We start from the raw sequence: 57,671 nt of genomic DNA, 5'->3' as shown, positions 1-57,671 counted from the left end.
TTATTTACAAAGAAAGAGAATATGCAAGAAAAGATTGATTTTATATTAAATACCATGAAAAATATCGCTATTATAGGACTTAACCCGGATAGTTCTAAGGCTTCTTATATGGTGGGTAAATTCTTACAAGAAAAGGGTTTTAATATCTTTCCTATTTATCCAAAAGAAGATAAAATTTTAAATAAAAAAGTGTATAGAAATTTAAAAGAAATTAATAAAAAAATAGACACTTGCATAATGTTTAGAAAGGGTGAGTTTGCTAGTGAAATTTTCCCACTTATTAAAGAAAAAAATATTAAAAATTTCTGGCTACAACTTGGCATTGTAAATAACGAAGTAGCAAGACTTGCACAAGAATGTAATATAAATTTTATACAAGACAAATGTATAATGCTAGAATTTCAAAAAAGGATAAAAGATGATAGAACTTAACAAAATTTATAGGGCTAAACAACAAATTTCAAATTATATTTCTAAAACGCCCTTTACTTACTCGCCTTTTTTAAGTCAAATGCTAGATACAGAAATTTTTTTAAAAAGTGAGAATTTGCAAATTACAGGGGCTTATAAGATTAGAGGGGCTTATAATAAAATCTTAAATTTAAGCGAAGAAGAAAAACAAAAAGGAGTTATTGCTGCAAGTGCTGGAAATCACGCACAAGGAGTGGCAATCAGTGCTAGAAATTTTGGCATAAAGGCTGTTATTGTAATGCCTGAGTCAACCCCTCTTTTAAAGGTGAGTGCTACAAGGGCTTTGGGAGCTGAGATTATCTTAAAGGGAGATAATTTTGACGAGGCCTTTGCCTTTGCTGTTGATTATGCAAAGAAACATAAATTAAGCTTTGTTCACCCCTTTGAAGATGAAATGGTAATGGCTGGACAAGGTACTATAATGCTTGAAATGTTAAATGATGTGGCTGATTTGGATATGATTATAGTGCCAGTTGGAGGAGGAGGCTTGATAAGTGGCGTAGCAAGTGCTGCAAAGCAAATAAATCCAAATATAAAGGTAATTGCAGTTAGTGCAAAGGGTGCCCCTGCCATGTATGAAAGCTATCGACATAAAAAGGCAAAGAATTCAAAAAGCGTTAGGACCATTGCTGATGGTATAGCTGTTAGGGATGCTAATCCTAAGAATTTAAATATTATACTTGAGTGCGTTGATGAATTTGTGCAAGTTGATGATGAAGAGATTGCCGAGGCTGTTTTGTATTTGCTTGAAAAACACAAGATTATCGCAGAAGGGGCTGGGGCTGTTGGGGTTAGTGCACTTTTACATAAAAAAATAAAGCTTAATAATGCTAAAAAGGTTGGCGTTATAATAAGTGGTGGAAATATTGACGTACAAATGTTAAATATTATCATAGAAAAGGGACTTTTTAAGGCATATCGCAAGATGCAAATAAATGTTACACTAATCGATAAACCCGGCGCACTTTTAAGCTTAACTGATAGTCTTAAAAGTGCTAATGCAAATATAGTAAAAATTGATTATGACCGCTTTTCAACTAAGCTTGATTATGGGGATGCTATGATTTCTATAACGCTTGAAACAAAGGGCAAAGAACATCAAGAAAAGGTGCGTCAAATTCTAAGCCAAAAGGCGTTTAATTTCTATGAAGAGTGAAATTTTTTCATAGAAATTTGTTTGTGAATTTTTTGTAGTGTTATTGTTTTGTTATTTCTTATAAATTTATATTTTTAATTATGATTTTAAAATTTCTTTGATTACTATATATCTACTTCTTCTGGAAAGCTTGTTTCTATGCCAAGAGTTGAATAAAATTTATTTAGCCTCGGTTTTGTTTATAGGGTCATGGGTTAGTCCTTAAATTTTTAATTAATAAAAATTTTTTATTATTCTAACATTTTAAATGGGTATTTTTTCATACTTCTTTCATATAGTATAGATTAAAATAATCAATATTTAAAACTAAACTTTTAGAATCTACCCAAAATATTATATACTTTATAATAAGTACTATCATTTAATCTTAATTCATCATCATAATTTTTTCTTGTTGAACAAGTAAGATTGATATTTTTGTACCAAATTCATATTTTATAAAAGGAAAATAATCTTGCGTTGGCATTTTAGCTGATAAAATCAGTTCTTTTAAACATAATGATTAGTCAGTATCACCTTGTAAATTTTCTAAATCAAGTATATTATATACTTCTTTAATGGTTTTATTATAATAAATTATTTCTTCAAGTCCTGCTATATAAGTAAAATATCTAAATTTAAGCATATCATTAATAACTTCATTGTGATATCCTTTCTTTCTTAATTCATATTATCTAAAAATACGTTATCTATATCATAAAATCTTTGTATATAAGCAATTTTATATTTATATTCTTTTATTCTACTTATATCATTAATGCATATTTCTATTGCAGTAATAATTTTTTAAAACTATCTTTTATAGTTTTTCGTATAAGTTCTTTATTGTTAACAAATTCTTGTTTAAGGGTATGCTTATGTATTTTAAAATCATATAAAAAAGCCCCACACACTTCACTAATAAAACAAGTAAAAATAACAATAAAAAAGAATTTTTTTAAAAAAAATTTTAGAGATAAAGGGTCTAAAAATTTAGACCCTAATTTTGTTCTTTAAGCTTTAAATTATTTTCATCATAAAGCCCAGTACCAACAGGAATCATTCTGCCAAGAATAACATTTTCTTTCAAGTCTTCTAAATAGTCAAATTTCCCAGCTATACTGGCTTCTGTTAAAACCTTTGTAGTTTCTTGAAAAGACGCAGCAGAAATAACACTATCGCTTCCAATAGCAGCCCTTGTAACACCCAAAAGCACAGGTTCGGCAATAGCAGGTTCTCCGCCCATTTTTATAATTCTTTCATTTTCTTCCCTAAATTTTCTCCTAGAAACTAAGTCCCCTTCTATAAATTTAGTATTACCACTATCAATAACCTTTACCTGTCTTAGCATTTGAGAAACAATAACTTCTATATGCTTATCAGATATCACAACGCCTTGACTTCGATAAACTTGTTGAATTTCAGAAATCAAATAATAATGCAAGGCCTTTTCACCTAGAATTTTAAGCACGTCATGGCTTGAAATAAACCCATCAGTTAGCTTTTCACCAGCATGTATAAATTCGCCTTCTCTTACTTGAATATGCTTTGATTTGTCTATTAAATACTCAACACTTATCCCATCTTCTGTTTCAATGATAATCTTTTCCTTTGAACGCAAAGGCTTATCAAAATGGACAATCCCATCAACTTCTGCAATCATAGCTATATTTTTTGGTTTTCTTGCCTCAAAAAGCTCACTTACCCTAGGCAAACCACCCGTAATATCCTTTGATTTTGCAACTGCCTTTGGAGTTTTAGCTAAGATATCAGCCTGTTTTACACTATCTCCATCATTTACAAAGATAACTGTTTTTGGTTCAAGTTGATATTGTACGCTTTTACCATTTTTTCCTGTGATAATAATAGCCGGACGAACCCCACTTGGAATATATTCATTTATAACCAAAGAACGTTTTCCAGTGGCTTCATCGACTTGTTCATCAGCAATATAACCTATTTCAATGCCATCAAAACTAACAACACCATCAATTTCAGCAATTGTAGTATTATTATAAGCATCCCATTTTGCAATTACAATTTTTTCTTTTTTAGAAGCACTTGCTAAAATGGCATTAGGGTCATCTATCTCAACGCTATCGTTAAATTCTATCCTACTTTCTCTAGGTATATAATGCCTTTTTGCCTCTCTATCATTTTCATCAGCCAATACAACAAAAAAGCCTTTTTCTTTTACAATATCGCCTTTTTTGATATTTTTAACTCTATCAAGTCCATCGCCTTTAAGAACATAAAATTTTAAAATTCCTTTCTCCCCTGCCCTTATGTTTTGTACCACAGGGTCGCCATCTTTTACTAAAATTTCACTAGCAAAAGGAATTCTATTTGGTATATTCCAGCCTTCTTTAATCACTTCAACTATGCTTTCATTTTCTTCAATCTCGCTTCCATCAGTATAAGGCAAGTATAATTTTCCATCTATGTTACCACTTACACCAGCTAACTCATTTGGCTTAGCTAGATCATATTTTCTAAGTGTAAATTTAGTCTCATCTTTTTTATTTTTAAGAGTAATAGTGACATCATCATGTATATTTTCAATGCTAATTACACCCTTAAAAGGTGCCTTTATTTTCGGTTCTACAAGGAAAACTGCAGCATTTCTTCTATTGATTACTATATTCTTACCCTCTTTGTTTTTATAGGTTTTTAGATTATAAAATCTTATAAAACCTTCTTTTTTAGCACTTACTTGTCTATCTTGTAAATCAGTACTTGCAGTACCACCACTATGGAAAGTCCTAAGGGTTAATTGAGTACCTGGTTCGCCTATTGATTGGGCTGATATAATGCCTACAGCTTCGCCTGGTTTTACCATTTTACCATCCCCAAGATTGATACCATAGCATTTTGCACAAATTCCCTTTTTAGCCTTACAAGTAATAGGAGTTCTAATATTTACGCTTTTAATACCACTTTCAGTGATAATTCTAGCCTTTTCTTCATTAATCAAAGTACCTTCTGCAAATAAAACCGAATTTGTTATAGGGTCGATTACATCCTCTGCTAAAATCCTACCTAAAATTCTTTCTTCTAAGGTTTCAACTATAGAACTATCAGCTGTTATTTCATTTATCTCAATGCCCTCATGAGTACCACAATCTTCAATGGTTATCTTAACATTTTGTGCCACATCAATAAGCTTTCTAGTTAAATAACCAGCATTTGCAGTTTTAAGAGCAGTATCTGCAAGACCCTTTCTAGCCCCATGCGTTGAAATAAAATACTCAAGCACATTTAAGCCCTCTCTAAAATTTGAGATAATAGGAGTTTCTATAATAGAACCATCAGGCTTAGTCATCAAACCACGCATAGCAGCAAGTTGTGAAATTTGTGCTGCACTCCCCCTAGCACCAGAATCAGCCATCATATAAATAGAATTAAAGCCATCCTTATCTCTTTCAACTAAATCCATCATTTCTTTTGAAAGTTTGTTATTTGTACTCTTCCAAATCTCAATGATTTTATTGTATTTTTCGCTCGAGGTAATAAGACCAAGATTATAAGAATTTTGAATTTCGCTAACTTGCTTTTTAGCATTTTCTATTTCTTTTTGTTTGTCTTCTGGCACGATAATATCAGCAATTGATATAGAAATTCCAGCCTTAGTTGCATATTCAAAACCTAAATTTTTAAGCTTATCTAAGAAGCTTGCCATAATTTCTAAGCCACCATTTTTATAAATATAATCAACCAAATTTGCAATATCTTTTTTCTTTAAAACCTTATTCCACATATTTTCAGGGACAAAATCAGGTAAGATATTTTTAATAATCAAACGACCAGCAGTGGTAGTAATTTTACGTTCATCAACCATAGTTTGAATATTTGCGTGTATATCAAGGCATTTTAATTGTAAGGCAATCATTACCTCATGAATTCCAGTACAAATTTTATGGGCTCCTCTAGCCCCTGTTTTTTCAAGTGAAAGATAATAAATTCCTAAAATCATATCCTGACTTGGAACGGTTACTGACTTACCACTTGCAGGTAATAAAATATTAGTAGATGAAAGCATTAAAACCTTGCATTCTGCAATGGCTTCTTGAGAAAGTGGAACGTGAACTGCCATTTGGTCGCCATCAAAATCAGCATTAAAGGCAGCACAAACTAAAGGATGAAGTTGTATAGCCTTGCCCTCAACTAAGACAGGGTGAAAGGCTTGAATAGAAAGTTTATGCAAGGTAGGAGCACGGTTAAGCATAACAGGATGACCATTAACTACTTCTTCAAGACACTCCCAAACCTCGTTAGTTTTATTTTCTATCATTTTTTTAGCTTGTTTAACAGTGGTAGCATAACCCTTTTCTTCAAGTTTTGCTAAGAGATGTGGTTTAAAAAGTTCAAGTGCCATTTTCTTAGGCAAACCACATTGGTCCATTCTAAGCTTTGGACCAACAACGATTACGCTACGACCAGAAAAGTCAACCCTTTTTCCAAGTAAATTTTGTCTAAAACGACCTTGTTTTCCCTTTATAATCTCACTTAAAGATTTTAATGGACGTTTATTTGCACCCTTTACAGCATTTGAACGGCGACCATTATCAAAAAGAGCGTCAACTGCTTCTTGTAACATTCTTTTTTCATTTCTAATAATAATCTCAGGTGCATCAAGTTCCATTAATTTTTTAAGTCTAGTGTTTCTATTAATTACACGGCGATATAAATCATTTACATCAGAAACAGCAAATTTTCCTCCATCTAATGCAACCAAAGGCCTTAAATCAGGTGGTAAAACAGGTAAATTTGTAATCATCATCCATTCAGGGCGATTAGGAACAGTGTCCTCACTATCTCCATTTGAATTTGAATTTAAAAAATTCTCAACTACTTTTAACCTTTTAATAATAGTCTTTTTCTTAGCCTCTGAGTTAGTAGCTTGTAATTCTTCTTTTAATTGATTTAACAAAGATACTAGGTCTAAATTTGCTAATAAATCCCTAACAACTTCACCACCCATTCTAGCCTTAAAACCACTATTTTCATATCTTTGCATTAAATTTTGATATTGTTCTTCGTTTAATACATCACAATGTGCGACTTTTTTTGTATTGTCATTATCATAAAAAGCCTCGCCTGGTTCTTCAACTATATAGGCTTCATAATAAAGCACTCTTTCTAAGTCTTTCATTTTAACGCCTAAAAGCGTTCCTATACGACTTGGCAAGGAATTTACGTACCAAATGTGTGCTACTGGGGTTACTAATTCTATGTGTCCCATTCTTGAACGACGAACCTTTGAACTTGCTATTTCAACGCCACATTTTTCACATTTTGTGCCTTTAAAACGCATTTTTTTATATTTACCACAAAGGCATTCATAATCTCTAATAGGACCAAAAATTTTAGCACAAAAAAGCCCATCTCTTTCAGGCTTTAAGGTTCGATAATTAATAGTTTCTGGTTTTTTAACCTCTCCACATGTCCAAGATTTTATTTTTTCAGGGCTTGTAAGTCTTAATTGAAAGGCTTCAAAATCTCTTGGTCTTGTATCTTCTTCTATTTTTATAGTCTTAAATTTACTCATTATCATCGTCCTTTTCAAAAATTTCAACATCTAAGGCTAGTGATTTTAGCTCATTTGTTAAAACAAAAAATGTTTCTGGAATTCCAGTTGCAGGTACATTTTCACCCTTGGTTAAGGCTTTATAAGCATTGAAACGTCCTTCAACATCATCTGATTTTACGGTTAACATTTCTCTTAAAGTATGTGCTGCTCCATATGCCTCAAGTGCCCAAACTTCCATTTCACCAAATCTTTGACCACCAAATAAGGCCTTACCACCTACTGGTTGTTGTGTTACTAGGCTATAAGGTCCAGTACTTCTTGCGTGTATCTTTTCATCTACTAAATGGTGTAGTTTTAGCATATACATACAACCAACATGCACCCTTTCATCAATCTTTTCTCCTGTACGTCCATCATAAAGCTCAGTTTTTCCATCCACATCAATCTTTGCCATTTCAAAAAGCTTTCTAAATTCTTCTATATTTACGCCCTCAAAAACAGGGGTAGCAAATTTAACACCTCTAGCCCAATCTCTAGCATAATTTAAAAGCTCATCATCGCTTAATTTTTTAATGGCATCTTTTTCACTTGCAAGACGGGAAATAGAACATATTTCAAGCATTTTATTTCTTAATTGTTTAATATAATCTTTTTGTTTAGCATTAAAAATATCTTGAATTTGTTCTCCTAATTTAAGCCCTATAAATCCCAAATGACTTTCTAAAATTTGTCCTATATTCATACGACTTGGAACACCTAGTGGATTTAAGGCTATGTCTATGCTTCTTCCGTTGGCTAAATAAGGCATATCAATTTCAGGTACTATAGTAGAAACTATGCCCTTATTTCCGTGGCGACCTGCCATTTTATCACCAACTTTAAGCTTTCTCTTTGTGGCTATATAAATTTTTACAAGTTTTACAACACCACTTGGCAAAATATCATCTTTTTCTAAAATTTCAAGCTTTTCATCGTGTTCAGCCTTTAATTTTTTCTTTTCACCTTGAAAATAATTTTTAAGCTCTTCGTATTCTTTTTGAATATCCTTTGAATAAGCTTTTATCAAGGTAGTTAAGGTAAAGCGATTAAATTTTTCTAAGTCGCTAACTTCGACCTTTTGCCCTTTTTTATAGTTTTTATTATTAATTTTTTGACCACTAGCAAGATGGGCCTTTGATAAAAGAGAGATTACTCTTAGCATTTCTTCTCTATCCATCATTAAAAGCCTATCATGGTGTTCTTTTTCAAGTGCTACCTTTTCTTTATCATAAGACTTCATAGCCCTACTATCTTTTTCATAGCCCTTTTTAGTGAAAATTTTAACATCAACCACAACACCTTCCAAAGAAGCAGTAGCGTATAAAGATTTATTTACAACATGTCCGGCTTTTTCACCAAAAATAGCTCTCAATAGCCTTTCTTCAGGAGTTGGCTTAACCTCTCCTTTTGGAGAAACCTTACCTACTAAAATCATACCTGGCTTAATGTGAGTGCCTATCTTAGCAATACCACTTTCATCAAGGTGTGCCACATCTTCTTCTTTTATATTTGGAATATCCTTTGTAATCTCTTCAACCCCATCTTTTAATTCTCTTGCTTCGATTTCTTTTTCATAAATATGAACGCTAGTAAAAACATCATCTCTTATAATTTTTTCACTTACCACAATGGCATCTTCGTAATTATAACCATTCCAAGACATAAAGGCTACTAAAACATTCTTGCCAATAGCTAATTCTCCTTGGTCCATGCTAGGACCATCTGCTATAATTTGCCCTGCTTTAACAACTTCGCCTTTTTTTACTATAGGATGTTGAATATAGGTTGTATTTTGATTTGTTCTTAAATTTTTCTCCATTATATAATGGTCTATAAAAGGTCCCTTATCATCTTCACCTAGTATAAATATGCTTTTATTATCAACCTTTTCAATAACCCCGCCTCTTTTTGCCTTAATAGCCTCCCAAGCATCTCTTGCGATAATCCTTTCCATACCTGTTCCAACTATAGGTGCAGCTGTAGTTAAAAGTGGTACGGCTTGTCTTTGCATATTTGAACCCATTAAAGCACGGTTTGCATCATCGTGTTCTAAGAAAGGAATTAATGATGCTGCAACGCCAACTATCATACCAGAACAAAGGTCTATTAATTGTACGTCTTCTCGCCTTGCAAGCGTGGTTTCTCCATCTTGTCTAACCTCTATAAAATCTTCTAAAATATTACCCCTTGCATCAACCTTTGTAGAAGCAGGAGCTATAAAAAGTCCTTCTTCTTGAGTGGCTGTTAGATATACAATCTCATTTAAAACTTTACCATTTTGAACCTTTTTATAAGGAGCTTCAACAAAGCCAAGTTCATTAACCTTTGCATAAGTAGAAAGTGTATTAATAAGCCCTATGTTTTGACCTTCTGGCGTTTCAACAGGACAAATTCTACCATAATGAGTAGCATGTACGTCCCGTACCTCAAAACCTGCCCTTTCTTTTACTAAACCACCCTCGCCAAGTGCTGATAAACGGCGTTTATGAGTAACTTCGCTTAAAGGATTTGTTTGGTCCATAAATTGAGAAAGCTGACCACCTGTGAAAAATTCCAAAATAGTTGTAGTTATCATTTTTGGATTTATCAAATCATAAGGCATAACCTTATCAATATCTGCATTTAAGGCTGTAAATTTATCTCTAATAGCCTTTTGCATTTTAGCAAGTCCAAGGTGAAGTTCATTTGCTAATAACTCACCGATAGAACGAATTCTACGATTTCCTAAATGGTCTCTATCATCAATATGACCTTTTCCATTTTTAATCTTTATAAGATATTTTGCAGTTTTTATAATATCTTCATTTGTTAAAACGGTCATGTATTCAGGTACTTCAAGCCCTAATTTATGATTCATTTTCATTCTACCAACTTTGGTTAAATCATATCTTTCAGGATTAAAAAATAAATCGTTTACAAAAACCTTTGCTGCCTCTTTTACAACAGGTTCTCCAGGTCTCATAACCTTATAAATTCTAATAGCAGCTAAGTCGTTTTCATCATCTATATTTTCACTTTGTTTTAAAAGCTTTAAAGTTTCATTGTCTTGTACAAAGGAATTTAAAATAGCCGCATCAACACCATTTGCCATATCATTTGCTATATCAAAGCTTTTTTGTTCCTTAATCTTTGTTAATTTAGCCTCGTCAATTTGAGTTATAGAATCAAAAAGTACTTCTCCTGTATCACTATCTATTATAGGATTAGCTAAATAGCGATTTACCAAGGTATCAGCAGGATATTCTATCCATTTTAAACCATCTTTTATAAGTTGGTCGCTTTTTTTCTTAGTTAATTTTTTACCAGCTTGATGAACAATATTGCCTTTTTCATCTTTAATATCGTATTCTACTCTATCTATAAAATTATTCGGGTTAAATTCAGTTAAAAATTTATCTTTTTTAACAAAGATAGTTTGTATAGGGTAAAATAATCTTATAATATCTTGTTTTTTATATCCTAGGGCCCTAAATAAGATTGTTATAGGCACCTTTCTTCTTTTATTTATCCTTACATAAAGTACGTCTTTTGCATCATATTCAAAATATAGCCAAGAACCCCTATCTGGTATGATTTGGGCTGTATAGACTAATTTATTTGCGACCGTTGAACTTTCTTCTTCTTTAAAAATAACGCCCGGGCTTCTATGAAGTTGATTAACAACCACCCTTTCAACGCCATTAATTATAAAAGAAACCCTATCAGTCATCAAAGGAATATCGCGTATAAAAATATCTTGTTCTTTAATATCTTTTATGCCTACCTTTTCTCCACTTTTTTCATCTTTATCATAAAGTGTAAGGCGAATTTTCATTTTTAAATTCACAGAATAAGTAAGCCCTCTTTCCATACATTCTCGTATGGTATATCTTGGCTTTGTAATCTCACTACTAACATATTCTAAACTTAAACGATTTTGTGGGTCGTGTATAGGAAATATAGATTTAAAAACCTTTTCTATGCCACTTTCACTATTTGTATTACTAAGATTTAAAAAATAATCAAAACTTGCTTTTTGTAGTTGTAAAAGATTTGGAATTTCTATTTGTTTTGAAATATTTGAGAAATCTGCTCTTAAACGATTTCCTAGCTTATTGTCTAACATATTACTACCCCATGGTAAATTTGTCATAAAAAGAAGACCTAAAAAAATAGGTAAATTTAAAAAAGAAGACTAAAAACTAGTCTTCTTTAAACACTGAAAAAATTATTTAAGCTCTACTTTTGCACCAGCTTCTTCAAGTTGCTTTTTAGCTTCTTCTGCTTCTGCTTTTGCAATTCCTTCTTTTAATGTTGAAGGAGTTTGTTCAACTGCATCCTTTGCCTCTTTTAAACCAAGACCTGTTAAAGCACGAACAACCTTAATAACTTCTATTTTCTTAGCACCAGCTTCAACTAAAACAACATTAAATTCAGTTTTTTCTTCGCTAGCACCTCCAGCTGTACCGCCACCTGCACCACCAGCTACTACAACAGGTGCTGCACTAACGCCAAATTTTTCTTCGAATTCTTTAACTAATTCTGATAATTCAAGAACACTCAAATTTGAGATATATTCTAATACATCTTCTTTACTAATTGCCATTTTTTATCCTTTTTTATTCTGATTCTTTTTTATTTTTAAGCGCATTTAAACCAATTACAAAATTGGTAAGTGGCGCATTCCATACTTGCAAAAGCATAGCAAGCAACTCATTTCTTGAAGGCATTTTAGCCAATGCCTTAACTTTAGCTATATCAGCAACTTCGCCATCAATATAGGCTAATTTTATTTGAAAAAATTCATTATTATTTTCTTCAAATTTAGCTGCAATCTTTGAAACACTAAGTTGGTCTTCTCCCCAAAGATATATATTTGTATCTTTAAGTTCTAGACCTGTTTTACCGGAATTGTTAAGAGCAATGCTAGCTAAAGTATTTTTAATAATTTGTACTTTAACATTATTTTCTCTTGCATTGTTTCTTAATTCTTCAAGTTTTTTAGTACTAAGTCCTTTGTAATTACATACTACAATGGCTTCACTACTTTTAAAACCTTCTTCGAGCTTAGAAACAATTTCAATTTTTTCGCTTTTAGTCACATTTTCTCCTTTCCGATTGAGATTTCAAGCAGAGCGGTTTCCCATTTAAGCATAAGCCTCGACTATCTTCAATCTAAATTTAAATTTCAAAAAAAGAACTTTTTTTCAAATTTAAATTCATAAGAGTTGTAAAAAACAACTCTTATTTCATATCAAGCAATTCTTGAGTTTCAAGTTTTAAAGAAGGACTCATCGTTAAAGACAAAGCCGCACTTTTTATATATCTGCCCTTTGCAGCTGATGGCTTATGCTTATTTATAGCCTTGATAAAGGTTGAAAGATTATTAAATAATTGTTCTTTACTAAAACTAACCTTACCAAGTCCAGCATGGATATTTCCTTGTTTATCAACTCGGAAATTTACTTGACCACTTTTTGCATTTGTGATAGCTTGCGCAACATCCATCGTAACGGTTCCCGTTTTAGGATTTGGCATTAAGCCCTTAGGTCCTAAAATACGACCAACCTTTCCAACAAGACCCATTAAATTTGGTGTAGCAATTAAAACATCAAAATTCATATTGCCTTTTTGAATTTCTTCTATTAAATCATCACTACCAACTATATCAGCACCTGCATTTTTAGCCTCATCGGCCTTAGCATCCTTTGCTATAACACCAACGCGTACCTTTTTGCCAGTACCAGCAGGTAAAACAACAGAACCCCTAACCATTTGGTCTGCATGTCTTGGGTCAACATTTAATTTAAGTGCTAACTCAACAGTCTCATCAAATTTAGCAGAAGCTAAATTTTTAACAAGTTCAATCCCTTCTTGTAAAGAATAATCCTTATTTGCATCAATTTTTTGTGATAATTCTTTTAATCTTTTTGTTATCTTAGCCATTTTTCTCTCCGCATTTTTAAAGTGCTACCACCCTTGGTGGTTGTAAATTTTTAATCAACTATTTCAACGCCCATGGAACGAGCCGAACCAGCAATAATCTTAGCTGCTTGTTCTTTATCTTTTGTATTTAAATCCGCAAGCTTTTTATCAACAATTTCTAAAACTTGTTTTTTAGTAAGCTTTCCTACCTTATTTTTTAAAGGATTATCAGTACCCTTTGAAATTCCAGCTGCCTTTTTAATCAAATCAGTAGCCGGTGGTTGCTTGGTAATAAAAGTAAAACTTTTATCAGCATAAACAGTTATAACAACAGGAATATTAAAACCTACCATATCCTTTGTTCTTTCATTAAAAGCCTTGCAAAATTCCATAATATTAACACCTTGTTGACCTAATGCTGGACCAACTGGAGGTGAAGGATTTGCTTTTGTTGCAGCAATTTGCAATTTAATCTCACCTACGACTTTTTTAGCCATAACAAATCTCCTTTAGCTTGATATTAAATAATTTTCTCAACTTGAGAATAAGGTATATTATCCACTGGTGTTGAGCGACCAAAGATTGAAACATTTAATTTTAATAGACCTCTAACCATATCATATTCTTGAACAATAGCAGTACAATTTGCAAAAGCACCACCTATAATACGAACATTTTCACCTAACTCAAACGAAATTTTAGGCTTAGGTGCAGCTCGGTTATACGCCTTTTCTAAAATCAAATTTATATCTTTTTCATTTAGCGGGGTAGGACGTTTTGACTCGCCTATAAAACGACCAACCTTTGGAAGAGATTGAATTTTATGCCAAAGTTCAATATTTAAATCAAGCAATGCAAAAACATAACCAGAATACAAACTTCTTTCGCTAATCTTTTCTTTTCCGTTTTTAAACTCGATAACATCTTCTGTAGGAACTACTATCTCTTTAAGTTGTTCTTCAATTTTGTTATCCTTAACTAAATTTTCAATGGCCTTTTTTACAGCCATTTCACTTCCTGCATAAGTTTGAATCGCATACCATTTATGAGTACCCATTTTTAATCCTTCAAATAACTGCAGAAACGAATAAAGACATAATCCAATCCACTAATGCCAAAAATAAAGAAACCACACTAACCACTATAAACACGGTTATATATGCGTTTCTAACTTGTTCTTTTAAAGGAAAAATAACTTTCCTTAATTCTACTCTTGATAATTTAAAATAAGTTATTAATTTTTCCATATTAAAACCTTACACTATGGCAGGACAAGAGGGACTCGAACCCCCAACCATCGGATTTGGAATCCGGCGCTCTACCATTAGAGCTATTGTCCTTTTATCCAAATTTAACTTTTTAACTTAACTTCTTTGTGAATTGTATGTTTTTTAAGTCTTGGGCAATATTTTTTCAATTCTAACTTTTCAGTAGTGTTTTTACTATTTTTAAAGGTGCTATAATTGATATCACCACTTTCTTCACATTTTAAACCAACTTTAATTCTCATTGTTTTTCCTTAAAATTTAAAAAAGCCAAGTTTAAAAACTTGGCTTAAAATTTTTTATTTATTAATCTTAGAAACAACACCAGAACCAACAGTCTTACCACCTTCACGGATAGCAAATCTTGTTCCTTCTTCAAGTGCAACAGGTGCAATAAGTGTAACGCTAATTCTAACATTTTCACCAGGCATAACCATTTCAACACCTTCAGCTAACTTAATAGAACCTGTAACATCAGTAGTTCTTACATAAAATTGAGGTCTGTAGTTGTTAAAGAATGGAGTATGACGACCACCTTCATCTTTATTTAAGATATAAACTTCAGCTTCAAATTCAGTATGTGGAGTTATTGATTTAGGTTTTGCAAGAACCATACCACGAATTACATCTTCTTTTTTAGTACCACGAAGCAAAACGCCCACATTGTCACCAGCTTGACCTTGGTCCATTTCTTTTCTAAACATTTCAACACCAGTAACTGTAGTAGTTTGAGTATCTTTAATACCTACTATTTCAATAGTATCACCGATTTTAACTACACCCTTTTCAATTCTACCTGTTACAACAGTACCACGACCAGAGATAGAGAAAACATCTTCAATAGGCATTAAGAAATCTTTTTCAATATCACGGGTTGGAGTTGGAATATAGCTATCAACAGCAGCCATTAAATCTAAAATTTTAGCTGACCATTCTCCATCTTGTCCAGCCTTTGCTTCTTCAAGTGCTTTTAACGCAGAACCAGCAATAATAGGAGTATCATCACCAGGGAAATCATAAGAACTTAATAATTCTCTAATTTCCATTTCTACTAATTCTAAAAGCTCAGCATCATCAACCATATCAGCCTTATTCATAAATACAACTATGTAAGGTACACCAACTTGACGAGAAAGTAAGATATGTTCTCTAGTTTGTGGCATAGGACCATCAGCAGCAGAAACAACAAGAATAGCCCCGTCCATTTGTGCAGCACCTGTAATCATGTTTTTAACATAGTCAGCATGTCCTGGACAATCAACATGTGCATAGTGACGATTATCTGTTTCGTATTCTATATGTGAAGTAGCGATAGTAATACCACGTTCTTTTTCTTCAGGAGCGTTATCGATATTATCATAATCTTTAAGCTCTGCTAAACCCTTTCTTGATAAAACAGCAGAAATAGCAGCTGTTAGTGTAGTCTTGCCATGGTCAACGTGACCTATGGTTCCTATATTTACATGTGGCTTGTTGCGCGAAAATTTCTCTTTAGCCATCTTATTCCTCCGTATAAAATAAATTTAAAGCAAAATAAGTCTATATTTATATTTTTCACAAAATGGAGCTCATAGCGGGAATTGAACCCGCGACCTCTCCCTTACCAAGGGAGTGCTCTACCTCTGAGCCATACGAGCGCTCAGAAAAATCATAAACAAACACAGACAACTCTAAAAACCAAAACGGGATAATTCTGTAAACTTTAATAAAAATACAGCTCCCAGCTTTTACTTCTTTTGGAGCGGGAAACGGGACTCGAACCCGCGACCCTCAGCTTGGAAGGCTGATGCTCTAGCCAACTGAGCTACTCCCGCAAGTAACTAAAATGGTGGTGAGTCGTGGATTCGAACCACGGAAGGCGAAAGCCAGCAGATTTACAGTCTGCCCTCGTTGGCCACTTGAGTAACTCACCGAAAAACAAAAAATATCATTTATAAACTTTATAAAACAACGATATTCTGGTCAAACACTGTTAAAAAATATGCAATTATAATGGAGCTGGTTAAGGGACTTGAACCCCCGGCCTGCTGCTTACAAGGCAGCTGCTCTACCAACTGAGCTAAACCAGCACATAAAAAACACGGATTATAGCTTAAAATTTCTTATTTGTCAAGCATAAAGCCTTATTTTTATTAAAATTTTTCTATTTTTTCCTTAATATTTTAGCTTTGAAATTTAAGCACTTTGAAACTTAAATTTTTATAGTATTTTAAAACACTTAAAAGGAATTTAAAATGAAGGGTCAAAATTTACTTTTTATGATTGTTGTTTTTTCTATGTCTTATAGTGTGGATAAATTAGATGATAAAATTATTAAAAATGATGTTTATTATTTGCAACACAAAGCCGAACTTAAGGCTAAATTTAAATGGTGTTTGCAAAAAATTGAAAAAACTGGTTTTTATACAAGATATGATGCAAGAAATGATTTTTTAGATCTTTTAGGTCATAAATATCTTAAATTAGCAAGAAATTTATATAAGGTTACCTTTGATGAAAAGGATAAGGCAAATATATAAATTGCGACACATTCTCGCATATTATGTTGGATATGACTAGGGGTTGGAGATAAAAATTTATTTTTTAAATAATATAAATCAATGCTTCATTAGATTTTAACATTAGATTTTAAATTTTTAAATTTATAATTATTCAATTTGCAAAATCAAGCTAAGTTTTATAATTTAGATTTTAAAGAATAACTATCTTTAAATATAGATTTTTAATTTTTTACAAATTTTTATCTCTCCAAATTTTTTTATTTGATGATAAATACCATACTTAGCAAGTGCATAATTTTTATTTAAACAATAGTTTTAGTATAAATTTCAAAAAAGCTTAAAATTTAAAGTATAAAACTTTAAATTTTAACTTTAATCAAAGCATTTCTATAGTAATTTTGCCATTTTTTATTTCAGTGATTTTTACCCTAAGACTTTCATTTTCGTGCACTTTTCTTTTAAGTTTAGAACTATGTATTAAGCCATCAACACCATTTTTTAAACTAACAAAAACACCAAATGGAGCTACTTTTTGAACTATCCCTTCAAATTCATCTCCTATATTAAAATTTGATAAATCCCTAGCCTTGTCAAATTTCTTACCCTTTGAAGTACTTGTTATACTTATTATATAATCCTTTGCTGCCTTAACTTGATTACTTTCATTACCTGCGATTTTTATCTCGCCTTTTTCTCTGTCTAAATCAACGCTAACCCCAAATTTTTCAATAATTTCCTTTATAGTTTTTCCAGCTTGACCTATAATATCTACTATTTTTGAAGGGTCTACGCTAAAAAGTTCAAGCTTTGGTAAAATTTCTTCATTGACTACAATTTCTTTATTTGCTTCTTCCATTATGCCTAAAATGTGAAGTCTTGCCTCTTTTGCTTGATAAAGGGCTTCTTTAAGTATGTTTTTATCAATGCCTCCAAGCTTTATATCCATTTGCAAGGCAGTTACTCCGTCTTTACTTCCTGCTACTTTAAAATCCATATCCCCGTCATGATCTTCTAATCCCATTATATCAGTTAATATAGCATACTTATCATCTTCTATAACCAAGCCCATGGCAACTCCAGCTATTAATTTAATGCTAGGTACTCCAGCTGCCCTAAGTGCTAGAGAGCCCCCACAAACACTAGCCATAGAACTAGAACCATTACTTTCTAAAATTTCACTTACTAGCCTTATAACATAAGGATAATTTTCATCCACGCTTGGATAAAGTGCCCTTTTTGCTAAATTTCCATGACCTAATTCTCTCCTACCAGGTGCCTTTATAGCACTTGCCTCGCCTACACTAAAACCAGGGAAATTATAATTTACCATAAAACGTTCGCTAATTGGATTTTTTTCTGTTAACAAATCACTCATTTGTGCGTCACTATCACCACCTAAAGTAGCAATAACAAGTGCTTGAGTTTGACCTCTTGTAAAAAGACAAGAACCATGTGCGTTGGGCAATATATTAGTTTCAATACTAATAGGTCTTACTTCATTTAACTTTCTACCATCAGCCCTTTTTCTTTCATTTAAAATTTGTTCTCTTACAAGTTTTTTCTTAAAATTTGCTAAAATTTTATGAACTAATTCTTCGCTATATTCTTTTTCTTTAATCTCATCTAAATTTAAGATATTTTGTGCGATTTTATTTAACTCACTAGCTCTTTCACTCTTTGCCATTTGATTAATAGCCCTTTTAAACTCCTCTTTAAAATTATTTTCAACAAAATTTGCAAGCTCATTATTTTCAAGTTCTACTTTATATTCAAGACTAGCTTCTTTTTTGTGCTTTGCAAATGCTTCTTCATAAGCATTAGAACCATTTAAAATAGCCCTTTGTGCTAAATCAAGTGCTTGTAAAATTTCATCTTCGCTTAATTCATTAAGATTTTGTTCGTATAAGCTTGTAACACCTAGTGCATCAGCAAATGGTGTTTCAATAAGCATATCACTTTCCTTTTGACTAGGTAAGCTTCTCATTTCTATCATTAAAAGCTCGTCCTTAACCCCTGCCACATATAAATCTACACTACTTTCTTTTAATAAAGAATTGCTAGGATTTAGCACAAACTCATTATTAATTCTAGCAATTCTAACCCCACAAACTGGTGCTTTTATAGGAATATCGCTTAAAAATAAGGCAACACTTGCAGCATTTAAACTCATAACTTGCAAATCAATCTCGCTATCAGTAGAAAGTACCATTACTACAATCTGCGTAGGATAAGCATAGCCTTTTGGAAAAAGAGGTCTTAAACTTCTGTCAATAATCCTAGCTGTTAAGGTTTCATTATCTCCTGGCTTAGTTTCTCTTTTTATATAACCACCTGGAATTTTACCGGCTGAGTAAGCTTTTTCAATGTATTGAACGGTTAGGGGTAAAAAATCTTCATCAACTTGCTTTTCTTCCCTTGCTACAGCTGCTAAAACTACACTTTTACCCATTCTCATTAAGACCGAACCAGCTGCTTGTTTTGCAACCTTATCTACATCAAAAATTTCTAAATTTTGATTGATTTGAATGCTGTATTGTGTCATTTCATCTCCTTTTGAATACAAATTTTTTAAATTTTTAAACAAATTTAACATTTAACTTTCCTAAATATCATTTTCTTCCTCGCTAGTATTAAAATTATATTTTATACCACCAAGTGGGTAAAAATTAAATATAAAATACACCCCACTTTGATTTTTAGCACTAATTCCTGCACTGGTTAATTGTGGGTCTATTCTTTCTCTATAAACTAAGGAATAATTCCAACATTTTCTTTGATAAGTATAACCTGCCTCCCACATATTAGCCTTAGACCTTTGTACATCCATCCAAATTCCACCAAATAAAATATAATTTTTATTAAGTTCTATATTGGTATTTGTACCTATAAAACTATATTTGCCATACTCATCATTTTGATAAGCATGAGAAAAATTTAAGTTATACACAGGGTTAAATTCTAGTTGAAACTGCGTTACAACATAGTCAAAATGATTCGTTTCATAAGAATATGTTACCTCACTATTAAAACGAAAATTATCATTATAATAATAAGTTAATAAATTTGTCAAATCCTCAAATTTATTAATGGTAGTTAGGTAATTTACATGCAAACGATGCTTTATCTTTTTTTCTCCAAAATCATTGTAAAAATATTGATTTACATAGCCTTGTACATAGTCTCTTTCATCTTCATTTACTAAATAATCAGCTGTAATTAAGCCAGAAGTATTACCACGCCAACGATACTTTGTACCAAAATTTATAGTATGAAAAAAGCTAGGATAAGCACTTAATAAGTCAGTATAAAAATCTAGTTCGTGTGTATTTCTATAAAAATGTTCGTGTTTTTTATCGGGGTCATAAGTATAATTTACAAAAGAAGCATATAATTCTTCTGTAAAATTTATATGCAAATAATTATTAAATAAGGCTTGATGATAAGAAATAGGCAAAATAAAATTGGTTTGATTAGCATAACTTCCTTCTCTTCTATAATAATTATGAAAAAAGGCATCAAAAGAAAATAAAAATTTATTATTTATCCATTCATTATTAAATAAATCATCTATTAAGGTATTTGAAAAATGGTGATACTGCAAGGATGGATATTCTTGCATAGTGTATTTATTTGTCGTTGTTGAAGTATCTATATAATACCTCGCATAAAGGGCTAAAAAATCATTTTCATTTGCTAAAAAATAATTAAATTTTGAAGTTACCAAAGAGGTTAAATCCCTATAATCTCTATTTCCAAGCGTTAAATAATCAATATCGTTTAAATAAATTCCATCAAACCAAAGCCCTTCTTGAAAATTATCCCCCAAAAAATACTTAAAAACATTATCTCTTAGATATCTTAACTCTATACCAGAATGGGTTTGATATTTTAAATTTTCATCCTTAAAATAATCATTAAATTCCCTAAAAAGTCCTGCGTTAAACTCACCCATTCCATGCAAAGAATCAACAAAACGAAGGGTAGAATAAACCCCATACCCTCTATTTGTTCGAATTTGAGGGTCAAGTTCAAGGTCCCAGCTATCATACTCGGCTATATAAATAGGCTGTTCGTAATGAAAACCCTCATCAGTATTTAAAGAAAATTTTGGCACTAAAAGCCCACTTTGCCTATTAGTATCAGCACTAAATCCAAAATAAGGCAAATATAAAATAGGCACATCTTTAACATAAAGCCTAGCATTATATAAATGCACAAAATTACTTTCTCTATTTAAATATCCATCGCTAAATCTAAATTCCCAGTCAGGATTTTCTACATTACAGCTTGAAACAGAAGAAATTCTACTTTCAAATTTATCATTTGTTAAAGCACTTTCCTTGCTCTTAAACCATACTTCCATTTTATTATTTGCAAAGAAAAAATCCTCAAAATTTGCCTCATTTGTATCAAGCTTTAATTTAGCATATTTAGAATGAGAGCGTTCATTTTGTCCTCTTAAAATATTTACATCGCCAAATAATTCTACCTCGCTAGTTTTTTCATTATAAATTGCCTTTTTTGCAGTGATAAAATAAAAATCAGAAAAAATTACAACATCATCTTGTACTATTAAAAGCTCTCCTTCTTTAACAGCACTTAAGGCATAAATATCAACTTGTGCAGCTTCTAAAAAAACAAAGCTAGAGAAAAAAAAACAAATTTTACGCCACATCGATAACTATCGTTTTTGCTAAATAATCTTGCCAGGTTTTAAATAAATTGTTACTAAGTGCCCAGGCAAAACCTAACATAAAAAACATATCGCTAATTTGCCTAATGATTGCCCTTATTGCACTTTGAATTAAATTTGGTTTATCTAGTATTCTTTCATCAATAATCATAATCTTACAAACCATTTTTCCAAGGGTAGCCCCATATAAAAAGGTAAAAAAAGTTTGATAAAAAAAATTAAGCAAATAAACAGATAAGACAAATTGAGGGGTTACTGATAAAAATTGCACGGGGTCATCAGGAATTTGATAAAAATCACCCATAAAAACTAGTGCACATAAAATACCTACAATAAAACTATCTATAATATAAGCAATCACTCGTTTAGGAAAACTAGCAATTTTTAACTCTTCTCTTTCTAATTTATCATATAAATCTTCTCTCATTTAATAACCTGAAATCCTATATCTTTTCTAAATTGCTTACCCTTAAAATTCACATTATCGCATAATTTATAAGCTTTGTTGCGTGCATTTTTTATATTTTTACCCATACCCACACACACTAAAACCCTGCCACCATCAGCTACTAATTTATTATCTTCTAAACTAACACCAGCATAAGAGATATGAGTATTTGAAGGAATTTTTTTAATCTTTATCTTAGTCTTTGGCGAAGCCTTATAAGGATAATTTTTACTAGCACAAACAACACCAACAGCAAATTCCTTTTTAATCTTTGCTTGGGTATATTTTAATCTTTTATCAATACTAGCCATTATTAATTCTAATGGATTTTCAATCAAAGGCATTAAAACCTCGCATTCAGGGTCGCCAAAACGAACATTAAATTCCAGAACATAAGGCTTATTTTTAACAACCATAATCCCTACAAAAAGCACCCCACAAAACTCGCTACCTTCTTCTTTCATGCCGTGCAAGGTAGGAATAATAATATCTTTTTTAATCTTTCTAATCAAACTTTCATTTGCTAAAGAACTTGGGGCATAAGCACCCATTCCACCAGTATTTGGCCCCTTATCATTATCAAGTAATTTTTTATGGTCTTGTGCTACTGGTAAAAGCACAAAATCACTACCATCACAAATTGCAAAAACGCTTAATTCAAAGCCATCTAAGTATTCTTCAATAACTACAATTTTACCAGCATCGCCAAAGCTTTCACCACTTAGCATTTTTTCAGTAGTTTCAATGGCTTTTTTATGGCTTTTTTCGATAATCACGCCCTTACCTGCACAAAGTCCATTAGCCTTTATTACTATTGGAGGAGTTAAAGAATTTATAAATTGTTTCGCCTTTTCTAAATCATTTGTATTAAGAAATTTAGCCGTTTTAATATGATATTTTTTTAAAAAACTTTTCATAAAGCTTTTAGAACTTTCAAGCATGGCAGCGGCTTTTGAGGGACCAAAAATTTTAAGATTAAATTGTTCAAAAATATCAACTACGCCTCGTGCTAAAAAGTCCTCACTGCCTACTATACAAAGGTCATAGCCCTTTTCTTTTGCATAGGTGGCTAAAACAAAGGGGTCTTTTATGTTTAAATTTGTGCCAAGAACACTTGTAGCACCATTGCCAGGGGCAAAACAAAATTCTATATCTTCTTGAACGCGTTTTAATGCTAGGGCTATGGAATACTCTCTTGCACCACTGCCTAAAATCATAACTTTCATAATCTCTCCTCATAAAACCCAAACAGCCGCTGAAAAAAGATTGACCCCAAAAGTCAAAGGAAAACCGCTAGGCAATTTTTAAGGGCTGCAGCTTCTCGCCTTTTAAAGCTCAAGCGAAGTCACAGACACGGTAAACCGCACAATCGCAGTAAATAAAAATGTGTTGGATCACTTTATAGACGCGCACTGTTCAGGCAATGGAAATTATAACGATTTTTAGCTTAATTTAAACACTATCAAGGGCAAATTTTTAATAATTTTGCTCATTTTTTAAAAATTTTATACCCTTAATAATAATTTTAAATGTGAGAATTTTAAGTAAAAATAACTATAAAATTTTGTATCAAAGGATACAAAATTTTATCTTTGCTTATCTAAAAAACAAAGTAAGGATTGAACTACATAAAGTCGGTTAACAGCCTCGTCAAATATTTCTTTATTATGTTCTTCAAAAATCTCTTCACTTACCTCAAAACCCCTATAAGCTGGTAAGCAGTGCAAAAATAAGGCCTTATTATTTGCTAAATTCATAGCATCTTTATCTACGCAAAAACCTTCAAATTCTTTTAATTTTTGTTCTTTTTGTCCTTCTTCACCCATAGAAACCCAGGTATCAGTTATAATTACATCTTTTCCTTTTATAGCCTCATTTTTATCATTACTTATTTGAATTTTAGCCCCACTTTTTTTAGCCATATTTTTAGCAAATTCTAAAATTTCATCATTTATTTTATAATTAACAGGACTTGCAATGCTTATTTCAATGCCTAAGATTGATGCAGCTATTAGCCAAGAATTGCACATATTATTTGTATCACCTATAAAGGCTACTCGACCTGATTTTTTATATTCTTTCATGGTTAATAAATCACCTAGTACTTGAGTTGGATGATACAAATCGCTAAGTCCGTTAATCACAGGGGCTTTAGAAAAACTAGCAAATTCAAGTAAGGTAGAATGAGAATTTACTCTAAGCATTACAAAATCAGTCATAGAACCAATAACTCTAGCTGTATCTTTTATGGGTTCGCCCCTGCTTAATTGAATATCCTTTGAACTTAAAAACAAGGCCTTTCCACCAAGTTTACTAATGCCAAGTTCAAAGGCTATTCTAGTACGGGTTGAATTTTTTTCAAAAATCATAGCTAAATTTTTATTTTTTAAATGCTTTTTTGGGTGTTTTTTAAGCTTTGATGCCTTATTTACAAGGGCTATAATCTCATCTTGATTATAATCTCTTAAAGTTAGAAAATGTCTCATTTTTATCCTTATAAAGTGTTTTTAAGAAGTCTTGCTACTTCTTTTGCATGATAAGTAATTATTAATTTTGCACCAGCCCTTTTAAAGCTAAGTAAAATTTCAAACATGACCTTTTCATAATCAATAACTCCAAGCTTTTGCCCTGCTTTTAAAAGTGCGTATTCTCCACTTACATTATAAACACAAATTGGTAATTTTGAATGCTTAGCTAAATCTTTTACAATGTCTAAATAGGCAAGGGCTGGTTTTACCATTAAAATATCAGCCCCCTGCTTTTCATCTTCAAGGCTTTCAAGCAAAGCCTCTTTGCCATTTGCACTATCCATTTGATAGCTTTTTCTATCTTCATACGCAGGAGTTGAATCAGCCACATCTCTAAAAGGGCCATAAAAACTAGACGCAAATTTCGTAGAATACGCCATTAAAGGTAAATTTTCATAACCCTTTTTATCAAGCCCCTTTCTTAGATATTCAATTATCCCATCCATCATTCCACTAGGTGCTATCATATCAGCCCCTGCATTTGCGTGAACTAAGGCTTGTTTAAGTGAAATTTTTAAGGTAGCATCATTATCAACGCTTTTATTTTTTAAATCTATAATCCCACAATGCCCATGGTCTGTATATTCACAAAAACATAAATCAGTAATAACAAATAAGCTTGGAAAATTTTGCTTAATAGCAATTATACTTCTAGCAATTAGCGAATTTTCATCAAGGGCCTCGCTTCCACAACTATCTTTTAAACTGCTATCAATCACCCCAAATAACATAATAGCCTTAATATTTAAATCAACAAGTTCTTTACATTCTCTTAAAATTTCATCTATACTCATTTGAAAGACACCAGGCATTGAGCTAATCTCGCGTTTAATATTTGTCCCATCTACTACAAAAAGTGGATAAATCAAATCTTCAACCTGCAACGAATTTTCGCGTACCATAGCCCTTAAATTTTCATTTATTCTAAGTCTTCTGAATCGTTTAAACATTGTTAATCCTTTGTTTTAAAAAATAGGAAAAATTTTAGCATAAAAATTTATTAAAAAAACTTAACTCGTTTAAAATTGTGTACTTATTTTTGCTAAAATTGCAAGATTATTTTTAAAAACAAGGAAAAGTAGTATATGGATATAAAAATTTCAGAGGTAGCAAAATTGCCTACTAGTTTTGGAGAGTTTAAAATTCAAGCCTTTAAGGAAAAGGAAAAGGAACATTTATGTATTTTTAAAGGAGAAATTAAGGATATTTTAAATTTAAGAATTCACTCAGAATGCCTGACTGGCGATACTTTGAATAGTTTAAAATGCGATTGTGGAGAACAGCTTAAATTTGCATTAAAATATATTGAAGAATATGGAGGAATGGTTATTTATCTAAGGCAAGAAGGACGCAATATAGGACTTTTCAATAAGGTAAATGCTTATGCCCTACAAGATAAGGGTTGTAATACCATAGAGGCAAATTTAAAGCTAGGATTTAAGGCAGACGAAAGGACTTACGAGGCAGTTGAGTTTATTTTAAATCATTATCAAATTTCAAAGATAAATTTATTAACTAATAATCCTTTAAAAATTCAAAGTTTCAAAGGCATAGAAGTAGTACAAAGAGTGCCTGTTTTGACTAAACCTACGGAATTTAACGAGGATTATTTAAAGATAAAAAAAGAACAAATGGGACATTTGCTTGGAAAGTGAATTTAGCGAATTTAGCTTTTTAGACGATAATTTTTTTCAAAAAATTAAGCTTTACAAAGATTTACTTAATGAATTTAACGCTGTGCATAATCTAACAAATTTTAAGGATATTAATAAAGAAGTTAAAGATAGTATTAGAGTGCTTAAATTTAAGGATTTAAACTGGGCTAAAAATATCATAGATATAGGAAGTGGTGCGGGTTTTCCTGCTGTTTTTTTAGCCTTAATCTTAAAGGCTAATTTTTATCTTTTTGAACCAAATGCAAAAAAAGTGTCCTTTTTGTACAATATAAAAATAAAATGTGATATTAAAAATATACATATTATAAAAGAAAAAATTCAAGATTATAAAGCCCCATTTATAGCCGATATTATCACTTCTAGGGCCTTGATGAGTGTTGACAATTTAATTAAAATTTCTAAGAATTTTTTTAATGAAAAATCACTTTTTGTGCTATATAAGGGTAGCAATTTAGAAAAAGAATTAAGTAATTTTAAAGAATATGAAATCATTGAAAATGGTTTAAGAAAATATTGCTTTTTACAAATTTAAGCACCTTATAAATACCTAAATTTAGGCATTTAAACCAAAAAAGTAAATTTTTGATAATTTTTTTTTAAATATTATTAAAATTTTATGCAAATAAGGTTAAAATAGCAAAGTTAGTGATAAAGCAAAAGGTTTGAAGGACGCAAAATGCATGGTAAGATAGCCATTTATATGGATTCTACAGGACGTGGAACGGTTGTAAATTCAGCGAAGATGTTTTTTGAGTTTAACCGCCAAACTTGGAGCGATAAAAGAAGTATGCCAAGTGCTGGAATGTTTGTTGAATTTCGCCCTGATGGCAAGAATATCACAGGCATTCGCCCTTCTAAATTTCAAGACTTTAAAGAAGGTGAGTTTATAGTAGAAAATGATTTTTGGCGTACTGATAGTGATGATGAGCTTGAAGACTTGCAAAGTTCAAGAAGAAGTGCTTATATAACCGAACTTTACCGAAAAACTGACTTTGATACGGTGGAAAAAATCCCCCTTTCTTTTACCATTCCTCAAGCCATTCAAAAGTATTTTGCAAATGAAATTTTATCCGTTGAAGCCCTTAAAGTAAATGTCCAAGATGAAAAAGAAATTCCTTGTATTTTGGATTATTTAATCTTAAAAAGATTTGTAAATAAGGCACTTGATACACTTATTTTTATGGATAATTCAACTGACCAAACCCAGTTTAACTCCCTAAAAAGCATAGTTATGCATCTTGAAAATTCATATAATGATATGCGTGATAAGGGTAAAATTTTTAATATAACAAAGATTTTTAACGATACTTTTTTATCCTTACAATGCCATTATCAAGCTTTGGTTGCTACCATTGATACTAGGCAAAATCGCCTAACTTCACTTGAAAACCAAATTCGCACCATTCAACTTGAAATGAATTTAAGCAGGAGTAGAAACCCAGACCCTGAAAGAATGAAAGCTAGAGAAGAAAGGCTTGAGAAATTTCAAAAAGAGGCAAATTATTATAAGACTACTTTAAAAAGATTAGAGGCCATTAAGGATGATTTTTATAAGAAAAATTTTACTATCTTTGAAAATGCTTTCCGTTTATCAAGGGAAAAACTTTTTTCTAAGATAGTAACTGGCTTAAATTTGTGTGCTACTATTATAGATGTAAAAATTTGGCATATATCACTTAAATCAACAGGGGTAAAAAATTCATATTTTACAAGAAGTAATATAGAAAATTCCTTTTGTTCTTTGTCCTTTGCTGAACATTATTTAAGCAGACTTAATAAAACTGCCTTAAATCCCTTTGACCAAAAATTGTTAGTTTATATAGAAAAAATCACCAAAGAACAAAGAAAAAATTTCTTAGTGGTTACTTCTGATTTAGAGCTTTTATGTCGCATAAAATGTGAAATTTTTGCTATAAATCCTTATTATTTAGTAAAATATGCTCCAAAAAAGGTAAATTATCAATCCTTAATGCGTAGTAATATCTTTGATATTGTGTATATAGATGAAAAGCATGTTTGGGAAAGTGTGGCTGATATTATCTTGCAAGGAAAGCAATTTGACAGAAGTGGAAAGACTAAATTTAAGTTAATTTAAAAATAAGCCAAGAATAAATTAAACTTAGAAATAAATTTTACAAAGTACAAAGTCAAAATAAAACTATAAAAGGCTTTTATTTTTTCTTGTTAAAAAAATATTTTCACAATAGCTTAAAAAACTACTCTCACTAGCCTTAAAAACTGGTTTTTAACAAAATTCTTTTAGGCTTTTTTTATCTGTATTTTTAACTATGCTAGTTATTAAAACAACTAGATATTTTATATAATTTTCACCTGCGTTAAAAAAAATGTTTATTTTTTTTTGTGATACTATTACATTATTTTTTTAATATTACAAGGATTATTAATGAAAAATATTTTAATTCTTTTTGAAATTATTAAATTAGCACCTTTAATTTTAAAATTTCAAAAACATAAAGAATTTAGGCTTTTAATAGCAAATAGCGAACAACAAAAAAAATTATCTAATCAAAGTTTAAAATTTTTTAGTATAAAGGCTGATATTAACCTAGATATTATGACAGATAATCAACAATTATGTGATTTACAAGCCAATCTTTTAACTAAATTAAATAAAATTTTTAAAACACAAAATAGATGCCACTATAGTACAAGGCAATACTATGAGTGCTTTTTGTGGGGCTTTGGCAAGTTTTTATAATAAAGTTCCTATTTTTCATGTAGAAGCTGGATTAAGGTCTTATGATATTTGAACCATTCCCAAAAGAAGCTATAAGGGTTATGATTTCTAAAATTGCAAATTTGCATTTTGCCCCTACAAAAATAGTAGCAAATGCCTTAAAAAAGAAGGTGTAAATGATTCTTTAATACACATAACAGGCAATACTTCAATAGATGCTTTATTTGCTATTAAGTTAAATGAAAATGAATTGTTAAATGATATTTCAAAACTTAGCGATAAATTTAATAAAAATAATTTTAAAAGCAAATCAGTTTTAATTACCATACACAGAAGAGAAAATCATGAGAAAAGACTGCAATATATTTTAAAGGCTATAATTAAACTAGCTAAAATTTTTAAAACACACCAATTTATAATACCCCTACACCAAAATCCAAATGTAAAAAAAGTACTTATTGAAACACTTGATAAATTTTCAAATATTGTTTTAATCCCTGCTTTAAATTATCCAAATTTAGTTTATGTTATGAAATATGCAAAGCTTATTATAACTGATAATGGAGACATACAAGAAGAAGGCACAAGCTTTAAAGTGCCTATTTTGGTAGCTAGGTACACAACTGAAAGAATGGAAGGGATTAAAATGAAATGTGCAAAATTAGTAGGGGCTGATGAAAAAAATATATTTAAAGAAGCTAGTAAAATTTTAAAACAAAATAAAAAAGCTACTCGCGTTAGCGTAAAAAATCCCTATGAAGACGGCAAGGCAAGTAAAAAGATAATAAAATATATAAGGGAGTTTTTTAAAAATGAAAGATTTAATTAATGTAGTTTTACCAACATATAATAGCAAAAATATATAAGAAGTGCTATTGATAGTATTTTAAATAAAAGTTATAATAATTTTAAACTCACATAATTGTAAATGATTGTTCTACTGATAACACACAGAAATTATACAAGAATATGCAAACAAGGATAAAAGAATTCATATAATCAATAATGAAATTAATCAAAAATTACCGAAGTCTTTAAATATAGGTTTTGAATATGCCTTAAATAATAATGGGATGGGGGGTATTTAACTTGGACTAGTGACGATAATATATTTAGGGAAAATGCGTTTGAAAGAATGATTAATTTTTAAATGAGAATAAACATATTGATTTAGTATATTGTGACCATACAATAAGATTAATACACAAAGATATTATTGTAAAGGAATTTGAAGTAGCTGTATGTGACACAATGGTAGATTTTATAGAAAAATCTCGTATGACTTATTTTTTATATAGAAGTGAAGCTACAAAGCAAGTAGGAAAATACAATGAAAATTTATTTTTAGCCGAAGATTATGAATATTTTTTACGATTTGCTTTGTATAATGAAAATTTAGGATTTTTACACGAAAATTTATATATCTATAAAAGACATGATAATAATTTATCTAATACAAAAAAAGACAAGCCAGAAAGGCAAGTTGGAGAGTAAAAAATAACATATTTCCCTTATATTTTAAAAAATATCCAAATTTATATGAAAAATTAAACATAAAAACAAAATTAATACTTTGAATTAAATTTATTATTTGAAAAAGCAAAAAAAGTGTGCCTACAATACAACTTTATAGAATGCTTAAAAAGCTTATATATGGTCAAAGCAAGAAAGATATATTAAATGTATGTGTAAATTAAATTTTTTCTTAACACTTAGGACTTTGTTTTCTAAAAAAATTGGAAAAATCGTATAGATTAAATTTTTAGTAGTTTTTACTTTTCATTTTATAATTTTAAGCTTTTAAGCTTTTTATTTTAATAATAATGCCTTTTTAATCAAAGGCATTGTCAATTATTTGACATAAAGAGTGTATTATTAAAATATGCATTTCTTGAATTCTAGCTGTATCATCGCTAGAGACTACTAAATTTATATCGCATTTTTCATTCATAAACCCTCCACCTTTACCACTAAGACCAAGGCATAAAAGCCCTATTTTCTTTGCCTCATCAAGTGCATTTAAGACATTTGGGCTTTTCCCACTTGTTGAGATTCCTATTAAAACATCGCCCTTTTTTGCCAGTGCTAAAACCTGTCTTGAAAATACAAACTCATAGCCATAATCATTGCCTATAGCAGTAAGGGCTGAAGTATCCGTGCTTAAAGAGATTGCACTTAGTGCCATTCTTTCTTTTTTATAGCGTCCACTTAATTCTGCTGCAAAGTGCTGGGCATCGGCTGCACTTCCTCCATTTCCACAAATTAAAATCTTACCACCCATTTTTAAGGTCTCTACTAAAAGCCCACCAGCCCTTGAAATTTCGCCACTTAAAAGCTTAGTATTATTTAAAGTTTCAAGGTGTTTTTCAAATTCATTTTCTACTATTTTTATCATTTTATACCCCTTATTTTTTCTATGATTTTACTAGTACTAAATCCTTCTTCAAAATCCATTAACTCAACCCTTTCAACCAAATCAGTCCCAACTACTTCCTTATTTTTATAATCACTCCCCTTAACTAAAATATCAGGTCTTAAAGCCTTGATAAGTTCATAAGGCGTATCTTCATCAAAGATAACTACAAAGTCTACAAAGGATAAACAAGCCAATAAACAAGCCCTTTCAAATTCTGAATTTATAGGTCTTTCTTCGCCTTTTAATCTTTTGATACTTGAGTCTGAATTTAAGCCTACTATAAGCATAGAACCTAATTTTTTAGCCTTTTGCAAATATTTTATATGTCCAAAATGCAAAATATCAAAACAACCATTTGTAAAAACTACCTTTTTATGATTATTTTTTAAAATTTTTATAAGCTCATCTTTGCTTTTAATCTTACTTTCAAAGCCATCTTTATCGTGATTTTGCATATCTTCAAAGCTAACGCTAACACTTCCTATTTTACTAACCACAACAGCTGCTGCTTTGTTTGCTACTTCACAAGCTGTTATTATAGGAACATCTAAGGCTAGGCAAAAGGCTAAAACTGCTATTACGCTATCACCTGCCCCTGTTACATCAAAAACCTCTCTTGCCTTAGCTGGTACTATGCTTAAATGCTCATCATAAACGGCAATCCCTGCTTCTGAAAGCGTTATTATGGCGTATTTTAGATTAAATTCATCCTTTAATCTTATAAGTGCAAATTCAAGATTTCTATCATCTAAATTTTCCATTTTCAAAGCTTGTAAGGCTTCTTTTTTATTAGGCGTTAAAAGCGTAGCTCCTTTATATTTTGTATAATCACTGCCCTTTGGATCTATTAAAACAGGAATTTTTAAAGCCCTTGCCTTTTCAATCACAAAGGCACAAAATTCACGCGTTAAAACGCCCTTTGCATAATCGCTTAAAATGATAGCATCAAAATCACTTGCTATTTTATCAAATTCAAGCATTAATTCATCTATTACCAAAATATCATCACAATCTTCTTCATCAAGCCTTAAAACTTGTTGATTATGTGCTACAATTCGGTTTTTAAGGGGGGTCTTTCTTCCCTTTTGAGTTATAAATTTTGCCTTTAAATTTGCCTTTAAAAAATCCCCGCTCTCATCATCTCCAACCACGCCAAGCCCAAAAACATCAGCCCCAAGTGCCTTTAAATTTGCATAAACATTAGCCGCCCCACCTGGTCTTTTATCTTCATTTAAAGATTTTGCCACTATAACAGGTGCTTCAGGGCTAATCCTAGAACACTCACACCATATATAATTATCCACCATAAAATCGCCCATTACTAAAATTTTAGGGCTTTTTGAGGCTAAAAGTTTAAGCATTTTTTAGTTCCTCTTCATATATTCTTTTAATCTCATCTAAATAATCTTTAATTCCTTCTTCTAAGCTAAATTCACTCTCATAAGCAAAACTTTTATCAAGCTGGGCCTGGGTGTGAAATTGATAAGCGTTAATATATGGATTTTTAATATATTCACAAGTTAAATTTGTATTTAATTCTTTTTGTAAAATGTCTAGTACGTCTTGAAAACTTCTTGCCTTACCACTTCCTACATTATAAACCCCACACTCTGCTTCAAGTGCCTTTAAATTTGCACTCACAACATCTTTAATATAAACAAAATCTCTAAAAATTTTATCACTTCCTTTAAAAAGCTTAGGATTATCGCCCTTTAAAAGTTGTAAGCCAAGTTGCAAAATCATAGACGCAGTTTTTCCTTTAAAATACTCACCATTCCCATAAACATTAAAATAGCGAAGTCCTACTATATGGGCTTTTTTGTAATATTTTTTAGCCATATTATCCATCATTAATTTTGAAAAAGCATAGGGATTTTTAGGATTTTCTTTTCCTACTTGTTGAGGGCTTGGCAAATTTCCATAAACAGAGGCTGAGCTTGCATAGATTAATTTTGCATTAAGCTTTATGCTAAGTTTTATAAATTCTTCAAAGCTATTTAAATTCGTGCTTAAAACTTGATTTTGATTGTAAGCAGTTGTATCTGAAATAGCAGCTTGATGAAAGATAATATTGGGCTTAAAATCACTTATTTTTTTAAATGTTTCTTTGTCATTTATATCGCCTATAAAAAGTCTCCCCTTATAATTTAGCAAATTTTTAAAATGCCCTAAACATTCTAAATTTCCATTGTCTAAATAGCTTTGCCCTCTCATTTTATCTATAACTAAAATTTCATGTTTTTCTTGCAAACAAAGGGCTAAATTTGAACCTATAAACCCTGCCCCACCTGTGATTACTATCTTCATACTAAACCTTTCTTAAAATAATCTAAACACTCATTTAAATTTTTAAAAATCTTAAAATAATCAAATTTTTCTTTAAAATTCTCATTTATAAGAAATAAATTTTTAATCCCTGCCCTTTGCCCTGCTTGCATATCGCTTAACTTATCGCCTAATAAAAAAGAAGTGCTCACATTTATGTTAAAATCTTTAAGTGCTTGTTTAATCATACCAGGGGCAGGTTTTCTACACTCACAATTTTCACTTTCTAAGTGAGGACAATGATAAAATTTACTAATCTTAATGCCTTTTTTTTCAAATTCTAAACGCATAAATTCATGTAAAATAACTAAATCTTTTTCACTATAATACTTTCTATTTATGCCTGATTGATTCGTAACTACTATTATAATATAATTTTGTAACTTAAAATACTTGCAAAGTTCAAAAATTCCTTGACAAAATTGCACTTCTTCAATTTTATATAAATAATGCTTGTCAACATTGATAATGCCGTCTCTATCTAAAAATAAAGCCTTGTCTTTCATAAGATATATTATAATATAAGTTTATAAAATTTAAGCATTTTTCATTAAATAATAAAGAAAGATTAAGAATAATTAATTACAATTTTTTAGAATTAAATTCTCAAAAGGAGTATAAAATGAAAAAATTGATAGTTATGTCAATGGCAGCATGTATTGGGATATCAGCTTTTGCGGCGGATGGGGCTACACTTTATAAAAAATGTGCAGTTTGTCACGGACCTAAAGCTGATAAGGTATATTTAAAAAAGGTTCCAGCTCTTAAAGATTCAACAGCTGAACAAAGACTTGGATATATGAAAGAATACGCAGCAGGTACTAGAAATGCCTATGGTCAAGGTAAAATTATGACTCAAAATATTAAAGGTTTAACAGAAGAAGATTTTGAGGCTATTGAAGCATATATTGATAGCTTATAGTTTTATAAAGTTGCTTTAATAATATTTTATACTTTTAAAACATATTTTAAATTCAAAAATTAATATATTTTTTTATAATTAATAAAAATTATTTAAGAATAACTAATTATAATAACTTGATTTTATCAAAAGGAGTATAAAATGAAAAAATTGCTAGTTATGTCAATGGCAGCATGTATTGGGATATCAGCTTTTGCAGCGGATGGGGCTACACTTTATAAAAAATGTGCAGTTTGTCACGGACCTAAAGCTGATAAGGTTTATCTTGGAAAGGTTCCAGCCCTTAAAACATTATCACAAGATGAAAGACTTAAATATATGAGTGAGTATAAGGCTGGTACTAGAAATGCCTATGGTCAAGGCAATATCATGAAAATCAATGTTAAGGACTTAACAGAAGAAGATTTTAAAGCAATTGATGCTTATATTGATAGCTTATAAAAATTTCCCCTTTTTTAAAGGGGATTCTAAACTACTTTGAATTTATTTTTCACACTAAATTTTTAAAGAACTTTCTTAAATTTCGCCTTTTTAAGCTTATTTTTATGGGGGGGGGTATCATACCTTTTTAAGATTTTAAAAAGGAAAAAAATGCAAGATGATTTTTATGAATTAAGCTTTGAAAATAGTATAAAATATAAAATGTATCTACCCTTTAAAGATAGCGATTATATACAAAAAACGATTTTTCACACTAAAGCCCCTTATGAAATAGAAATGCTAAAAGATATGATAACTCGTATAAAACCAAATTCAAATATCTTAGATATAGGAATGAATATAGCAAATCATAGCTTATTTTTAGCAGCTCATAATTTTAAAATTTTTGCCTTTGAGGCGAATAAAAAAATGATTGACATAGCTAGAAAAAGTATAGAAATAAATGGCTTTGAAGATAGAATTTTTATCTATGAAATGGGGGTGAGCGACAAGGAAGAAAGGGCGTACTATAAAAAAGAAAATCCATATAATTTTGGTGGAATGTCCTTAACCTTGCTTAATGAAGAAGAAACAAAGGATGATTACATACAATGTAAAAGCATAGATAGCCTAAATATACAAGATGAAATTTCTTTGATAAAGCTTGATATTGAAGGTATGGAAGATAAAGCTTTAAGGGGTTTAAAAGCATTGATTTTAAAAAATCGCCCCTTGATATATGTGGAGGCAAATTATGTTGGTGATTTGATAAAGGTTGATAGAATTTTATCAAGTTTTAATTATATTCATATGGATATTTTTGGAAGTTCTCCTACACATTTATATTATCCCATAGAAAAACTCTCTCAAAATGAGTTATTTAAAAATATATCCTATAAACAAGCTTTAACAAGGCTTGATTATACACATTATAAACAAAATAATTTTATACATAATAACTTGCAAAATATTTTAAATTTAGATAGAAAACTAGAAAAAGAAATCTTAGATATAAAAAAAGAATTTTTAAAGTTATTAAACAAAGACAAAGAAATAAAAGAACTTAAAAATACTATTGCAAGACATAAAAAAATGCTTTGTTTTCGCTGGGGCAAGTCGCTTTTAAGTGCTATTAAGAATCCTTTTAAATTTATTATTTTGCCTTTTATTTTAATCAATGATTATAAGAAATTTAAAAGAGATTTAAAAAAAGATTAATCCCTTTTTTTCCTTTTTAATGCCTCTTCTTTGCGTTTTTGCAAGTTATAAGCATCATTAAGGGCTTCTACACTATCATCAAGGGTTGTAAATTTATAATCATCATCAAACTGCTTTCCACGAATTCCCCATAATAAAGCCGTTAAAATAATGAAAAAACCCACTATTGACACGGCTATCATCATCATAATTACACCATTCATTCTTTTATCCTTAAAGCGTTTAAAACCACTATTATACTACTAAAGGACATAGATAAGGCAGCAATTAGTGGATTAATAAGACCTAAAAAGGCAAGTGGTATGGTCAAGATATTATAAAATATGGAAAATATCAAATTTTGCTTAATGATTTTAAAGGTATTTTTAGATAATTTTAAGGCAGTTTTTAAGGAATTTAAATCATTTTTTAAAAGTAAAATATCACTTCCTTCAATGGCTAAATCACTTCCTTGACTTAATGTTATAGAAACTGCTGCAAAATTTAGTGCTAAGGCGTCATTTACCCCATCTCCCACAAATAAAATTTTATGATTTTTACTTTCTTTTTCTAGCTCATTAAGCTTAGTTTGAGGCAGACAATTAGCCTTAAATTTAGCAATATTCAAAGCCTTTGCCACCTTTGAAACTGCTTTTTCATTATCTCCACTTAAAATCATAGTCTTAATTTTTTCTTCTCTTAAATACTTACTTAATTCTATCGCACCACTTCTTAACTCATTTTCAAATTCAAAAAAAGCCTTAACTTCGCCATTTATCGCTAAGATAAAATGCGAATTTTCAAAGTCCTTTATATGTATATTATTTTCCTTTAAAAACAATGAATTTCCACCTATAAACTCATTTTGCCCTAATCTTGCCTTTAAACCCTTAGCTTGTATATTAAAAAGTTTTTTAAAATTTAAATTTTCACCCATCTCTCCCCTATCTTTTAAAAATCTTGCAATACTTGCAGAAATAGGATGAGAAGAGAGTTTTACAAAATTATAAAGTTCATTTAAATTTAAGCCTTTGTCTATAAAAAAATTGCAAATTTTAAGCTCACTTTTGGTTAAAACCCCTGTTTTGTCAAAAACTGCCATATTGCATTTGCTTAATTTTTCAATAACTTCTGGGCTTTTAAATAAGATATGCTTTTTTAAGGCCTTGCCAAGTGCTACTAAATTACTCACAGGCGTTGCAAGGGCTAAGGCACAAGGACAAGCAATTATCAAAACAGAAATGGCATTGACAAGCGAAATTTCCACGCTTTTATTATTTATAAAATACCAAAAACAAAAGCATAAAAAGGCTATACTTAAAATCGAGCGTGAAAAATAAGCACTTATCTTTGATACAAGGCTTTGAATATGCGTTTTTTTAGAACTTGAAAATTCTAATAATTTTATGATTTGGCTAAGTTTAGAATCTTCATATTTTTTTAAGGCCTCATATTCCACGCTTCCATCAATGACGATACAAGCTGAATTTATTAAATTCCCACTTTGTACCAAAAGGGGTTCGTTTTCTCCATTTAAAGAACTAGTATCAATACTAGCTTGACCACTTAAAACCTTGCCATCTATTAAAATTTTATCCCCACTTCTAAGTAAAATTCTATCCTTAATAGCTACTTCTTTAACAGGTTTTAAAACAAAATCACGTCCATTATAAACTAAAATTTCATTTTGTAAAAAGTCATTTAAGCCATCAACTGCATCAAAGGCCCTTTTTTTGCTAAATACTTCTAAATATTTTCCTATAAAAACAAAGCAAATTATCATAGCCACAGAGTCAAAATACACCTCGCCAACCCTTGTAAACATAGCAACTAAAGAATAAACATAAGCAAGACTTGCCCCACTAATTACTAGGGTATCCATATTTAAGCTTTTATTTTTAAGGGCTTTTAGGGCACTTTTATAAAAATTTGACCCCGTATAAAAAAGAACGGGGGTAGCCAAAATAAATTCAGCAAAATTTAAAATATCCTTAATCTCATCATCCATTCCACTAAAAAAACCTGCATATTTTGCAACAGCTATCCACATTACATTCATAACGCAAGCTATGCCGACCACTAATTTTGCATAAAATTCGCGTTTTAAAATAGTAGCCTTATTATCAACTTTTAACGGGTCATACGCACTAGCCTTATAACCTATGCTTTCAATTAAGCTTAAAATTTTAACTAAGCTTATTAAACTTTCATCAAAAACAATCCTTGCTTTATGCGTTAAATTATTAATATCTAGTTCTAAAATTCCATCTTGTTTTATAAGAATTTTTTCATTTAACCACACACAGGCCGCACATTCAATGCCATGTATCATTAAATAAATTTCACTAAAACCATCCTTAGTTTTTCGTATAAAATCATCATAATTTTTTATATTAGTACTTAAATTTACGGGATTTAAGGTAATGCTTCCTAATTTTTCATAAAATTCATCAAGTTTATTTTCATATAAAAGCTCATAAACCTTCTCACAACCCGTGCAACAAAAGTATTTATCATTAGCCCTTATCATTTGACTTTCATTAAAATCTAATCTACAATGCGTACATTTCATATTTTCACTTTAAAATTTTTTCCTAATTATAATTAAAATTTGACAAAAAAATATTTTTTTTCTAAAATCACATTCTTAAAACTGCAAAAATACTTAACAAGCTTACGAGGATTTATGGAAAAAAAACGATACCAAAGAACCCACATTCCAGTGGATGGATACAAGATAGAGGATTTAAAATTACTTGATTTAGAAAAATTAGTAGCAATTGCAAATGAATGTGAGATAGAAAATCCTAGCGAATTTCTAAGACAAGAACTTATGTTTGAAATTTTAAAGGCACAAACTAAAAAGGGTGGCTTTATATTATTTACAGGAATTTTAGAAATATGTCCTGAGGGCTATGGCTTTTTAAGAGGAATGGATAATTATCTAAGCGATAGCGTAAATGATGCCTATGTTTCAAATTCTCAAATTCGCAAATTCGCATTAAGAGTTGGGGATGTAGTAACCGGGCAAGTTAGAGAACCAAACGAGGCTGAGAAGTATTATGCCCTACTTCAAATAGAAGCTATTAACTATGTACCATTACAAGAAGCTAGAAAAAGACCCTTATTTGATAATCTAACCCCTATTTTTCCTACTGAAAAAATTAAACTTGAATATGATGCTATGAAGTTAACTGGTAGGGTGCTTGATTTATTTACTCCTATTGGAAAAGGACAAAGAGGCTTGATTGTAGCGCCTCCTAGAACGGGTAAAACTGAACTTATGAAAGAATTAGCCTCTGCCATTGCTAAAAATCACCCCGAAATGCACTTAATAGTACTTTTAATCGATGAAAGGCCAGAAGAAGTTACTGATATGCAAAGAAGTGTTAGAGGAGAGGTTTTTAGTTCTACCTTTGATTTACCAGCTTACAATCATGTAAGGGTAGCTGAACTTATCATAGAAAAGGCTAAAAGAATGGTAGAAATGGGCAAGGATGTAATCATACTGCTTGATAGTATTACTAGACTTGCTAGGGCTTATAATACAGCTACGCCAAGTTCTGGTAAGGTATTAAGTGGAGGCGTTGATGCAAATGCCTTACATAAGCCAAAACGTTTTTTTGGGGCTGCTAGAAATATAGAAAATGGAGGTAGTCTTACTATAATCGCCACTGCCTTGATTGATACTGGTTCAAGAATGGATGATGTGATATTCGAGGAATTTAAAGGCACTGGAAATAGTGAGATTATACTTGATAGAAATATCTCAGATAGAAGAATTTATCCTGCTATAAATATTATAAAATCGGGCACTAGAAAAGAAGAATTATTACAAGAACCAAGTAAATTACAAAAAATTTGGGCGATTCGTTCTGCAGTTTCTACTATGGATGATGTTGAGGCCTTGAAATTTTTATATTCTAAGATGCTTAAAACAAAAGATAATGCTGAACTTTTATCTATAATGAATGAGTAAAAATGTTTCAAGCCCTAGCCTTAAAATATAGACCTAAGACCTTTGACGAGCTTGTCGGCCAAAAAACCATTAGTATAAGTTTAAAATATGCCCTAAATTCGCAAAAATTAGCACATGCTTATTTATTTTCAGGGCTTAGAGGAAGTGGGAAGACATCTAGTGCTAGAATTTTTTCAAGGGCCTTAGTTTGTGAAAAGGGACCTAGTGCTACTCCTTGTGGAGAATGTAAGCAATGCCTTGCAGCCCTTGAAAATAAGCATATTGATATTATAGAAATGGATGCAGCAAGTAATAGAGGGCTTGAAGATATTCAAAGCCTTATAGAACAAACAAAGTATGCTCCGTCTATGGCAAGATTTAAAATTTTTATCATAGATGAAGTGCATATGCTAACAACTCAAGCAGCAAATGCTCTTTTAAAAACCCTTGAAGAACCCCCTGCTTATGTTAAATTTATACTTGCTACAACTGACCCCTTAAAACTACCAGCGACCGTTCTTTCACGCACTCAACATTTTCGTTTTAAACAAATTTCGCTTAATGAAATTTTAAGTCATTTAAAAAATATTTTAGAAAAAGAAAATGTGGAATTTGAAGAAGAGGCCTTAAAATTTATAGCTAGAAGTGCAAATGGTTCTTTAAGAGATACCCTAACCTTGCTAGACCAAGCAATTATTTATTGTGAAAATAAATTAAGCACAGCTAAAATTACGCAAATGTTAGGCTTTTTAGACCCACAAAGTATAAAAGAGTTTTATCAAGCCATTTTGCAAAGGGATAAAGAAAAGATTTTTACTTATTTAAAAGACTTGCAAGATTACGAGGCAGGTAGCGTTATAGATGAAATGATTTTTTATTTAAAAGAGAAATTTTTTGAACAAAGCCCTGAATTTAGCACCCTTATGTATGAGAGATTTTTTAGAATTTTATCTAGGGCAAAGACTATGATTAGCAATGATGATGGCTTTACCTTGTGTGTAATGGCTTTTATGATGATGGAAGCAAGCAATTTAAAGGAAATTGACGCCCAAATTACTAAGATACAAAACGCCCCTATTCAAATTTTAAGTCAAAATATACAAAATCCAAGTTCTACTAAAAATACTAGTTCTGCTAAAAACGCTTATGATAGGTTGCTTGAGTTAATTTATGATAGGGACTTTGACCTTGGGGATTGCTTTAAGAAAAATACACATTTTTTAAGCTTTGAAAATAATATTTTAAACATTAGTTCAAGTGCAGAAAATGAAGATAGGAATCTTCTAAATAAAGGCTTTAAAAGGATAGTTCAATTATTTCAAAAAGAATTTGGACCAAATGCAAAAATTGAAGTAAAAAAGGCTATAAACATAGATGAAAGCAAACTTCAAAGCATAACGCAAAATAACATAAAACAAGATAATAAAGCCCATTTTGAATCACTTATTAAGGATGCTAAGAAATTTAATAAAGAAGATGATTTAAAAGAAACATTGACAAAATATTTTGGGGAGCCAAAAATTGAAAGTTAAAAGCGAATTTAAATTATGAGTATGGGAGAAATTTTAGTCATAATAGTTATTGGAATTTTAATATTAGGACCTGAAAAACTCCCTGAAACTATAATACAATTAGCTAAAATTTGGAAGGCCTTAAAACGCAATGTAGATGAGGCAAAATCTAGCATTGAAAAAGAAATTCGCATTAATGAGCTTAAAGAAGAAACTAGAAAATTCCAAGATGAATTTTCTCAAGCTAACGAAAATATAAGAAAAAAACTTAGCTTTGAAGAATTTGATGATTTAAAAAGGGATATTGCAAATAATGTTAAGGTGGATTTAACCTTTGATAGTAGAAAAGAAAGCAATAATATAGATGAAGTTAAGCCCCTTGATAAGTTAGAAAATGAAAATTTAAAAGATGAAAAATTAGCTAGTTTAAATGATGAAGTAAAGAAAGATTAATATGTTTGAAGATTTAAAACCACATTTAATAGAACTTAGAAAAAGACTTTTTATAAGCGTAGCATGCGTTTTTATATTGTTTTTTGTATGCTTTGCTTTTAATAGCTATATTATAAATATCTTACAAACTCCTATTGTAAAAATCTTACCTGAATTTTCAAATCAAATAACCTTTGTTGAGTTGCAAGAACCCTTATTCACTGCGATGAAAGTAAGCTTTTTTGCTGCCTTTATACTCTCTTTGCCCGTGATTTTTTGGCAGTTTTGGAAATTTGTAGAACCAGGTCTTTATGATAATGAAAAAAAGCTAGTCTTGCCCTTTGTAAGCTTTGCTAGTATAATGTTTATTTTAGGTTGCTTGTTTTGCTATTTTATAGTAGTTCCCCTAGCCTTTAAATTTTTGATAGACTTTGGCGTTGATATGCAAAATTTTAAGCCCTTAATTAGCATAGGACTTTATGTTGGCTTTTTTACAAAATTAATGATAGCCTTTGGACTTGCCTTTGAAATGCCTGTGATTACTTATTTTTTTGCAAAATTAGGGCTTGTTGATGATATTTTTTTAAAAAAACATTTTAGGGTAAGTGTATTAATTATCTTTGTCTTTGCTGCGATGATGACACCACCTGATGTAATATCACAATTTTTAATGGCTATTCCACTATGTGCTTTATATGGACTTTCGATAATGATTGCAAAAAAGGTAAATCCAGCCAAAAAAGATAAAAATGATTCATGAAGATTTATTGCTTTTAAATTATGATTATGAGTTGCCAAAAAATTTAATAGCAAATTATCCCTTAATACCCCAAGAAGATGCTAAAATTCTAGTTTATGATAGAAAAAATGACAAAATAAGGCATTTACAATTTAAACATTTAAGCGAAATTTTGCCAGATTGTGAGATTATTTTTAATGATACAAAGGTAATTAAGGCCAGAATTTATGGAAAAAAGCAAAGTGGAGGCAAGATAGAATGCTTTTTACACCAGCCCTTAAACGATAATGCTTTTTTAGCACAAATTAAAGGCAGGGTTAAAAAGGGTGAAATTTTAGATTTTGACAACAATTTAAAAGTAGAAATTTTAGAACTTTTAGAAAATGGAATAAGAAAAATTAAATTCATTAAAGATAAAGAACTTTTACAAACTAAGCAAGTTTTTGAACTTTTAGAACAAATCGGCCACATACCTCTTCCTCCTTACATAAAAAGAGCTTATGAAAAAAGCGATGAAATCACTTATCAAAGTATTTTTGCTAGGAATTTAGGAGCAGTAGCAGCCCCAACTGCTAGTCTTCATTTTAGTAAAAATTTAATAAACACCTTGCAAAAAAATCATAATTTACATTTTATAACCTTACATGTTGGGGCTGGTACCTTTAAGGGCGTTGAATGTGAAAATATACAAAATCACCTTATGCATAGTGAATTTTTTAATATAAATGAAGAAGTTACGAAGCTAATTTTAAGCGATAAAAATATACTTTGTGTAGGCACAACAGTTACTAGGTGCGTAGAATATTTTATAAGGACAAAAAAAACAAAGGGTTATTGTGATTTATTTTTACACCCCTTTAATAAGCCACTTAGGACAAATTTTTTACTTACAAATTTTCACCTGCCAAAGACTACCTTATTAATGCTAGTAGCTTCTTTTATAGGGCGTAAAAAAACCCTTGAACTTTATAAAGAAGCCATTTTAAAGCAATATCGCTTTTATTCTTATGGCGATGCTATGTTAATAATATAAAAAATTAAAAAATTTAAAGAAAATATACCTGTTTTAAAGCAAAAAATTGTTAAAATTACGCATTAAAAATTAAGGATGATTATGAAAAGTTTAAAAAAACACAGCGACAATGTAGACCAGATTAACCAGTTTGCCGAAAGACTAGGAATAGAAGAAAAAGATAAAACCGTTTTTAGAGTTAGTAAAAATACAGATAATGCAAAGATTTTAAGTCTTATACATGGTCATTGTAATGGGCCTGAGCCTTGGTTTGTGATAGATGAAAATGATAATTTACACACTATGATTTCACTTTCTACGCTTAAAAATATCTTAGATAACCTTAGACAAAATCAAAAAGAAAATTTCGAATTAAGGCTTGAAAAGGCTATTTATCAACAAATTCCTATTGATTTTAATGATGTGTGGCTGGTAGCAATGGATGCCATTAAAGAAAAATTTCAAGACAGAGGCGTTAACATAGATGTAGACCTTGATAAAATCGTAGCTGAAGTAAAAAAGAAACACCCAAATTTATTTGTAGATATGCAAGAAATGATAGACAAGGCAAGGGACAATGAGAGATTATAAAAGCTTTGTAAAATACTCAAAAGCTGGACCAAGATATACCTCATACCCTACTGCTATTGAATTTAGCACAAATTTTAAATATGAAAAATACATAGAACTTTTAAAAAAGCAAGATAGGGATTTATCTTTATATTTTCACCTGCCTTTTTGTAGAAGTGCTTGTTATTTTTGTGGCTGTAATGTAATTTACACTGCAAAAGAAGAAAATAAAGAAAGATATCTAAGCTATATTTTCAAAGAACTTGACTTGCTTAGCAAAATCATTAATACTAAAAGAAAGGTTATACAAATGCACTTTGGAGGTGGGACCCCTACTTTTTTTAGTGCTAAGCAACTTGAAAGATTGATTTTAAAAATAAAAGAAAAATTTATAAATCTTGATGAAAGGGCTGAGATTAGCTGTGAGATTGACCCTAGATTTTTAAACGAAGAACAAGCCAGTGTACTTACAAAACATGGCTTTAATAGGATTAGCTTTGGGGTACAAGACTTTGATGAAAGGGTACAAAAAGAAATTCATAGAATTCAACCCTTTGAGTTAACTCAAAATGTCGTAAATTTGGTAAGAAGCAAGGGTATAAAATCTGTTAATATAGACTTAATTTATGGACTTCCTTATCAAAGCCTTGAAAGTTTTGAAAAAACCCTTGAAAAAGCCCTTATAATAAACCCTGACCGCTTTGCAATATTTAATTACGCCCATGTGCCTTGGCTTAAAAAAAATATGAGAAAATTTAATGAAAGTACTATACCAAGCCCTGATATAAAACTTGCTATCTTGGAATATTGTGAAAAATTTCTTACTCAAAATGATTATAAAATGATAGGAATGGACCATTTTGCAAAGGCTGATGATGAGCTTTTTAAAGCCCTTGAAAATGGCACTTTACATAGAAATTTTCAAGGTTATACTACCAAAGGTGGGGCTGATTTAATAGGAGTTGGCTTAACTAGCATAGGAGAAGGTGTTAATCATTATGCACAAAATTTTAAGGATATGCCTTCGTATGAAAGGGCTATTGATAATGATTGTTTGCCCTTTGAAAAGGGAATTTTATTAAATAATGATGATATGCTTAGAAAGGCTGTAATTATGTCTTTAATGGCAAATTTTGCTCTAAATATCAAGGATATAGAAAAGGAATTTAATATAGATTTTTTTGAATATTTTAATGATGATTTAAAAGAACTGCAAGAATATAAAAATTTTCTAAGCATAGATAAAAACTCCATTAAGGTTAATGAAACTGGGGTCTTACTCATTAGAAATATAGCTATGTGTTTTGATGCTTATTATAAAAAAATAAGTGAAGATAAAAAAGTCTTTTCAAAAACGGTTTAAATAATGAATTTATCAAAGCTTTATAATGCTTGTGTGAAATGTGGCAAGTGTATACCAGAGTGTACAATACATAAAATAAATTCTGATGAGATTACCTCGCCTCGTGGCTTTTTAGACCTTTTGCAAGCTTATAAAGAAGGTGATATTAAGCTAGATAAAGAAGCTAAAAAAGTATTTGAGTCTTGTTTTTTGTGTACAAACTGCGTTGAAGTGTGTCCTAATCATATTCAAGTTGATAATGCCATTGAAAATATTCGCTATGATATAGCTAAAAAATTTGGCATTGCTTGGTATAAAAAGCTTATTTTTTATTTTTTAAATAATAGAAAAATCCTTGATATAGTGGCTAAATTTGGCTTTGTCTTTCAAAGCTGTGCCTTTAAAATCCATGATAAAAACGATGGTATGCAAGCTAAATTTTCAATGCCCTTTATTAAAAAGGGTCGTTTTTTAACTAGCTTTAAAAAGAAAAGTTTTTTAAATTCAAACCCTGATTTTATAGATAATGGTGGGAGTCAAAATATAGGCTTTTTTGTGGGCTGCTTATCAAATTATTTTTATATTGAAGGTGCGAAATCAGTTTTAAAAGTAGCAAAGGCCTTAAAAATCAATGTTGATTTGATGAAAGAACAGCTTTGCTGTGGGGCACCTCAATTTTTCACGGGCGATTTTAAAAGCGTTTCAAAACTAGCAAAGCAAAATATAATTTATTTTGAAAAAAAGCTTGAAAAGCTTGATTTTATCATAACCATAGAGGCTACTTGTTCGGCTATGATAAATGTGGATTATGAGCATTTTTTTACTATGCAAAATGAACTTGATTGGGCTAAAAGGGCAAAAGAAATTTCATCAAAAATCATACTAGCAACCAAATTTTTTCACGACCATACCAAACTTTTAGAACTTCTTAAAGATAACAAAAAACAAAATTTAAGCCTAACTTATCACGACCCTTGCCATGCTAGAAAAATGCAGGGAGTTTTCAAAGAACCAAGAACTTTATTAAAGCAAAATTTCGTTTTTAAAGAATTAGAAAATTCAAATTCTTGCTGTGGTTTTGGTGGGGTTAGTATGCAAAGTGATTATTATGAAAAGTCTTTAGAAGTGGGGATTAAAAAGGCAAAGGATATTGAAAAATGCGAAGTTTTGGTTGTAAGTGCTGAGTGTTCTGCTTGTAGAATGCAAATTTCAAATGCCCTAATACAAAATAAAAGCAAAACTATATTTAAAAATCCACTTGAATTAATAGCCATGGCTTTGGAGGATAAATGAAACTTAGTTTTCAAGGATTAACAAAAGAGTATAAAATTCACAAATCTTATTTTTGCAAAAGGGCATTTATACTAGAAGATACCATTGAAAATAGAGATGAAAGTGTTTTTATAACGCCTTTAATTAATATCTTAGAATTCAAGGATGATAGTTTTTCATTTAATGAAATTTACACACATTTAAACGAAGAAGAACAAGAAAATTTAATAATAATCGAAGAAGAAAATTTACAAGATGATTTTGAAAAAAATGATATAGAAAAAAAAGAAACTTTAGAAAACTCAAATTTTAAAAAGATAAAAAATTTTAAGCAAATTAGTAAAATTTCTCGTTTCTTTTCAAATTCATGTTTTGATATTTATCAAAAAAAATACGCACAAAATGAGCTTTTACATAAAAAAACTAGCGATAAGGTGCATATTTTTGAACATATTTCTTTTTTCGAATTTGATAGCTTGTTTACTAAGATTGAACTTTTAAATTATGACCCAGCCACTGATAGCCTTAGTTTTAACCTTGATTTATTTCCAAGTGGGGTAAAGTACAAATATGCCATTTATGAAAATAGCTTACTCATTATTTTATTAGGTTCTATATCAAATGAGAATTTATTTAAATTCTTAAAAAGCTTTGTTTATAAAAATAAAAATAAGGCAAGTTGTGAGAAAATTTTTACCTTAAATATCAATCAAAACCCAGTTTTTGTCTTAAATTTAAAATTAGTTGACGAACCTATGAACTTTGCAAGATAAATTTAGTTTTTAAGCCCTTTTTATCAATATCTTTTAGGCTTAAATTTGAAGGTAAATTTTCTAAAAGAATTTTGCAAGAATTAATACCTTTTAAGGCAATATGCCTTAACAAAAGCCCACGATAAGCCTTTGCAAAATGGCTTACCACCTTGCCATTTTTTAGGAATTTAAAAACATAAAATTCTTTATTTGGGATATAAAATTTATCATAAAAACTAGCCCTTAAATCTAAAATTTCATCATCTTTTAAGTACTCATTTAAGGCCTTTGAAAAATGATTTTTATAAAATTTTTCTATCTCAAAATTTGGTAATTTAAAGCCTTGCTTAAATTTATAAAAGGGCAAAGCATCACTTGCCAAAACTGGCCCAAAGAGATTTGAAAAGATAAGCACATTTTTAAGTAAAAAGTTTTGAGCCCTTTCATCTAGGCTTAAAAAAGCTAAATTTTCATAACTAACCCCATTATAAAGTTCTATGGCCCTTGTAGTATTTGCTTTTTTTAAATCATTTTTAAATTTTTCAAAATTATTTTTTAAGCCAAAAAGTCCTTGCAAAAGTGTATCATCATTAGAATTTATAACTTCTTCATAAGCCTTTAAAGCTTGCATTCTATAAGTAAAAAGTTCTTTAAAGATAAAAGAGTCCTTGCTTATAAAAGGACCCTTACAATCATAATTTTTTGCCTCGCTTGGAGAAAAAAGTATTTTCATAGCCTAAAAATCAAAATCAGTATAAGGTATTAAATTATCAGCCACAAAAAGCCATAAGGTATTAATATCATTAAGTACATTTTTACCATTAATGGTTATAGCCATGTATTTAAATGGGTCTTTTGCAAGTGTATCTAAGTTTACATCGCCAAATACCATATTTAAATTTAGCTTATAAACAGGCTTTTCTGTAATGCTATCTACAAGGTTTAAGATATTTTTCATGCTTGTATTTAACCTTGCATCATCACCATGTAATATAATAGAACTTATAGTACTTTTAATAGCAGCAACATAGCTTTTTAAAGCATTTTTACTATCAAAGCTAATATTTAGCTTTGTATCTAGTAAATGTATATAACTAAGGCTTTCCAGCAAGGATACTAAGGCCTGTGGATCTTGTACCTCTTGAGGGCTAAAAAACATAGTAGCAAGTTTTAAATTTATATTATCGTTAAGTTCTATAGCATCAGTGTTAAATTTCAAATTTATTTTATCAAACCAATCCAAACCTGCATTTTTAAACACGGCACTAGAATTTATATTTGCCTTCAATGGTCCTTTAAGCCCTATTAATGCATAATCATAAATAATTTTTATGCCATCATTTTGTCTACTCATAATTATATCGCCCTGCCATTTATACTCATCTTTTATAAAATTAGCAAGCAGAGAATTTAAACTTTCATCTCCTGTACTAACTGAGTCAGTTAATAAATTTGCTACTTCATCTCCTATTTTAAGACCACTTATATTTATAGTATGTTTTAATTTTTTTTTATTTTTAAACATATCTTCTATATATTGTTTATATGAAATTTCGCCTTCTTTTTTGCCTGTATAAACTTCATTAAAACGAAGACTTATTTTATTTGCTTGAAGTAAGGGTGCTTGTTTATAATCTTGAAAAATATCGCTACTATAAAGCTTAAAACCATCATTTTCACAAAGTATAAAGGAGCTATCATTTTTGCAAACAAAATTTGAAATTTCAAGTTCTTTTTTATCCTTTATAAACCATTCTTTATACGAATTTGAAAATTCATTAACCCTAGTTTCGTATTTTTTAACAATCTCATCTTCTATAGAATTAGAACACGCCACAAAGATAAAAGCAAACAAGCTTAACAGCAAAGCCTTTTTCATAACTTCTCCTTAAAAAAATAAACAAAATTATATTTATTTTTCATTAAATCATAGTAAAGTTATAAATTTTTTAAAAAAAAATGTTTTTATCCTAAATCATTAAATAAAAAAAAGTATAATGGCAAAAATTTTTTTGAAAGGTAGGATATGAAAAAAATACTCCTTAGTGTTTTTGCACTCTTTGTTGCACTATTTTTGAGTGCTTGTTCTGATTCTAAACCAACTACAAATTCAAATGTAGATAGTAATGAGTCAGCAAAACTTAGCGTCTTAGATGAGATTAAGAAAAAAGACGTTATTAGAATAGGCGTTTTTGGAGATAAGCCTCCATTTGGTTATGTTGATGCAAATGGAAAGAATCAAGGTTATGATGTAGTACTTGCAAAACGTATCGCAAAAGAACTTTTAGGCGATGAAAATAAGGTAGAATTTGTACTTGTTGAGGCTGCTAATAGGGTTGAGTTTTTAAAGTCTAATAAGGTAGATGTTATCTTAGCAAATTTCACTCAAACTCCTGAAAGGGCCGAACAAGTTGATTTTGCAAAACCTTATATGAAAGTAGCCTTAGGCGTTGCTGTGCCAAATGATTCAAATATTGAAAAAATCGAGGATTTAAGGGATAAAACCTTACTTTTAAATAAGGGTACTACAGCAGATGCTTATTTTACTAAAAATCACCCTGATTTTAAAAGCTTAAAATATGACCAAAACACAGAAACCTTTGCTGCACTAATGGATAAAAGAGGAGAAGCTTTAAGCCATGATAATACCTTGCTTTTTGCCTGGGTAAAAGAACACCCTGATTATAAGGTAGTTATTAAAGAACTTGGAAACCTTGATGTAATCGCCCCTGCAGTTTCAAAAGGCAATAAAGAATTAAAAGATTTTATTGATAATTTAATAGTAAATCTTGGTAAAGAACAATTCTTCCATAAAGCCTATGATGATACCCTAAAAGCTCATTTTTCAGATGATATTAAGGCTGATGATGTAGTTATTGAGGGTGGTGAGTTTTAATTTTAGGGCGACTTCGCCCTATTTTTTTAAAATATGAAAAAAATATTAATATTAATCTTATCATTTATAGCCTTATTTTCAAGCGAGTTATCAATGGATAATATGATTGTAAGAATTTCAGATATTAAAATTTACCCTGAATATTTAAACGAGTATTTAACTTATGCTAAAGAAGTAGCAGAAACTTCCATGGAAAAAGAAAAAGGCGTTATCGCACTTTATCCTATGATAGTTATTAAAGATAATACTCAAATTAAAATTTTAGAAATTTACAAAAATCAAGTTGCTTATGAAGAACATATCAAAACAAAACATTTTCAAAAATACAAACAAGGAACATTACACATGGTAAAGTCCCTTGAATTAATAGACACCTATCAACTAAGTGAAAAGAATTTTAAAAGAATTTTTAAATATTAATCAAAATTTCATTTTTTATAAATTATTAATAAGATTTTGTTAAAATCCCTAAAAAATTTAAGGATAAATAATGCAAGATTGTATGCAGTATGAACCATTTATGAAAGATATAAAAAGCGATATTTTTGAAAAAGTTTTAACCCAAAGAAATTCTTATGAAGAAAGCGAATTTAATGAAGTTGATATTAAAAAGGCATTAAATGCTGAATACTTAAACGAAAATGATTTAAAAGCCCTACTTTCAAGTAAGGCTGAAAATTTCATAGATGAGATAGTCTTAAAGGCAGCTAAGGTACAAAAAAAATACTTTGGAAATTGTATTTTTTTATTTACCCCTCTTTATTTAAGTAATTTTTGTGCTAGTAAATGCGTGTATTGTGGCTTTCAAAAGGGCAATAACATAGCCAGGGCAAAATTAAGCGAAGAAGAGATTGAAGAAGAATTACAAATCATTGCAAAAAGTGGTTTAGAAGAGCTCTTACTTTTAACTGGCGAAGGACGCGAATTTGCAAGCGTTGAGTATATTAGCAAAGCTTGTAAAATGGCAAGAAAATATTTTAAGGTAGTTGGGGTTGAAATTTACCCTTTAAATGTCGATGAGTACGAAATTTTACATAAATCAGGCTGTGATTATGTAACCATTTTTCAAGAAACTTATAATCCACAAAAATACGAAAAATTGCACCTAGCAGGTGAAAAACGCGTTATGCCTTATAGATTTAATGGCCAGGAAAGGGCCCTAAGGGCTGGAATGCGTGGGGTTGCCTTTGGGGCATTACTTGGCATTGATGATTTTAGAAAAGATGCCCTGTCTTGTGCACTACACGCCTTTTATTTACAAAAACTTTACCCTCACGCTGAAATTTCAATATCTGTACCAAGGTTAAGACCTATAATAAACAATAACAAAATTCGCCCAAAGGATGTTAGCGAAAAAAGATTATTACAAGTTTTATGTGCTTATCGTTTGTTTTTGCCTTTTGCAAATTTAGTTATATCAAGTCGCGAAAGAGCTGGTTTTAGAGATGAAGTTATAAAATATGGGGCTACTAAAATGAGTGCTGGGGTAAGCGTTGGCATAGGCGAACACAGAGGCGACAAAAAGGGCGATAATCAATTTGAAATAGCTGATAATAGAGATGTAAAAAGTATTTTAAAAATGCTAAATTCTAACAATTTTCAAGCTGTAATGAGTGATAGTATTTATGTGGGATAAAAAAATCATCGCAATTAGCGATATGGACCTAGTTGAAGGCGATTTTTTAAAGCAGGTTGAAAAACTCGCAAGGGCTAAGGTTGATGCCTTTGTTTTAAGGGAAAAAAAGCTTAGCGAATTCGAATATATGGACCTTGCAAAAGAGGTATTGAAAATTTGCAATAAGGCTAAGATAACTTGCATTTTGCATACCTATGATAGATTAAGTTTAAGGCTTGGACATAGACAATTTCATGCTACCTTGCCACTTTTAAGACAAGATAGTAAAATCGTGCGTTATTTTTACTCAATAGGCACTTCTATACATTCAAAAGAAGAGCTTTTAGAGGCCATGAGTTATAGGGTAAATTACGCCTTTGTGGGTCATATTTTTGAAAGTTCTTGTAAGAAAGATTTAGCACCAAAGGGGCTTGAGTTTTTAAAAGAACTTTGTTCATTTAGTAAAATTCCACTCTTTGCAATAGGTGGGATAAACGCTAATAATATCAATCTTTTAAAGGATATTAACATAAGTGGCGTTTGCATGAGAGAAGCACTAATGTGCGAAAAAAATCCTAAAAAGCTTGTGAAATTTTGCAAGGAAAGTTTAAAGAATTTATAAAGGAAAAAAAATGAATCAAACTTGGACACATGAAAATTATGTTGATGATTTTGTAAAAGCAAATTTATCAAATTTAGGACTTGTAAAGGGTAGAGATTTTTATGAAAAAAGAGCTTACTCGCTTTATTAAAAGAGGCTTTGCAAGGTACAAGTAAGACAGCTAAAAAATGGGTACTAAGATTCCAGATTTTAGCATTGAAATTTATAAAAATACTGCAAACCAGCCTATACTTATTCTTTTTGAATGCAAACTTCACCTTTCAAAGCTAATTTTAAATAAAAACAATAATATCAGTCTTAAAAAAGGGCCATTGGTGATTATGCAGTTAATGGGAGCGTTTATTATGCAAAAAGCATTATTGAAAGTGGCAAATATAAAGAAGCTATTGCTATAGGCGTAGCAGGAGATGATAAAAAATAATGTTAAAATGCAAATGTATTATGTTTATGGCTCAAGCCTTTTTTCTCATAAGCTTTTAGATAATCAAACTTTTGATTTTTTAGAAAATAAAAAGACCTTTGCAACCTTTTATAAATCAGCCATTTTAACCAAAGAAGATAAACATAAACTCATTATTAAAACTCAAAACTATCTACAAGAACGCTAAAAAGCTTAATAAACTTATGCACAATCACAACATAACAGCACCTCAAAGAGTACTTTACATATTAGGTATGCTTTTATCTATGCAAGATATAGAGGATGAAAGAGGTCTTAGTATAGAAAATTTACAAGGTTCTCAACTAGAAAATAAAAGAGATGGAAAGCTTATAATAAATCAAATAGAAGAATTTTTAAAACATAAAATCAAAGATGAAACAAAAAGAAATCTTATGTTAAGTTCTTTTAATGAAATTTCAAAGGACTTAGATAGGGATAAAATTCAAACTATAAGCACGACTAGTGATTCAAAAATTGCTAGTAGCTAATCTACTAGCTACTCAATCAAGCACAAATAAACAAATTTTTACTTATATTTATCATTATATTTTTAAACAAATCAAAATCAAAGGACACGCTGATATAATGGGGCAAATATATAGTGAGTTTTTAAAATATACCCTAGGTGATGGCAAAGAACTTGGCATTGTCTTAACCTCTCCTTATATAACCAAAATGATGGCCCAAATCTTAGAAATCGATGAAGATTGTAAGGTTATGGACTTAGCTACAGGTTCAACTGGATTTTTAATATCTGCTATGGAACTTATGATAAAAAGGGTAAAAAATAAATTTAGTAAGGATAGTACTAAAACAAATGAAAAAATCAAAACCATAAAGCAAAATCAACTCTTAGGCGTAGAATACAACGCTGAAATGTTTACCCTTGCTACTACAAATATGATTTTAAGAGGCGATGGAAGTTCAAAAATTCAAAAGGCAAACACCTTTGATACGCCACCAAGCCTTTATGAATATTTTAAGGCAACTAGAATTTTACTAAATTCTCCATTTACTTGGGATGAAAATGGTATGCCATTTATAGAATTTGGATTAAGAAATATGCAAAAAGGATGGCTTGTAGCTATCATTATACAAGATTTAGCAGGAAGTGGTAAGGCTACAAAAAGCAATACTAAAATTCTAAAAAATCACACTTTAAAGGCAAGTATTAAAATGCCTATGGATTTATTTCAACCTATGGCTGGAGTTCAAACTAATATTTATATCTTTGAGACAAAAATTCCTCACGATTTTGAAAAGCCTGTAAAATTTATAGATTTTAGAAATGATGGCTATAAGCGTACAAAAAATACCTTGCAAGAAATTTCAAACCCTGAGTTAAGGTATAAAGAAATAATCAATATCTACAAGGCAGGTAAAAACGCAAAAATAACTAAGGACTTATGGAATATTGATAAAAATTTATATAGAAGATTTTATCGATTCTAGTGGTTGTGATTGGAATTTTGACCAGCATAAAAAGATAGATTCTAAGCCTAGTTTAGTAGACTTTAAAAAAATGTAAGTGATTTTCTAGCCTTTGAGATTTCTCAAATATTAAAAAACGAGGTCAAAGAAAAATCTTTTTTTTAAGCCACTCTATTAAGGCTTGAAGAAAAATTCAAGCAAGAGGGTGGCGAATTTAGGGAATTTAGGTTAAAAGATTTATTTTTTTGTGAAAGAGGTACGAGATTAGTTAAAAATGATAGAATTAAGGGCGAAATTCCTTTAATAACAGCAGGGGAACAAAATCAAGGCGTAAAAGAATTTATAGGCAATGAAAATCAAAAAATTTTTTCTAACGCTATTACTATTGATATGTTTTGTAATTCTTTTATTCATATTAGCCTTTTTGTTGCGATGATAATATTTTAGTTTTAACAGCTAAAATTCCTATAAATAGATTTAGTATGCAATATATTAGCACGACAATTGGCAAAGATAAAGAAAAATGGAGTTATGGAAAACAATATCGACAAAATAGTTTTATAAAACATAAAATAACCTTACCCGTTAAAAACAACCAAATCGCCTTTGATTATATGGAAAGCTACGTACGCGAACTTGATGCCTATCTTACAGTTAGTGGCTTGAAAGATTATGTATTAAACGAAGAAGAAAAACAAGTACTTAACGTCTTTAACGCACTTAATAGGGGGGTCTAAGGGTATCTTAGATTCTAATTACTCAAATTTACAATGGCAGAAAGTTAAAATTGGGGATTTATTTAATATTCACCCGACAAGTTCGTATGGATACACAAATTCAACACTATTTAAAACAAAAGGCAAAGTGCCTGTAGTGGTTAATTCAAGTTTATCAAATGGAATCGGTGGATATGTTGATTTACCACCTACAGAAAAAGGCAATATGATAACTTATAGCGATACAACTACGTCAGATGCTATTTTTATCAACCAAATAACTTTATAGGTTATTCTCATATTCAAGGCTTATATCCTTACGATTCTAATTTATGGAATGAAAAGCGTTATATATATTTTTTAACTACATTCAAAAAAGCAGCCTTTTCAAGATTTGATTATGCAAATAAATTTAATCGTAAGATTGCAAAAGAAATGTTTGTAACTTTCCCCACAAACAAAGACAAGCAAATCGCCTTTGATTTTATAGAAAAATTTATAAGGGCTATTCAAAAAGAAAGTATAAAGGAAGTAGTTTTATATACTGAAAGAAAAATAAAGGCTTATGAAAGGGTTATTAATAATTAAGCCTTTAAATATTTTTACTACCTTTTAAGGTAGTAAAAATATTTTATATTATCGTTAAAAAACAATAGCAAAGTACTAGGTATATAAAATAATAAAGATAGCATAGCACATATTTTAAATATTTTATTTTTATTGAAAAACCAAGATATAAAACCGGTAGCACCAACAATACCATATAATAAAAAGCATAAATAAATAATACTTTCTACAAAACTTAACTCATTATTAAATACTAAATAACTAAAAACTAAAGCGTATATAAATGGCAAACCAAAATACCATAATAAAAAATAAGTAACAGAAATATTATTTTTATATTGTTCTGCAAAAACACTTAAAATTCCTAATAAGAAAATTAAAATAATCTTCCATAAGCCCTGAAAAAATAAAACTTCAAAATCTCTACTTGACTCAAAAAACATTCCATAAAGCAATAATAACAATAAAGACAGCCAAAATATCAATATGGATTTTTTAAACTTATTCATCTACCGAAGAAAAATCTTTCTAATAAATTAAATGGTGATAATAAATTGCATATTGTAAAAAAGATAAAAATAGCAATTCTTAAATTTTTAAATTTATAAGCTAAAAATAATAAAATAAAATCAAATAAAAAACAAATAATTTTAATATAATAAACGTTTTTGCTTACTTTCAATTCTGTTTGAAATAAACCCCATGAATCATTGCTACTTATTAATAAATATGTATCATGTAAAAAAAATACTAAATAACAAAACGACAAAATAACAGCAAAAAATCTTAATTTTTGCGTAAAGATAAAAACTATAGGACTTAAAACAAGAAAAAAATATATTATCATTGTATAATTTTGCATTCTTTAAGTAAATTAAATAAATTACTAGAACATTCTATCTTTGTATAGTTTTCATATTTTACAAATAAAGGGATTTTAACATTATTTTTTAAAATTTCATCTTTATAAATTTGAATTAGCTCTAATAAGATTTTAAAAAATTTATCATTATTATCCTATAAATGAATACATCCAGCACTTCCAGCACTCCAACCACCATGAATATAAAATCCAGTTCTATTGTAAGTTTCTTGATTATTTAAATTTATTGGGACATTTTTATTACCCCAACTAGTTCTATAAAATGCTACATCGCTTATTTTATCAATTTCTATAAAATACTTTCTGATATAGGACCTTCGTTTTTTAACATTTGTCTTTCTTGTTTATAGGTAAAATAATATTTATTATTTTCTAATTGTGGTTTGCCACTTACTGCTTGAAAAGAATGTTGAAGTTTATTTTTAATGAATATATCTAAACTTTTACCATTAAATTTTAAAGATATTAATTCTTCTTTTGTAAGTTTCCTTATCCTTTTCCTATTCCCTAAACATTTTACTCTCACTTAAAGATATAATAAAAACTCTAAAATCAACTTCAATGTAACCTTTTTCTATATCCCTAGTAGTAATTTGTAATTTTTGAGCTATTAAGTTATTTGCCTCATAATTATCTTTAAAAGGAATAAAGGATAAAAATATATTTTAGTATCTTGTAAAACTAATTGTCCATATTTATTTTTTTTGTATATTTTTGTCTAAATTTATTTTAAAGATAATTAT

55 protein-coding genes, 5 tRNA genes and 3 pseudogenes are annotated in these 57,671 nt (G+C 30.1%); 31 read left to right on the top strand and 32 right to left on the bottom strand.

Features of this window, described 5'->3' with window-relative positions; translation table 11 throughout:
• Window positions 1-21 precede the first annotated feature (21 nt).
• Both FMM56_RS02095 and ilvA read left to right on the top strand, forming a co-directional pair.
• Complete coding sequence (locus FMM56_RS02095; protein ID WP_150207626.1) at window positions 22-432, top strand: CoA-binding protein; 411 nt, start codon at window positions 22-24, stop codon at window positions 430-432.
• Entirely contained in the window at window positions 419-1,627 is a 1,209-nt protein-coding gene (ilvA, locus tag FMM56_RS02090) for a threonine ammonia-lyase (RefSeq protein ID WP_150139715.1), read from the top strand. The genes FMM56_RS02095 and ilvA overlap by 14 nt, the downstream gene beginning before the upstream one ends.
• A gap of 502 nt (window positions 1,628-2,129) precedes the next feature.
• Here ilvA and FMM56_RS09135 read toward each other — a convergent pair.
• The 16 genes from FMM56_RS09135 to FMM56_RS02015 all read right to left on the bottom strand — a co-directional run bounded on the left by FMM56_RS09135 (window position 2,130) and on the right by FMM56_RS02015 (window position 16,413).
• The gene (locus tag FMM56_RS09135) at window positions 2,130-2,252 is read right to left on the bottom strand and encodes a hypothetical protein (protein WP_263312599.1); all 123 of its coding nucleotides are present in this window, start codon (window positions 2,250-2,252) and stop codon (window positions 2,130-2,132) included.
• A 354-nt stretch (window positions 2,253-2,606) separates the two neighbouring features.
• The gene (gene rpoC / locus FMM56_RS02085; protein WP_150207624.1) at window positions 2,607-7,154 is read right to left on the bottom strand and encodes a DNA-directed RNA polymerase subunit beta'; all 4,548 of its coding nucleotides are present in this window, start codon (window positions 7,152-7,154) and stop codon (window positions 2,607-2,609) included.
• Window positions 7,147-11,280, bottom strand: coding sequence for a DNA-directed RNA polymerase subunit beta (rpoB, locus tag FMM56_RS02080; protein ID WP_150139806.1), 4,134 nt, complete (start codon window positions 11,278-11,280; stop codon window positions 7,147-7,149). Before rpoB ends, rpoC begins: the two co-directional genes overlap by 8 nt.
• Window positions 11,281-11,382: 102 nt before the next feature.
• Window positions 11,383-11,760, bottom strand: coding sequence for a 50S ribosomal protein L7/L12 (rplL, locus tag FMM56_RS02075; protein ID WP_150139719.1), 378 nt, complete (start codon window positions 11,758-11,760; stop codon window positions 11,383-11,385).
• A 13-nt stretch (window positions 11,761-11,773) separates the two neighbouring features.
• Window positions 11,774-12,256 carry a 50S ribosomal protein L10 gene (gene rplJ / locus FMM56_RS02070; protein ID WP_150139720.1) on the bottom strand — a complete coding sequence of 161 codons (483 nt, stop codon included), beginning with the start codon at window positions 12,254-12,256 and terminating at the stop codon, window positions 11,774-11,776.
• A 142-nt stretch (window positions 12,257-12,398) separates the two neighbouring features.
• Window positions 12,399-13,100, bottom strand: coding sequence for a 50S ribosomal protein L1 (rplA, locus tag FMM56_RS02065; RefSeq protein WP_150139722.1), 702 nt, complete (start codon window positions 13,098-13,100; stop codon window positions 12,399-12,401).
• Window positions 13,101-13,150: 50 nt separating this feature from the next.
• The gene (gene rplK, locus FMM56_RS02060; RefSeq protein WP_150139724.1) at window positions 13,151-13,576 is read right to left on the bottom strand and encodes a 50S ribosomal protein L11; all 426 of its coding nucleotides are present in this window, start codon (window positions 13,574-13,576) and stop codon (window positions 13,151-13,153) included.
• Between the two features lie 23 nt (window positions 13,577-13,599).
• Window positions 13,600-14,136 carry a transcription termination/antitermination protein NusG gene (gene nusG, locus FMM56_RS02055; RefSeq protein WP_150139726.1) on the bottom strand — a complete coding sequence of 179 codons (537 nt, stop codon included), beginning with the start codon at window positions 14,134-14,136 and terminating at the stop codon, window positions 13,600-13,602.
• A 10-nt stretch (window positions 14,137-14,146) separates the two neighbouring features.
• Complete coding sequence (secE, locus tag FMM56_RS02050; RefSeq protein ID WP_150139728.1) at window positions 14,147-14,326, bottom strand: preprotein translocase subunit SecE; 180 nt, start codon at window positions 14,324-14,326, stop codon at window positions 14,147-14,149.
• A gap of 17 nt (window positions 14,327-14,343) precedes the next feature.
• Window positions 14,344-14,419 (bottom strand) — tRNA-Trp (locus FMM56_RS02045).
• 11 nt (window positions 14,420-14,430) lie between these two features.
• On the bottom strand, window positions 14,431-14,589 hold the full coding sequence (rpmG, locus tag FMM56_RS02040) for a 50S ribosomal protein L33 (protein ID WP_150139730.1): 159 nt from the start codon (window positions 14,587-14,589) through the stop codon (window positions 14,431-14,433).
• 54 nt (window positions 14,590-14,643) lie between these two features.
• On the bottom strand, window positions 14,644-15,843 hold the full coding sequence (gene tuf, locus FMM56_RS02035) for an elongation factor Tu (RefSeq protein ID WP_150139731.1): 1,200 nt from the start codon (window positions 15,841-15,843) through the stop codon (window positions 14,644-14,646).
• 63 nt (window positions 15,844-15,906) lie between these two features.
• Window positions 15,907-15,981: transfer RNA gene (locus FMM56_RS02030), tRNA-Thr, on the bottom strand.
• Between the two features lie 100 nt (window positions 15,982-16,081).
• A tRNA-Gly gene (locus tag FMM56_RS02025) sits at window positions 16,082-16,158 on the bottom strand.
• Between the two features lie 12 nt (window positions 16,159-16,170).
• Window positions 16,171-16,256: transfer RNA gene (locus tag FMM56_RS02020), tRNA-Tyr, on the bottom strand.
• Between the two features lie 81 nt (window positions 16,257-16,337).
• Window positions 16,338-16,413, bottom strand: a tRNA-Thr gene (locus FMM56_RS02015).
• Between the two features lie 165 nt (window positions 16,414-16,578).
• Here FMM56_RS02015 and FMM56_RS02010 point away from each other — a divergent pair.
• Window positions 16,579-16,863, top strand: a complete 285-nt coding sequence (locus tag FMM56_RS02010) for a hypothetical protein (protein ID WP_150139733.1) — start codon at window positions 16,579-16,581, stop codon at window positions 16,861-16,863.
• 358 nt (window positions 16,864-17,221) lie between these two features.
• Here the strand turns inward: FMM56_RS02010 and FMM56_RS02005 are convergent, their stop codons facing one another.
• The 6 genes from FMM56_RS02005 to hemB form a co-directional block, all read right to left on the bottom strand.
• Window positions 17,222-19,387, bottom strand: coding sequence for a polyribonucleotide nucleotidyltransferase (locus FMM56_RS02005; RefSeq protein WP_150150925.1), 2,166 nt, complete (start codon window positions 19,385-19,387; stop codon window positions 17,222-17,224).
• 60 nt (window positions 19,388-19,447) lie between these two features.
• Window positions 19,448-21,520, bottom strand: a complete 2,073-nt coding sequence (locus FMM56_RS08640; protein WP_190319007.1) for an LPS-assembly protein LptD — start codon at window positions 21,518-21,520, stop codon at window positions 19,448-19,450.
• Complete coding sequence (locus FMM56_RS01995) at window positions 21,510-21,965, bottom strand: RDD family protein (protein WP_150139737.1); 456 nt, start codon at window positions 21,963-21,965, stop codon at window positions 21,510-21,512. Before FMM56_RS01995 ends, FMM56_RS08640 begins: the two co-directional genes overlap by 11 nt.
• The gene (gene purD / locus FMM56_RS01990; RefSeq protein ID WP_150207621.1) at window positions 21,962-23,212 is read right to left on the bottom strand and encodes a phosphoribosylamine--glycine ligase; all 1,251 of its coding nucleotides are present in this window, start codon (window positions 23,210-23,212) and stop codon (window positions 21,962-21,964) included. Before purD ends, FMM56_RS01995 begins: the two co-directional genes overlap by 4 nt.
• Window positions 23,213-23,572: 360 nt before the next feature.
• On the bottom strand, window positions 23,573-24,472 hold the full coding sequence (gene argF, locus FMM56_RS01985) for an ornithine carbamoyltransferase (protein ID WP_150139740.1): 900 nt from the start codon (window positions 24,470-24,472) through the stop codon (window positions 23,573-23,575).
• Window positions 24,473-24,480: 8 nt separating this feature from the next.
• Window positions 24,481-25,464 carry a porphobilinogen synthase gene (gene hemB / locus FMM56_RS01980; RefSeq protein ID WP_150207619.1) on the bottom strand — a complete coding sequence of 328 codons (984 nt, stop codon included), beginning with the start codon at window positions 25,462-25,464 and terminating at the stop codon, window positions 24,481-24,483.
• Between the two features lie 135 nt (window positions 25,465-25,599).
• Here hemB and ribA point away from each other — a divergent pair, with 135 nt between their 5' ends.
• The 7 genes and pseudogenes from ribA (at window position 25,600) to FMM56_RS01935 (ending at window position 30,382) form a co-directional block, all read left to right on the top strand.
• Entirely contained in the window at window positions 25,600-26,169 is a 570-nt protein-coding gene (gene ribA / locus FMM56_RS01975; RefSeq protein WP_150139744.1) for a GTP cyclohydrolase II, read from the top strand.
• A complete protein-coding gene (gene rsmG, locus FMM56_RS01970) occupies window positions 26,159-26,722 on the top strand; it encodes a 16S rRNA (guanine(527)-N(7))-methyltransferase RsmG (RefSeq protein ID WP_223810139.1) in 564 nt (187 codons plus the stop codon). The genes ribA and rsmG overlap by 11 nt, the downstream gene beginning before the upstream one ends.
• Window positions 26,723-26,866: 144 nt before the next feature.
• Window positions 26,867-28,285, top strand: coding sequence for a hypothetical protein (locus FMM56_RS01965; protein ID WP_150139748.1), 1,419 nt, complete (start codon window positions 26,867-26,869; stop codon window positions 28,283-28,285).
• Window positions 28,286-28,594: 309 nt separating this feature from the next.
• Window positions 28,595-28,909, top strand: coding sequence for a hypothetical protein (locus FMM56_RS01960; RefSeq protein ID WP_150139750.1), 315 nt, complete (start codon window positions 28,595-28,597; stop codon window positions 28,907-28,909).
• Window positions 28,872-29,717: pseudogene (gene wecB / locus FMM56_RS01945) on the top strand (non-hydrolyzing UDP-N-acetylglucosamine 2-epimerase). The gene FMM56_RS01960 and the pseudogene wecB overlap by 38 nt, the downstream one beginning before the upstream one ends.
• 127 nt (window positions 29,718-29,844) lie before the next feature.
• Entirely contained in the window at window positions 29,845-29,976 is a 132-nt protein-coding gene (locus FMM56_RS09375) for a glycosyltransferase family 2 protein (RefSeq protein WP_150139810.1), read from the top strand.
• A gap of 163 nt (window positions 29,977-30,139) precedes the next feature.
• A complete protein-coding gene (locus FMM56_RS01935) occupies window positions 30,140-30,382 on the top strand; it encodes a hypothetical protein (RefSeq protein WP_150139757.1) in 243 nt (80 codons plus the stop codon).
• Between the two features lie 337 nt (window positions 30,383-30,719).
• Here the strand turns inward: FMM56_RS01935 and gmhA are convergent, their stop codons facing one another.
• From gmhA to FMM56_RS01915, 4 genes are read right to left on the bottom strand one after another with little or no spacing between them, the layout of a single operon-like run.
• Window positions 30,720-31,283, bottom strand: a complete 564-nt coding sequence (gmhA, locus tag FMM56_RS01930; protein ID WP_150139759.1) for a D-sedoheptulose 7-phosphate isomerase — start codon at window positions 31,281-31,283, stop codon at window positions 30,720-30,722.
• Window positions 31,280-32,665, bottom strand: coding sequence for a D-glycero-beta-D-manno-heptose-7-phosphate kinase (rfaE1, locus tag FMM56_RS01925; protein ID WP_150139761.1), 1,386 nt, complete (start codon window positions 32,663-32,665; stop codon window positions 31,280-31,282). The genes gmhA and rfaE1 overlap by 4 nt, the downstream gene beginning before the upstream one ends.
• Window positions 32,658-33,611, bottom strand: a complete 954-nt coding sequence (gene rfaD / locus FMM56_RS01920; RefSeq protein ID WP_150139763.1) for an ADP-glyceromanno-heptose 6-epimerase — start codon at window positions 33,609-33,611, stop codon at window positions 32,658-32,660. The genes rfaE1 and rfaD overlap by 8 nt, the downstream gene beginning before the upstream one ends.
• Window positions 33,608-34,135 carry a D-glycero-alpha-D-manno-heptose-1,7-bisphosphate 7-phosphatase gene (locus FMM56_RS01915; protein WP_150139765.1) on the bottom strand — a complete coding sequence of 176 codons (528 nt, stop codon included), beginning with the start codon at window positions 34,133-34,135 and terminating at the stop codon, window positions 33,608-33,610. The genes rfaD and FMM56_RS01915 overlap by 4 nt, the downstream gene beginning before the upstream one ends.
• A 116-nt stretch (window positions 34,136-34,251) precedes the next feature.
• Here FMM56_RS01915 and FMM56_RS01910 point away from each other — a divergent pair, with 116 nt between their 5' ends.
• The 3 genes from FMM56_RS01910 (at window position 34,252) to FMM56_RS01900 (ending at window position 36,189) form a co-directional block, all read left to right on the top strand.
• The gene (locus FMM56_RS01910) at window positions 34,252-34,551 is read left to right on the top strand and encodes a c-type cytochrome (protein ID WP_150207617.1); all 300 of its coding nucleotides are present in this window, start codon (window positions 34,252-34,254) and stop codon (window positions 34,549-34,551) included.
• A 141-nt stretch (window positions 34,552-34,692) separates the two neighbouring features.
• Window positions 34,693-34,992: a c-type cytochrome gene (locus tag FMM56_RS01905; RefSeq protein WP_150139769.1), complete on the top strand. Its 300-nt coding sequence runs from the start codon at window positions 34,693-34,695 to the stop codon at window positions 34,990-34,992.
• Window positions 34,993-35,142: 150 nt separating this feature from the next.
• Window positions 35,143-36,189 (top strand): FkbM family methyltransferase, encoded by a 1,047-nt coding sequence (locus FMM56_RS01900; protein ID WP_150207615.1) that lies wholly within the window; start codon window positions 35,143-35,145, stop codon window positions 36,187-36,189.
• Here FMM56_RS01900 and FMM56_RS01895 read toward each other — a convergent pair.
• Both FMM56_RS01895 and FMM56_RS01890 read right to left on the bottom strand, forming a co-directional pair.
• Entirely contained in the window at window positions 36,186-36,392 is a 207-nt protein-coding gene (locus FMM56_RS01895; RefSeq protein WP_150139773.1) for a cbb3-type cytochrome oxidase assembly protein, read from the bottom strand. The two genes, FMM56_RS01900 and FMM56_RS01895, sit on opposite strands and share 4 nt — an antisense overlap.
• Window positions 36,389-38,740: a heavy metal translocating P-type ATPase gene (locus FMM56_RS01890; RefSeq protein WP_150180497.1), complete on the bottom strand. Its 2,352-nt coding sequence runs from the start codon at window positions 38,738-38,740 to the stop codon at window positions 36,389-36,391. Before FMM56_RS01890 ends, FMM56_RS01895 begins: the two co-directional genes overlap by 4 nt.
• 114 nt (window positions 38,741-38,854) lie before the next feature.
• On the opposite strand from FMM56_RS01890, the gene rho reads away from it, so the two are divergent.
• The 9 genes from rho (at window position 38,855) to FMM56_RS01845 (ending at window position 47,777) form a co-directional block, all read left to right on the top strand.
• Window positions 38,855-40,147 carry a transcription termination factor Rho gene (rho, locus tag FMM56_RS01885; RefSeq protein ID WP_150139777.1) on the top strand — a complete coding sequence of 431 codons (1,293 nt, stop codon included), beginning with the start codon at window positions 38,855-38,857 and terminating at the stop codon, window positions 40,145-40,147.
• Window positions 40,148-40,149: 2 nt separating this feature from the next.
• A complete protein-coding gene (locus tag FMM56_RS01880) occupies window positions 40,150-41,658 on the top strand; it encodes a DNA polymerase III subunit gamma/tau (protein WP_150139779.1) in 1,509 nt (502 codons plus the stop codon).
• 15 nt (window positions 41,659-41,673) lie between these two features.
• On the top strand, window positions 41,674-42,090 hold the full coding sequence (gene tatB / locus FMM56_RS01875; protein WP_150139781.1) for a Sec-independent protein translocase protein TatB: 417 nt from the start codon (window positions 41,674-41,676) through the stop codon (window positions 42,088-42,090).
• A gap of 1 nt (window position 42,091) precedes the next feature.
• Window positions 42,092-42,829, top strand: coding sequence for a twin-arginine translocase subunit TatC (gene tatC, locus FMM56_RS01870; protein WP_150150933.1), 738 nt, complete (start codon window positions 42,092-42,094; stop codon window positions 42,827-42,829).
• The gene (queA, locus tag FMM56_RS01865; protein WP_411675304.1) at window positions 42,822-43,841 is read left to right on the top strand and encodes a tRNA preQ1(34) S-adenosylmethionine ribosyltransferase-isomerase QueA; all 1,020 of its coding nucleotides are present in this window, start codon (window positions 42,822-42,824) and stop codon (window positions 43,839-43,841) included. Before tatC ends, queA begins: the two co-directional genes overlap by 8 nt.
• Window positions 43,842-43,922: 81 nt before the next feature.
• Window positions 43,923-44,411: a DUF2603 domain-containing protein gene (locus FMM56_RS01860; RefSeq protein ID WP_150139787.1), complete on the top strand. Its 489-nt coding sequence runs from the start codon at window positions 43,923-43,925 to the stop codon at window positions 44,409-44,411.
• Window positions 44,398-45,753: an oxygen-independent coproporphyrinogen III oxidase gene (gene hemN / locus FMM56_RS01855; protein WP_150139789.1), complete on the top strand. Its 1,356-nt coding sequence runs from the start codon at window positions 44,398-44,400 to the stop codon at window positions 45,751-45,753. The genes FMM56_RS01860 and hemN overlap by 14 nt, the downstream gene beginning before the upstream one ends.
• 3 nt (window positions 45,754-45,756) lie before the next feature.
• The gene (locus FMM56_RS01850) at window positions 45,757-47,025 is read left to right on the top strand and encodes a (Fe-S)-binding protein (RefSeq protein ID WP_150139791.1); all 1,269 of its coding nucleotides are present in this window, start codon (window positions 45,757-45,759) and stop codon (window positions 47,023-47,025) included.
• Window positions 47,022-47,777 (top strand): DUF5416 family protein, encoded by a 756-nt coding sequence (locus tag FMM56_RS01845; RefSeq protein WP_150139793.1) that lies wholly within the window; start codon window positions 47,022-47,024, stop codon window positions 47,775-47,777. Before FMM56_RS01850 ends, FMM56_RS01845 begins: the two co-directional genes overlap by 4 nt.
• On the opposite strand, the gene FMM56_RS01840 is transcribed toward FMM56_RS01845, so the two are convergent.
• Together FMM56_RS01840 and FMM56_RS01835 are read right to left on the bottom strand one after the other, a co-directional pair.
• Window positions 47,758-48,489 (bottom strand): YaaA family protein, encoded by a 732-nt coding sequence (locus FMM56_RS01840; protein WP_150139795.1) that lies wholly within the window; start codon window positions 48,487-48,489, stop codon window positions 47,758-47,760. The two genes, FMM56_RS01845 and FMM56_RS01840, sit on opposite strands and share 20 nt — an antisense overlap.
• 3 nt (window positions 48,490-48,492) lie before the next feature.
• Window positions 48,493-49,635 (bottom strand): JlpA family lipoprotein adhesin, encoded by a 1,143-nt coding sequence (locus FMM56_RS01835; protein WP_150139797.1) that lies wholly within the window; start codon window positions 49,633-49,635, stop codon window positions 48,493-48,495.
• 147 nt (window positions 49,636-49,782) lie between these two features.
• On the opposite strand from FMM56_RS01835, the gene FMM56_RS01830 reads away from it, so the two are divergent.
• From FMM56_RS01830 to FMM56_RS09125, 9 genes and pseudogenes are all read left to right on the top strand, one after another.
• Window positions 49,783-50,652: a cysteine ABC transporter substrate-binding protein gene (locus tag FMM56_RS01830; protein ID WP_150207613.1), complete on the top strand. Its 870-nt coding sequence runs from the start codon at window positions 49,783-49,785 to the stop codon at window positions 50,650-50,652.
• Window positions 50,653-50,685: 33 nt separating this feature from the next.
• Window positions 50,686-51,072, top strand: coding sequence for a putative quinol monooxygenase (locus FMM56_RS01825; RefSeq protein ID WP_223811458.1), 387 nt, complete (start codon window positions 50,686-50,688; stop codon window positions 51,070-51,072).
• A gap of 70 nt (window positions 51,073-51,142) precedes the next feature.
• Window positions 51,143-52,288, top strand: a complete 1,146-nt coding sequence (gene thiH, locus FMM56_RS01820; protein ID WP_150180496.1) for a 2-iminoacetate synthase ThiH — start codon at window positions 51,143-51,145, stop codon at window positions 52,286-52,288.
• Complete coding sequence (locus FMM56_RS01815; RefSeq protein ID WP_150207756.1) at window positions 52,278-52,889, top strand: thiamine phosphate synthase; 612 nt, start codon at window positions 52,278-52,280, stop codon at window positions 52,887-52,889. Before thiH ends, FMM56_RS01815 begins: the two co-directional genes overlap by 11 nt.
• A 10-nt stretch (window positions 52,890-52,899) precedes the next feature.
• Window positions 52,900-54,927 (top strand): annotated as a pseudogene (locus FMM56_RS01810) (class I SAM-dependent DNA methyltransferase).
• Between the two features lie 105 nt (window positions 54,928-55,032).
• Window positions 55,033-55,209 (top strand): annotated as a pseudogene (locus FMM56_RS01805) (type II restriction endonuclease); the annotation flags it as partial.
• A 35-nt stretch (window positions 55,210-55,244) separates the two neighbouring features.
• Window positions 55,245-55,499, top strand: coding sequence for a hypothetical protein (locus FMM56_RS01800; RefSeq protein ID WP_150206231.1), 255 nt, complete (start codon window positions 55,245-55,247; stop codon window positions 55,497-55,499).
• Window positions 55,486-55,767: a restriction endonuclease subunit S gene (locus FMM56_RS09130; RefSeq protein ID WP_317845620.1), complete on the top strand. Its 282-nt coding sequence runs from the start codon at window positions 55,486-55,488 to the stop codon at window positions 55,765-55,767. The genes FMM56_RS01800 and FMM56_RS09130 overlap by 14 nt, the downstream gene beginning before the upstream one ends.
• Window positions 55,764-56,066, top strand: a complete 303-nt coding sequence (locus FMM56_RS09125) for a hypothetical protein (RefSeq protein WP_317845619.1) — start codon at window positions 55,764-55,766, stop codon at window positions 56,064-56,066. The genes FMM56_RS09130 and FMM56_RS09125 overlap by 4 nt, the downstream gene beginning before the upstream one ends.
• Before the next feature lie 17 nt (window positions 56,067-56,083).
• On the opposite strand, the gene FMM56_RS01790 is transcribed toward FMM56_RS09125, so the two are convergent.
• Both FMM56_RS01790 and FMM56_RS08635 read right to left on the bottom strand, forming a co-directional pair.
• Window positions 56,084-56,488: a hypothetical protein gene (locus FMM56_RS01790; protein ID WP_150206229.1), complete on the bottom strand. Its 405-nt coding sequence runs from the start codon at window positions 56,486-56,488 to the stop codon at window positions 56,084-56,086.
• Window positions 56,489-57,217: 729 nt separating this feature from the next.
• A complete protein-coding gene (locus FMM56_RS08635) occupies window positions 57,218-57,454 on the bottom strand; it encodes a hypothetical protein (RefSeq protein WP_150206227.1) in 237 nt (78 codons plus the stop codon).
• Window positions 57,455-57,671: the final 217 nt, after the last annotated feature.

The sequence above is a fragment of the Campylobacter sp. LR264d genome (genome assembly GCF_008633895.1).
Taxonomy (GTDB): domain Bacteria; phylum Campylobacterota; class Campylobacteria; order Campylobacterales; family Campylobacteraceae; genus Campylobacter_D.
The sequence above is the reverse complement of the archived record's forward strand: the minus strand, read 5'-3'. Positions and strand labels throughout refer to the sequence as shown.

Coding starts and splice junctions, on each gene's coding strand:
- FMM56_RS02095 (WP_150207626.1), top strand. CDS start 22: ATGCAAGAAAAGATTGATTTTATATTAAATACCATGAAAAATATCGCT.
- ilvA (WP_150139715.1), top strand. CDS start 419: ATGATAGAACTTAACAAAATTTATAGGGCTAAACAACAAATTTCAAAT.
- FMM56_RS09135 (WP_263312599.1), bottom strand. CDS start 2,252: ATGCTTAAATTTAGATATTTTACTTATATAGCAGGACTTGAAGAAATA.
- rpoC (WP_150207624.1), bottom strand. CDS start 7,154: ATGAGTAAATTTAAGACTATAAAAATAGAAGAAGATACAAGACCAAGA.
- rpoB (WP_150139806.1), bottom strand. CDS start 11,280: ATGTTAGACAATAAGCTAGGAAATCGTTTAAGAGCAGATTTCTCAAAT.
- rplL (WP_150139719.1), bottom strand. CDS start 11,760: ATGGCAATTAGTAAAGAAGATGTATTAGAATATATCTCAAATTTGAGT.
- rplA (WP_150139722.1), bottom strand. CDS start 13,100: ATGGCTAAGATAACAAAAAGATTAAAAGAATTATCACAAAAAATTGAT.
- rplK (WP_150139724.1), bottom strand. CDS start 13,576: ATGGCTAAAAAAGTCGTAGGTGAGATTAAATTGCAAATTGCTGCAACA.
- nusG (WP_150139726.1), bottom strand. CDS start 14,136: ATGGGTACTCATAAATGGTATGCGATTCAAACTTATGCAGGAAGTGAA.
- secE (WP_150139728.1), bottom strand. CDS start 14,326: ATGGAAAAATTAATAACTTATTTTAAATTATCAAGAGTAGAATTAAGG.
- rpmG (WP_150139730.1), bottom strand. CDS start 14,589: ATGAGAATTAAAGTTGGTTTAAAATGTGAAGAAAGTGGTGATATCAAT.
- tuf (WP_150139731.1), bottom strand. CDS start 15,843: ATGGCTAAAGAGAAATTTTCGCGCAACAAGCCACATGTAAATATAGGA.
- FMM56_RS02010 (WP_150139733.1), top strand. CDS start 16,579: ATGAAGGGTCAAAATTTACTTTTTATGATTGTTGTTTTTTCTATGTCT.
- FMM56_RS02005 (WP_150150925.1), bottom strand. CDS start 19,387: ATGACACAATACAGCATTCAAATCAATCAAAATTTAGAAATTTTTGAT.
- FMM56_RS08640 (WP_190319007.1), bottom strand. CDS start 21,520: ATGTGGCGTAAAATTTGTTTTTTTTTCTCTAGCTTTGTTTTTTTAGAA.
- FMM56_RS01995 (WP_150139737.1), bottom strand. CDS start 21,965: ATGAGAGAAGATTTATATGATAAATTAGAAAGAGAAGAGTTAAAAATT.
- purD (WP_150207621.1), bottom strand. CDS start 23,212: ATGAAAGTTATGATTTTAGGCAGTGGTGCAAGAGAGTATTCCATAGCC.
- argF (WP_150139740.1), bottom strand. CDS start 24,472: ATGAGACATTTTCTAACTTTAAGAGATTATAATCAAGATGAGATTATA.
- hemB (WP_150207619.1), bottom strand. CDS start 25,464: ATGTTTAAACGATTCAGAAGACTTAGAATAAATGAAAATTTAAGGGCT.
- ribA (WP_150139744.1), top strand. CDS start 25,600: ATGGATATAAAAATTTCAGAGGTAGCAAAATTGCCTACTAGTTTTGGA.
- FMM56_RS01965 (WP_150139748.1), top strand. CDS start 26,867: ATGCATGGTAAGATAGCCATTTATATGGATTCTACAGGACGTGGAACG.
- FMM56_RS01960 (WP_150139750.1), top strand. CDS start 28,595: ATGAAAAATATTTTAATTCTTTTTGAAATTATTAAATTAGCACCTTTA.
- FMM56_RS01935 (WP_150139757.1), top strand. CDS start 30,140: ATGGTAGATTTTATAGAAAAATCTCGTATGACTTATTTTTTATATAGA.
- gmhA (WP_150139759.1), bottom strand. CDS start 31,283: ATGATAAAAATAGTAGAAAATGAATTTGAAAAACACCTTGAAACTTTA.
- rfaE1 (WP_150139761.1), bottom strand. CDS start 32,665: ATGCTTAAACTTTTAGCCTCAAAAAGCCCTAAAATTTTAGTAATGGGC.
- rfaD (WP_150139763.1), bottom strand. CDS start 33,611: ATGAAGATAGTAATCACAGGTGGGGCAGGGTTTATAGGTTCAAATTTA.
- FMM56_RS01915 (WP_150139765.1), bottom strand. CDS start 34,135: ATGAAAGACAAGGCTTTATTTTTAGATAGAGACGGCATTATCAATGTT.
- FMM56_RS01910 (WP_150207617.1), top strand. CDS start 34,252: ATGAAAAAATTGATAGTTATGTCAATGGCAGCATGTATTGGGATATCA.
- FMM56_RS01905 (WP_150139769.1), top strand. CDS start 34,693: ATGAAAAAATTGCTAGTTATGTCAATGGCAGCATGTATTGGGATATCA.
- FMM56_RS01900 (WP_150207615.1), top strand. CDS start 35,143: ATGCAAGATGATTTTTATGAATTAAGCTTTGAAAATAGTATAAAATAT.
- FMM56_RS01895 (WP_150139773.1), bottom strand. CDS start 36,392: ATGAATGGTGTAATTATGATGATGATAGCCGTGTCAATAGTGGGTTTT.
- FMM56_RS01890 (WP_150180497.1), bottom strand. CDS start 38,740: ATGAAATGTACGCATTGTAGATTAGATTTTAATGAAAGTCAAATGATA.
- rho (WP_150139777.1), top strand. CDS start 38,855: ATGGAAAAAAAACGATACCAAAGAACCCACATTCCAGTGGATGGATAC.
- FMM56_RS01880 (WP_150139779.1), top strand. CDS start 40,150: ATGTTTCAAGCCCTAGCCTTAAAATATAGACCTAAGACCTTTGACGAG.
- tatB (WP_150139781.1), top strand. CDS start 41,674: ATGAGTATGGGAGAAATTTTAGTCATAATAGTTATTGGAATTTTAATA.
- tatC (WP_150150933.1), top strand. CDS start 42,092: ATGTTTGAAGATTTAAAACCACATTTAATAGAACTTAGAAAAAGACTT.
- FMM56_RS01860 (WP_150139787.1), top strand. CDS start 43,923: ATGAAAAGTTTAAAAAAACACAGCGACAATGTAGACCAGATTAACCAG.
- hemN (WP_150139789.1), top strand. CDS start 44,398: ATGAGAGATTATAAAAGCTTTGTAAAATACTCAAAAGCTGGACCAAGA.
- FMM56_RS01850 (WP_150139791.1), top strand. CDS start 45,757: ATGAATTTATCAAAGCTTTATAATGCTTGTGTGAAATGTGGCAAGTGT.
- FMM56_RS01845 (WP_150139793.1), top strand. CDS start 47,022: ATGAAACTTAGTTTTCAAGGATTAACAAAAGAGTATAAAATTCACAAA.
- FMM56_RS01840 (WP_150139795.1), bottom strand. CDS start 48,489: ATGAAAATACTTTTTTCTCCAAGCGAGGCAAAAAATTATGATTGTAAG.
- FMM56_RS01835 (WP_150139797.1), bottom strand. CDS start 49,635: ATGAAAAAGGCTTTGCTGTTAAGCTTGTTTGCTTTTATCTTTGTGGCG.
- FMM56_RS01830 (WP_150207613.1), top strand. CDS start 49,783: ATGAAAAAAATACTCCTTAGTGTTTTTGCACTCTTTGTTGCACTATTT.
- FMM56_RS01825 (WP_223811458.1), top strand. CDS start 50,686: ATGAAAAAAATATTAATATTAATCTTATCATTTATAGCCTTATTTTCA.
- thiH (WP_150180496.1), top strand. CDS start 51,143: ATGCAAGATTGTATGCAGTATGAACCATTTATGAAAGATATAAAAAGC.
- FMM56_RS01815 (WP_150207756.1), top strand. CDS start 52,278: ATGTGGGATAAAAAAATCATCGCAATTAGCGATATGGACCTAGTTGAA.
- FMM56_RS01800 (WP_150206231.1), top strand. CDS start 55,245: ATGCAATATATTAGCACGACAATTGGCAAAGATAAAGAAAAATGGAGT.
- FMM56_RS01790 (WP_150206229.1), bottom strand. CDS start 56,488: ATGTTTTTTGAGTCAAGTAGAGATTTTGAAGTTTTATTTTTTCAGGGC.